Here is a 57,200-nt window from a genome sequence, read left to right as displayed (position 1 = left end):
GGCGGCCGAGCCGCCGGATGAGCCGCCCGGCACGCGGGTGGTGTCCCAGGGGTTCTTCACCGGGCCGAAGGCCGAGTTCTCGTTGGCCGAGCCCATCGCGAACTCGTCGCAGTTGAGCTTGCCCAGGCTGACCATGCCGGCACCGGCGGCCTGGCCGGGCAGGCCCGCGCCGAGCCGGGCGACCACCGTCGCGTCGAACGGGCTGCGGTAGCCGGCCAGCATCTTCGAGCCGGCCGTGGTGGGCATGTCGCGGGTGACGAAGATGTCCTTGTGGGCGATCGGCACGCCGGTCAGCGGCCCGGCCTGGCCGGCGGCGCGGGCGGCGTCGGCGGCGCCCGCCGAGGCCAGCGCCGCCTCGGCGTCCAGGTGCAGGAAGGCGCCCAGCCCGGCATGCGTGGCGGCGCGTTGCAGCAGGTGCTGGGTGAGCTCGACGCTGGAGACGCGCTTGGCTGCCAGCGCCTCGGACAGCGCGGCGACGCCCAGGGTATGCAGTTCTGCGCTCATTCGATCACCTTGGGCACGAGGAACAGGCCGTTCTCGACCGCAGGGGCGCTGCGCTGGTTGCGCTCGCGCTCGTTGCCCTCGGTGACCACGTCGTCACGCAGGCGCAGCTGCACGTCCTGCACTGTCGACAGCGGGGTGTACAGCGGCTCGACGCCACGGGTGTCGACCGCGCCCATTTGCTCGACGATGCCGAAGAAGCCATTGAGCTGGCTGAGCATCGCGTTCGCCTCGGTGTCGGACAGGTCGAGCCGCGCCAGATGGGCAATGCGGTTCACGTCCTCGGGAGTGAGTGACATGGTCGTTTTCTCGGAAAGTTCAAGGGTTCCGGCGGCGCCCGCGCGCACCGCGCCGGCCCTGCCCGTAAGCAGCTGTGCACTGCGTAAGAAACAGGCACAACCCCCTGAAAAAAGGGGGCGATGAGGTATTATCGCGCGTTATCCACCGCCCTCCGGGTCGTGCATTCGGGTCAGCTGTTTCGCGCATGTTTTGCACATGCCTTGCGCGCCAGATCGCTGGTATCGAGTCGTCCCCTCCGGGCGCCGTGGAGCCCACGCAGCACGCCCCTGCATCGCGCCGTCGTCTGGTGTCGCAGGCTCGCCGAACCGATCATCACCGCCACCCCTTCATGCGCCCTGTGGTTCAAGACCTGCCTGCGTCCGAGCTGACGCTTGCCGGCCTCGCCTTCAGCGGCCGCGCCAGCCCTGTGACCGCCTGACCATGTTCTCTTCCTTTCGTCGCTATTTCTCGACCGACCTTGCCATCGACCTCGGCACCGCCAACACCCTGATCTACGTCCGCGGCAAGGGCATCGTGCTCGACGAGCCGTCGGTGGTCTCGATCCGCCACGAAGGCGGGCCGCAGGGCAAGAAGACCATCCAGGCGGTGGGTCACGAGGCCAAGGCGATGCTGGGCAAGGTGCCCGGCAACATCGAAGCCATCCGCCCGATGAAGGACGGCGTGATCGCCGACTTCACCGTCACCGAGCAGATGCTCAAGCAGTTCATCAAGATGGTGCACCCCCGGTCTGTGCTCAAGCCCAGCCCGCGCATCATCATCTGCGTGCCCTGCGGGTCGACCCAGGTCGAGCGCCGCGCGATCCGCGAATCGGCGCTGGGCGCCGGCGCTTCGGAGGTCTACCTGATCGAAGAGCCGATGGCTGCCGCGATCGGTGCCGGCCTGCCGGTGTCGGAAGCCTCGGGCTCGATGGTGGTCGACATCGGCGGCGGCACCACCGAGGTCGGCGTCATTTCGCTGGGCGGCATGGTCTACAAGGGCTCGGTGCGGGTCGGCGGCGACAAGTTCGACGAGGCCATCATCAACTACATCCGCCGCAACTACGGGATGTTGATCGGCGAACCCACGGCCGAGTCCATCAAGAAGCACATCGGCTCGGCCTTCCCCGGCTCCGAGGTCAAGGAGATGGAGGTCAAGGGCCGCAACCTCAGCGAAGGCGTGCCGCGCAGCTTCACGATCTCGTCGAACGAAATCCTCGAAGCCCTGACCGACCCGCTGAACCAGATCGTCTCGGCGGTGAAGAACGCGCTGGAGCAGACGCCGCCCGAGCTGGGCGCCGACATCGCCGAGCGCGGCATGATGCTGACCGGCGGCGGCGCGCTGCTGCGCGATCTGGACCGCCTGCTGGCCGAGGAGACGGGCCTGCCGGTGCTGGTGGCCGAGGACCCGCTGACCTGCGTGGTGCGCGGCTGCGGCATGGCCCTGGAGCGCATGGAGCGGCTGGGTTCGATCTTCACATCCGAGTGAGCGCTGCACCGCGCCCGGCCTGAGCCGCGCCACGGCGCGACCTTTCGGCATCCCGTGCGACAGACCCCATGCCCATCGGTTCGATCGACCGCACACCGCCGCCGTTCTTTCGTCAAGGCCTGTCGGCCCTGACCAAGCTGGTGCTGTATTCCGCGCTGGCCGTCTTCCTGATGGCGGCGGACAAGCGCTTTGCGCTGACCCAGCCGCTGCGCGCGGCGCTGGCGACCGCGCTGCTGCCGCTCGAGCGGATCCTGGTGATCCCGGTGCAGACCTGGGAGCGCGGGCTCGGCTACGCGCAGGGTCTGCAGAATGCGCTCGACCAGGAGTCCGCGATGCGCGCCAGGCTGGCGCTGCAGGCCGAGAAGTCGTCCCGGGTGGCCCAGCTGACCGAGGAAAACGCGCGCCTGAGGGCCTTGCTGTCGCTGCGGCCGGCCATTCCGGTGCGCAGCCAGGCCGCCGAGGTGCTGTACGAGGCGCCCGATCCGTTCTCGCGCAAGCTGTTCCTGAACCAGGGGGCCGACCAGGGCATCGTCGCCGGCTCGCCGGTGATCGACGACGAAGGCGTGCTGGGGCAGGTCACGCGGGTCTATCCGCTGTCCTCCGAGGTCACGCTGCTGGTCGACAAGGACGCGGCCATCCCGGTGCTGAACGCGCGCACCGGGCACCGTGGGGCCGCCTTCGGCACCGGCGACGGCACGGCGATGGAGCTGCGCTTCATGGCCGGCAACGATGATGTCCAGGTCGGCGATCGGCTCGTCACCAGCGGGCTGGACGGCGTCTATCCCGCCGGACTGCAGGTGGCCAAGGTGACGCAGGTCAACCGCCGCGCCGATTCGGCCTTCGCGCATGTCGCGCTGCAACCCGCCGCCCTGGCCGATGCCGTGCGGCAGGTGCTGGTGCTGCAGCCCGTCGGCTTGCAGCTGCCGCCGCGGCCCGACACCCCGCCCGCCGATCGCCCGGCACCGGCCCGCGGCGCTCGCAAGGGAGGCCGGCCATGATTATGCCGCGCGGTTCGGACCAACTGCTGCTGCCGGTCAACCCGGTCTTCCTGTGGTTGTCGCTGGTGGCGGCACTGTGCCTGCAGATGGTGCCGTGGGGGCGCCATCCGGCGCTGCCCGATCTGCTGGCGCTGGTGCTGGTGTTCTGGAACGTGCACCAGCCGCGGCGGGTCAGCATCGGCTGGGCCTTTCTCTTCGGGCTGCTGATGGACGTGCACCAGGGCGCCTTGCTCGGGCAGCACGCGCTGGCCTACACGCTGCTGAGCTATGGCGCCATCTCGATGCATCGCAGGCTGCGCTGGTTCGGCCTGGCCGAACAGGTGCTGCAGGTCACGCCCTTGTTCGCCGCAGCCCACCTGGTGTCGCTGCTGGTTCGGCTGATCGCCGGCAGCGGCCTGCCCGGTTGGGGCCTGATCTTCGCACCGCTGCTCGAAGGCTTGCTGTGGCCGTTGGCCACCTGGCTGCTGCTGGCCCCGCAGCGGCGCCCGCCCGACCCCGACAAGAACCGGCCCCTGTGACCCGGCAAGGCACGCAGTGCGCGGACTGACCGAACTCAAGAACCTTGAGCGTGAGCTGAGTCGCTTCCGCTTGCGCATCTTCGCGGCGGCGGCGTTCGTGCTGCTCGGCTTCGGCCTGCTGCTGACGCGCATGGTGGTGCTGCAGGTGGCTCGCCATGGCGAACTCTCCACGCGCGCGGAGGCCAATCGCATCGCGGTGCTGCCGATCGTGCCCAACCGCGGGCGCATCCTGGACCGCAACGGCATCGTGCTGGCCACCAACTACACCGCCTACACGCTCGAAATCACGCCGTCCAAGGTCGACAACCTGGAGTCGACCATCGACGCCTTGGCGCAGATCGTCGACATCCAGCCGCGCGACCGCCGCCGCTTCAAGCGCCAGCTCGAAGAATCCAAGAGCTTCGAGTCGCTGCCGATCCGCAACCGCCTGACCGACGACGAACTGGCCCGCTTCGTGGCGCAGCGCTACCGCTTTCCCGGCGTCGAGGTCAAGGCCCGGCTGTTTCGCAACTATCCCTACGGCGAACTGGCCAGCCACCTGATCGGCTACATCGGCCGCATCAACCAGTCTGAGAAGGACGACATGGAGGACTGGACCGACGAGGCCCAGGCCAACTACCGCGGCACCGAATACATCGGCAAGCTCGGCCTGGAGCAGAGCTACGAGAAGGAGTTGCACGGCGTGACCGGCTACGAGGAGGTCGAGACCGCGGCCAGCGGGCGGGCGGTGCGCCGGCTGGCCAGCCAGCCGGCCAAGCCGGGCGACACGCTGGTGCTGTCGATCGACATCAAGCTGCAGTCGCTGGTGGAGCAGCTCTACGGCGATCGCCGTGGCGCGCTGGTGGCGATCGATCCGCGCAACGGCGAGGTGCTGGCCTTCGTGTCCAAGCCCACTTTCGACCCCAATCTGTTCGTCGACGGCATCGACCCGGACAACTGGCGCGAGCTCAACGAATCGATCGACAAGCCCTTGCTGAACCGGGCGCTGCGGGGAACCTATCCCCCAGGCTCGACCTACAAGCCCTACATGGCCCTGGCCGCGCTGGCGACGGGCAAGCGCACGCCCCAGCAGACCATCTACGACCCGGGCTACTTCATGTTCGCCAACCACAAATTCCGCGACGACAAGGAAGGTGGCCATGGCACCGTGGACATGTACCGCGCGCTGGTCGAGTCCTGCGATACCTACTTCTACATGGTGGCCAACGATCTGGGCGTCGACACGATCGCCCAGCACACGGCACCGTTCGGCTTCGGGCAGCTGACCGGCATCGATCTGGAAGGCGAGGTGCGCGGCGTGCTGCCGTCGACCGATTGGAAGCGGCGCACCTATCACCGGCCCGAGCAGCAGCGCTGGTATCCCGGCGACACGGTCTCGCTGGGCATCGGACAGGGCTACAACAGCTTCACCATCCTGCAGATGGCCCAGGCCGCGGCCACGCTGGCGGCGGGCGGCGAGCGGCACAAGCCCCACCTGGTGCGCGAGATCGGGGACGCCGTCAGCGGCGCCAGCCATCCGGTGGCCACCGAGCCGCTGGCGCCGGTGCCGATCCGGCCGCAGGATCTGGAGGTGGTGCGCAACGCGCTGATCGGCGTGAACAAGGAAGGCACAGCGGCGGCGGTGTTTGCCGGTGCCGGGTATGTGTCGGCGGGCAAGACCGGCACCGCCCAGGTCGTGCGCATCAAGGAGAACGAGAAGTACAACGCCTCGCGCACGGCCGAGCGGCTGCGTGACCATGCGCTCTTCATGGCCTACGCGCCGGCCGACAACCCGACCATCGCCCTGGCGCTGGTGGTGGAGAACGGCGGCTTCGGGGCCGCCTCGGCCGCGCCGATCGCACGGCGGGTGTTCGATTACTGGTTGCAGGGGCTGTACCCGGTCGACGAAGACATCGCGGCGGTGCAAAAGGGGCTGGCCACGGTGCCGGTCAAGCCGCCGCGACCGTTGGCCGAGGCCACCAATCTGCGCATTGCCGCCCCGGCGATCGCCGCATCGGCGGCGGCTTCGGCTGCGGTGGCGCCGCGCGTGTCTGCGTCGGCCGCCGACATGGATCGGAGTGCCCGATGATGGCCGTGGTGGAACGTCCCTCGCTCTGGCATCGCCTGCGCCCGGCGCTGGCGAGCTTCGATGCGGCCCTGACCTGCGGCGTGCTGGTGCTGTGCGGGTTCGGCCTGGTCACGATGTATTCGGCCGGCTACGACATCGATGGGCGTTTCTCGGAGCATGCCCGCAACATGGCGCTGGCTTTCGGCCTGATGTTCCTGGTGGCGCAGGTTCCGCCGCAACGCATGATGCGCATCGCCGTGCCGCTGTACACCGTCGGCGTGGCCTTGCTGCTGGCAACGGCCTTGTTCGGCATCACCAAGAAGGGCGCCACCCGCTGGCTCAACGTGGGCGTCGTGATCCAGCCCAGCGAATTGCTGAAGCTGGCAATGCCGCTGATGCTCGCCTGGTGGTTCCAGAAGCGCGAAGGCCAGTTGCGGCCCCTGGACTTCGGCGTGGCGGCGCTGCTGCTGCTGATGCCGGTCGGGCTGGTGATCAAGCAGCCGGACCTGGGCACGGCGATCCTGATCCTGTCGAGCGGGATGTACGTGATCTTCTTCGCCGGTCTGTCGTGGCGGCTGATCGCGCCGGCGCTGCTGCTGATGGCCGTCGGGGTGGCGGCCCTGGTGTGGTCGCAGGACCGCATCTGCCAGCCCGATGTCGTCTGGCCGCTGCTGCGCGACTATCAGAAGCACCGCATCTGCACCTTGCTCGATCCCAGCAAGGATCCGCTGGGCAAGGGCTTTCACATCATCCAGGGCATGATCGCGATCGGGTCGGGCGGCGTCACCGGCAAGGGGTTCATGAACGGCACCCAGACCCACCTCGATTTCATTCCCGAGCGCACCACCGATTTCGTCTTTGCGGCCTTCTCCGAGGAGTTCGGCCTGCTGGGCGTCCTGGGCCTGGTGGCGGCCTTCTCCTTCGTCGTGCTGCGCGGGCTGATGATCGCCGCCGAGGCGCCCACCGTGTTCGCGCGCCTGCTGGCCGGTGCGATCACGATGAGCTTCTTCACCTACGCGCTGGTGAACATGGGCATGGTCAGCGGCATCCTGCCGGTGGTCGGGGTTCCGTTGCCCTTCATCAGCTATGGCGGCACCGCCATGCTCACGCTGGGATGCGGCCTCGGCATGCTGATGGCCATCGGCAAAAGCCGGCGCCTGATGCAGAGCTGATCCGGGCTTGCCCTGCCCCTAGTTTGGCGGGCTCGAAACCACGCTTTGGGCGGCGTCCCCCCCTGTGCAGGGGATACGGCGACGGGGTTGTGCAAAGCAGACTGAAGGCACGCAAACTCAAGTGAATCTTCCACGCTTCTGATGTCGTTTTGCATCCGTGGCGTTGATTCATCGGAGCTTGTGAGTTGCAGCACTCGGATTGTGGTTGACAGATCGCCATGTCGAGCGCTGAGAGGACACCTTGCTTTGACCCACACTCATCGGAGAAATTGACATGCTGAACACCAAGACCCTGGCCGCCGCTGCTCTTCTCGCCACCGCCGGCATCGCCCAGGCCGGGATTCCTGCCAATCTCACTTTCAGCGGCTATTGCGACGGCATGACCAACCTGGTTAACTCCGGCGGCGTCGTCAGCGGCACGCACTCCTTCAGCGCTTGCGGCCTGACCGACGAAGCCACGCTCGGCCCGGCCGGCAAGGCGCTCGCCGGCGCGATGGGCAAGGGCTACGCGCTCAGCGAAAACGGCACGGCCCAGTTCGGCTACGTGCTGACCTATGTCATCAACGCCGACGGCACCTGGGTCGGCATGTCGCCCGACCTCGGCGGCGTGTTCAACTCGGGCACCTGGGTCAAGGGCGCGCCCGCGGCCGCGATGGGCCTGAAGTCCACGCTGGGCAAGTAAGCGTCCGTCCCGACGTCGCTGGCGTGCCGGCGATTCGTCGCGAGACCCTCGCTCCGGGCCGCTGCCGCACGCAGCGGCCTTTTTCATTCATGCGTGAACAGGCCGTGCGACGCAGCGCCGCTCACACCACGGTCGACGACGTGCCAGCCGTCAGATGAAAGCGCACCGTGAATCGAACCCCAGGGCCTTCACCCGGGGGCAAGACCGCCGTCAGGCGGGCCGGCTCGATGAGGATCTCGGCGTCGTGCTTGTCGGCCACCTCCTTGACGATCGCCAGGCCCAGCCCGCTGCCGTCGACGTCCGTCCCCAGCACCCGGTAGAACGGCTGGAACACCTGCTCCCGCTCGGCCTCGGGAATGCCGGGGCCGTTGTCCTCGACCTGCAGCACCATCACCTGGCCGAAGGGGTCGGGAATCACACGCACGGTCACCGTGCCCCCTTCGGGCGTGTACTGCAAGGCGTTGTCGACCAGGTTGCGGATCATCTCGCGCACCAGCAGCGGCTGGCCGACGAGCCGGGGCAGGGTCTCGTCGCTCTCGGGGCCCTCAAAGCCCAGGTCGATGCGCTTGTCCATGGCCTTGGGCACGAAGTCCCGCACCACCTCGGTGGCCAGGCGCGCGAGGTTGAAGGCCAGTTGCCTGCGGGCCTGTTCCTCGTCCTCGGCGCGCGCCATGGACAGGAGCTGGTTGACCATGTGCGCCGCCCGCTGGCTGGACAGCGCGATCTGCTGCAACGAGCGCTTCACCGATTTCGGATCCCCGCCGGCGTCGATCTCGCGCTGGGCCAGTTCGGCCTGGGTCCGCAGGCCCGCCAGGGGAGTCTTCAACTGATGGGCTGCATCGGCCAGGAAGTGCTTCTGGCTGCCCATGGATTGGTCGAGTCGGGCCAGCAGGTCGTTGATCGAGCGCACCAGCGGCGCGACTTCCTCGGGTGCGTCGTGCTCGTCGATCGGGCTCAGGTCGTGGCTCTCGCGCTGCCGAATGCGCTGCTGCAGCAGGTTCAGCGGTGCGATGCCGCGCGCCAGCGCAAACCACACCAGCAGCACCGCCAGTGGCAGGATCACGAACTGCGGGAGGATCACGCCCTTGATGATCTCGGTGGCCAGGCGCGAGCGCTTGTCCATCGTCTCGGCCACCTGCACCAGCGCCACCGCCGAGGGGGCGCCGTCGCCCGCGGCCGGCCGCAGGCTGGCCACCCGCACCGGCTCGTTCTGGATCACCTCGTCGCGGAACGCGATCTCGCCCGGCGCCGCACTTTCGTGTTCATGGTCGAGCGCGGGGACCTCGGGATCGCCGGCCAGGCGCTCGCCTTGCGGCCCCAGCACCTGAAAGTAGACCCGGTCGACATCGTCGCTGCGCAGCAGCGCGGCCGCCGACTCGGACAGATGCAGGGGCTGGCTGCCTCGCGGCTGCGCGGCTTCCAGATTCATCTGCTGCGCGATCATCCGGGTCAACTGCGCCAGGTCGCGGTCATAAGGCCGCGCCGCGATGTTCTGCGCCACCAGCCAGGTCAGCGCCACGCTCATCGGCCACAGCAGCAGCAGCGGCGCGAGCATCCAATCCAGGATCTCGCCGAACAGCGAATGCTGTTCACGCGGGGACGAGGTGGCCGACGGCGGAGGAGGAAAGGCCCGCATGGGCTCTCAGCATAGCGCCCGGCGGATGCCGGGTGTCTCCGGTCACGTCGCGATCTTTTCCAGGCAGTAGCCCAGCCCGCGCACCGTGGCGATGCGGATCGGCCCCTGCTCGATCTTCTTGCGCAGGCGATGGATGTAGACCTCGATCGCGTTGTTGCTCACCTCTTCGCCCCATTCGCACAGGCGGGCGACCAGCTGGTCCTTGCTGACCAGGCGTCCGGCGCGCTGCAGCAGCACTTCCAGCAGGCTGATTTCGCGCGCCGACAACTCCACCATCTGCTCGTTGATGTAAGCCACGCGACCGGTGGCGTCGAAGCTCAGCGGGCCATGCTTGATGATGCTGGAGGCGGTGCCCAGCCCGCGCCGCGTCAGCGCGCGCACCCGGGCCTCCAGTTCCTGCAGAGAAAACGGCTTGGCCATGTAGTCGTCGGCACCCAGGTCCAGGCCCTTGACACGTTGCTCGACCGAATCGGCCGCGGTCAGGATCAGCACCGGCATCGACGATCCCCGGGCGCGCAGTTTGCGAAGCACCTCTAGACCGTGCAGGCGCGGCAGGCCCAGATCCAGGATGACCAGATCGAACTCGTGCGACGCCAGCGCGGCGTCGGCTTCGGTGCCGCTGCTCACCTGGTCGACCGCATAGCCGGCCCCGCGCAGGGAGCGCAGCAGGCCATCGGCCAACACCTGGTCATCTTCCGCAATCAGGATACGCATACTGCTTGTCTCCATGCACGACCCGTGCGGTGCAGGATCGGCCTGTTATTTATTTTGGGGAGCCCGTCGGAACGGCAAGGCTTGACGGCGTCAAACTACTGTACGAATATCCAGTTTCTGCCATAATCATCATAACCCTCAGGAGAACCGCATGGACGCCCAGACCAAGACCCTCAACCCCGAAAAAGCCAAGGCACTGCAAGCGGCGCTGTCGCAGATCGAAAAGCAGTTCGGCAAGGGGTCCATCATGCGCCTGGGCGAGGGCGAGGTGATCGAGGACATCCAGGTCGTGTCCACCGGTTCGCTCGGGCTGGACATCGCGCTGGGTGTGGGCGGCCTGCCCCGCGGCCGCGTGATCGAGATCTACGGTCCGGAGTCCTCCGGCAAGACCACGCTGACCCTGCAGGTGGTGGCAGAGATGCAAAAGCTCGGCGGGGTCGCGGCCTTCATCGACGCGGAGCACGCGCTCGACATCCAGTACGCGCAGAAGCTGGGCGTGAACCTGCAGGAGCTGCTGATCAGCCAACCCGATACCGGCGAGCAGGCGCTGGAGATCGTCGATTCACTGGTGCGTTCCGGCGCGGTGGATCTGGTGGTCATCGACTCGGTGGCCGCCCTCACGCCCAAGGCCGAAATCGAAGGCGAGATGGGCGATTCGCTGCCCGGCCTGCAGGCCCGCCTGATGAGCCAGGCGCTGCGCAAGCTGACCGGCACGATCAAGAAGTCGAACTGCATGGTCATCTTCATCAACCAGATCCGCATGAAGATCGGCGTGATGTTCGGCAGCCCCGAAACCACCACCGGTGGCAACGCGCTGAAGTTCTACGCGTCGGTGCGCCTGGACATCCGTCGCATCGGCTCGATCAAGAAGGGCGAAGAGGTGGTGGGCAACGAGACCCGCGTCAAGGTCGTCAAGAACAAGGTCGCCCCGCCGTTCAAGGAGGCCGAGTTCGACATCCTTTATGGCGAAGGCACCAGCCGCGAGGGCGAGATCATCGACCTGGGCGTGGCGGCCAAGATCGTCGACAAGTCCGGCGCCTGGTACGCCTACAACGGCGAGAAGATCGGGCAGGGCAAGGACAATTCGCGCGAGTTCCTGCGCGAGAACCCCGACATCGCCTTCGAGATCGAGAACAAGGTTCGCGCGGCCTTGGGTGTGCCGCTGCTGCCGTCCGAAGCCGAAGCGGGCTAGGCCTTTCGTCGCCATCGCTCAGCACGCTGGCGGTATGGCGCACACCCCGCCCAGCCTCAAGGCCCAGGCGCTGGCGTTGCTGGCTCGGCGCGAGCACAGCCGCGCCGAGTTGCGCGTCAAGCTGCTCGGCCACGCCAAAAAGCTCGCACGGCTGCAGCGCAGCGCCGTCGCGTTGGCCGCTGCGCCGGACGAGCTCGCGCTCAGCCGGGGTCGCGACGACGTGGCAGACGCCGATGTCGCCGCCGAGGTCGACGCGGTGCTGGACTGGCTGGCCCAGCAGCGCCATCAAAGCGATCCGCGTTTCGTCGAAGGCCGGGTGCATGCCCGGGCTGGGCGATGGGGGCAGGCCCGCATTCGTCAGGAACTGGCTCGTCACGGGGTCGAGCTGGACGCCGACACCGCCCGCCAACTGCGCGACACCGAACTGGAGCGCGCCCGGGAGGTCTGGCGTCGCCGCTTCGGTGTCCTTGCCACGCAGGCGCCCGAGCGGGCACGCCAGATGCGTTTTCTGGCCGCCAGGGGCTTCGCCGCCGATGTGATTCGGCGCATCGTGGGGGGGCGCGACGACGAGTGACGGCGCACCCGGTCCGGCGCGCCCAAAGCGATGCCGGGTGAGTCCGGATGCTGCAATGCAGCATGCGTGCTACAGTCAAAAACGCGTCGCCAGACGCGCCCCGGCATGCAGTGCACAGGGTGTAGCTGGCGCCTGCACCGCCGCCTGTCGCGACCGATCCTTCACGCCCCGTCAGCCTCACGCCAACAATCTGTCGCAAAATCGCGCGCCGGAAACACTGGCCTGGCCCGCCGGTGAGCCGCGGTTTGCGGTGATCCGCTCCCCTTTCGTCCTGAACTCACGAAAAGACCTCCCCATGAAGATCCACGAATACCAAGGCAAGGAAATCCTGCGCCAGTTCGATGTGCCGGTGCCCCGCGGCTACCCGGCCTTCAACGTGCAAGAAGCGCTGGAAGCGGCGCAGAAGCTGGGCGGCCCGGTGTGGGTCGTCAAGGCGCAGATCCACGCGGGGGGGCGCGGCAAGGGCGGGGGCGTGAAGCTGGCGCGCTCGATCGAGGACGTCAAGACGCTGTCGAACCAGATCCTGGGCATGCAGCTGGTCACCCACCAGACGGGCCCTGAAGGCCAGAAGGTCCGCCGCCTCTACATCGAAGAAGGCGCGGACATCAAGAAGGAGTATTACGTCTCGCTGGTCACCGACCGCAGCTCGCAGAAGGTGGCGTTCATCGCCTCCAGCGAAGGCGGGATGGACATCGAGGAAGTGGCCCACAGCACGCCCGACAAGATCATCACCGAGGTGATCGATCCGCTGGCGGGTTTGACCGCCGAGCAGGCCAAGAAGATCGCCACGGCGATCGGCCTGCCGGAAGGCTCGCATGCACAGGCCGTCGCGCTGTTCCAGAACCTGTACCGCTGCTACATGGAGACGGACGCGTCGCTGGTCGAGATCAACCCGCTCAACTGCGACAGCAAGGGCAACCTGATTGCACTGGACGCGAAGTTCAACTTCGACGCCAACGCGCTGTTCCGTCACCCCGAGATCGTCGCCTACCGCGACCTGGATGAAGAGGATCCGGCCGAGGTCGAGGCCTCCAAGTTCGATCTGGCCTACATCAGCCTGGACGGCAACATCGGCTGCCTGGTCAATGGCGCCGGCCTGGCCATGGCGACGATGGACACCATCAAGCTGTTCGGCGGCGAGCCGGCCAACTTCCTGGACGTGGGCGGCGGCGCCACTGCCGAGAAGGTCACCGAGGCCTTCAAGATCATGCTGAAGAACCCGGAGGTCAAGGGCATCCTGGTCAACATCTTCGGCGGCATCATGAAGTGCGACACCATCGCCGAAGGCGTGATCACGGCCTGCAAGGCGGTGAACCTGTCGGTGCCGCTGGTCGTCCGCATGAAGGGCACCAACGAGGACCTGGGCAAGAAGATGCTGGCCGACTCCGGCCTGCCCATCATCGCCGCCAACACCATGGCCGAAGCCGCGACGGCGATCGTCGCCGCCGTCGCCTAAGCATTGCGGACCGGCCCGCGCTGCACGCCAGTCCGGGCCGGCTCCCCACCGATCAGAAAGAAAGACAGACCATGTCCATCTTCATCAACAAAGACACCAAGGTCATCACCCAGGGCATCACGGGCAAGACCGGGCAGTTCCACACCCGCGGCTGCGTGGCGTATGCGAATGGCAAGAACTGCTTCGTCGCCGGCGTGAACCCGAAGAAGGCCGGCGAAGACTTCGACGGCATTCCCATCTACGCCTCGGTCAAGGAGGCCGCGGGCCAGACCGGGGCCACCGTCTCGGTGATCTACGTGCCGCCGGCTGGCGCCGCCGCCGCGATCTGGGAAGCCGTGGAGGCCGACCTCGACCTGGCGATCTGCATCACCGAAGGCATTCCCGTGCGCGACATGCTGATGGTGCGCAACAAGATGAAGGCCAAGGAGGCCGCCGGTGGCAAGAAGACGCTGCTGCTGGGCCCGAACTGCCCCGGCCTGATCACGCCGGAAGAGATCAAGATCGGCATCATGCCCGGTCACATCCACCGCAAGGGCCGCATCGGCGTGGTCAGCCGTTCGGGCACCCTGACCTATGAAGCCGTGGCGCAGCTGACCGAGATCGGCCTGGGTCAGTCCAGCGCCGTCGGCATCGGCGGCGATCCGATCAACGGGCTCAAGCACATCGACGTGATGAAGGCCTTCAACGACGATCCCGACACCGACGCCGTCATCATGATCGGCGAGATCGGCGGGCCGGACGAAGCCGAAGCCGCGCAATGGTGCAAGAACAACATGAAGAAGCCGATCGTCGGCTTCATCGCCGGCGTCACCGCACCGGCCGGCAAGCGCATGGGCCACGCCGGCGCGCTGATCTCGGGTGGGGCCGACACGGCCGATGCCAAGCTCGCCATCATGGAAGCATGCGGCTTCCACGTCACGCGCAATCCGTCCGAAATGGGCCGCATGCTCAAGGCCCTGCTGTAAAGCGCGGCGCGAACGCCTGCTGCGTCACCTGACAGGCCGCCTCGTGCGGCCTGTCGTCTTTCCAGACCCGTAGAAGGTGCACACGCGGCACTTCAGGGTCGGGCCCCTACACTCCCTCCCACATTGGAAAACAGGGAGGCGCGTCGATGGCGCAGTTCATGTCGGTCGAGTTCTGGGTCGCGGTCGGGCAGATCATCATGATCGACATCCTGCTCGGCGGCGACAACGCGGTGGTCATCGCGCTGGCGTGCCGAAAGCTGCCGCCCGGCCAGCGGACCCAGGGCATCATCTGGGGCACGGTCGGCGCCGTCGGGCTGCGGGTGGTGCTGATCTTCTTCGCGCTCCAACTGCTCGCGATCCCGTACCTCAAGCTGATCGGCGCCGGACTGCTGCTGTGGATCGGCGCCAAGCTGCTGCTGCCCGAGGGCGGCGGCGACCACGGCGGCATCGCGGCGGCCGACAAGCTCTGGGCGGCCGTGCGGACCATCGTGGTCGCCGACCTTGTGATGAGCATCGACAACGTCGTCGGCATTGCCGGGGCCGCGCTGACCGCAGGCGGCGGCCACCAGATCGTGCTGGTGGCCTTCGGGCTGCTGGTCAGCATTCCCATCATCGTCTGGGGTAGTCAGGCCGTGCTCAAGTTGATGGACCGTTTCCCGTTCATCATCACGCTGGGCGGCATGTTGCTGGGCTGGATCGCCGGTGGCTTGGCCGTGTCGGACCCCGCCCTGGCGCCCTACCTGGCGTCGTCCGGCGCCGCCGGCGGCGAGACCGAACCCTGGGTCCACTATGCCGCGGGGGCCTTGGGGGCCTTGCTGGTGCTGGCGGTCGGCAAGACCTGGGCCGCCCAGCGTCGCCGCGCGGCCGCCTGAACGGCCGCCTGCCCCCGGCTAAACCCGTGCGGCAGGCCTCTTGCCGACCCGGCTCCTGTCGGGCCCGCCGGCACCCGAACGGGTGGCGACCCTGTGTTAAGGTGCCCGAAAAACAGGGAAGAGAGAAAAACGTCATGGCCGCCTTACGCGCCGGGTCTTGGCGCAGATTCCTGCGAGCGTTCGGGTGGCGTTCCGGGGCATCCTGGAGCCCCGCTGCCGCCCCACTGCGTGCGCGCCACCACGCCACCCCCGTGCACATCGGCGGCTATGCCGTGCTGCGGACCCTCGCCCACGGTGCGATCGGTGAACTGCACCTGGTGTCCGAAGCGGGCTCCGATCGACCGCTGGCGCTGAAGACGGTTCGCTTCCACGGCAGCGACCTCAGCCGCGAGCGCTTTCTGCGCGAATCCGACGTCGCCGTGCGGCTGAAGCACCGGGGCATCGTCACCACCTACGCTGCCGGCACCGAAGGTCAGGGCGAGGCGGAGTTGGGTTGGATCGCGATGGAATGGATTCCCGGCCGTGACCTCGGGCGCTATGCGGCGCCCCAGCGCCTGTTGCCCGAGGCCCTGGCCCTGGAACTGGTGGCTCGCCTGGCCGACGCGCTGGCACATGCCCACGCCCAAGGGGTGATCCATCGCGACCTCAAGCCGGCCAATGTCCTCGTCGACCTGGCCCATGGCGTCGTCAAGATCACCGATTTCGGCTGCGCCCACCTGAGCGATGCGGAGCGCAGTCGCAGTGGCTTGATGGCCGGCTCGCCCGCTTACATGGCGCCCGAGCAGTTGCAGGGGGCCCCGTTGGACGGCCGCTGCGACCTGTACGCGCTGGGTGTGATCCTGTGGCAACTGCTGACCGGCAGGCTGCCGTTCAGCAGCGCTTCGCTGGGGGACTTGCTGGCTCAGATCGCCACCCAGCCCGCGCCGCGCCTGGCGGACGTCCGCCCCGACCTGCCGCTGCTGCTGTCCGACATCGTCGCCCGCATGCTGGAGAAGCAACCCTCGATGCGACAGGCCGATGCCAGCCGCCTGGCCCGTGAATTGCGTCTTGCTGCTTCGCTTTTCCTGGCCAACGAGGGGGGAGCGAATCGGCCCGGCGGAGGGCACAATGATTGACCCCGTAGCCGCCCCCACGACACCTGTGACCCTCCACCTCGACTATGCCTGCGCGACCGACACCGGCCGTGCACGGGGCAACAACGAGGACGCGATCCGGCTCGACGCCGCACGGGGGCTGGCGGTCCTGGCCGACGGCATGGGCGGCTACAACGCCGGCGAGGTGGCCAGCGACATGGCGGTGGCCACCATGCACCGTCTGCTGGCCCCCTGGATCGAACAGGCCGACCTGCCGCTGGACGACGCCTCGGTGCGCCGCGTGCTGGCGGGGGCCGCCCAGCAGGCCAACCACCAGGTCTTCGAGGCCGCCAACAACCATGCGGCGTACGCCGGCATGGGCACGACGCTGGTGGCGGCGCTGTTTTCCGAGCAGCGCTTCTGGGTCGGCCACATCGGGGATTCCCGTGCCTACCGGCTGCGTGCCGGCCACATGGAGCAACTGAGCCGCGACCATTCGCTGCTGCAAGAGCAGATCGACGCCGGCCTGCTCACCCCAGAGGAAGCCAGCGTGGCCCTGCATCGCAACCTGGTCACCCGCGCGGTCGGGGTCGAGCCGCACGTCGAACTGGAAGTCCACCAGTTCGACCTGCAGGGCGACGACCTGGTCCTGCTGTGCTCCGACGGCCTGACCGACATGCTGCCCGATGTCGTCATCGCCCAGATCCTGCGCACCCATGACGCGCTCGACGCGATGGCGCAAGCCCTCATCGATGCCGCCAACGCTGCGGGCGGAAGGGATAACATCGCCGTCATACTGATCCGGGCCAAGGGAGGCTTGCCCCGGACAGGGCGGGCCTGGTGGCCGTTCCGACGTTGATCGGTCGCCAAGCCGCAGCGTCGGCCGCTCCCGTGCGGCGTACGTCAGGCAGGGCGGCGTGCAGGTCGCGAACAACTAGAGGAATTCCATGGGCAAGCTGGTCGTTTCCCTCGACAACGTGGTCATCAAAGAGGTCCAGATCACCAAGGACAGGACCACGCTCGGGCGCCGTCCGTACAACGACATCGTGATCGACAACCTGGCCGTCAGCGGCGAGCACGCGGTGCTGCTGGCCGTCGGCAGCGACGTCTTCATCGAAGACCTCAACAGCACCAACGGCACCTACATCAACGGCAAGGCGATCAAGAAACAGTTGCTGTCCCACAACGACACCGTGGAAATCGGCAAGTACCGACTCAAGTTCCTGACCGAGGAAGTGCCGGACTACGAAAAGACCATGGTGCTGCGTCCCGGCGCCTTCGCCAACCCGCAGCACGTGATGCCGGCTGCGCCGTCGATGTCGCTGCTGCCGGCCTCGATCAAGGTGCTCAACGGCGGCGCCGCCGGGCGGGAAGTGCTGCTGACCAAGGTCGTCACCACCGTCGGCAAGCCCGGCATGCAGGTCGCGTCGATCTCCAAGCGGCCCAACGGCTATGTGCTGTCGCATGTGGAAGGGGCGGGCCGCCCCAGCATCAACGGCCTGGAGTTGAGCGACGACGTCAAGCCGCTCAAGAACGGCGACATCATCGAGCTCGCCGGCACGCAGATGCAGTTCATCCAGGGCTGATGCGCCGCCGCGGCCGCACCGGCCTGTGGCTGACCTGCGGCCTGCTGGCCCTGCTGGGCGTCTGGCACGCGGCCGTGGCGCCGCTGGCGCCGTTGCGGCGCCTCGAATGGTTGACCGACGACCTGCGCAGCCAGGCCTTCGCCGGCCCCCGCGGGCAGCCCAACCCCGACATCGTCATCGTCGACATCGACGACGCCAGCCTGCGCAGCCTGGGTCGGTGGCCCTGGGGACGGGATCGGCTTGCCGCGCTGACGCGCGAGCTGTTCGAGCGCCAGCACGTCGCAGCGCTCGGTTTCGACCTCGTGTTCAGCGAGCCCGATCCCGGCGGCTACCCGGCGCTGCAGGCCCTGGCCGCGTCCGATGCGTCGCTCGCCCCCCGCCTGCCGGCGTGGCGCCAGGTGCTGGACCACGACCGGCCCTTTGCCGACGCGCTGTCCGGGCGGCCGGTGGTGCTGGGCTGGTACCTCAGCGCCGACCGCGGCGGCGCGCGCGCCGGCGTGTTGCCGCCCCCCGCCGCCGAGGTGCCCGGCGCCGCGGCCACGCCCGGCCTGACGCGCTGGAATGGCTACGCCGCCAATTGGGGTGAGCTGGCCCGCGCCGCGCCGCGGGCCGGCTTCTTCAACTCGCGGGCCGACGATGACGGCGTGGTGCGATCGGTGGCCGCCGTCGCGCGCTGGAACGGCCAGCTCTACGAATCGCTCAGCCTGGCCTTGTGGCGTTGCGCCCTCGGCAACCCGGCCCTCGACGTCGAGTGGCGTGCGGCGCCAGGCCGGTCCGGTGCGCTGGAACTGGCGGCACTGGATTACCGCGCCCGGGGCGACGCCGCGGACGCGCCGCCGCGCCGCCTGGCGCCCGATGAGCACGGCAGCCTGCGGGTGCCCTACCGCGGGGCCGGCGGGCCGCAGGGCGGCAGCTTCCGCTACCTGTCGGCGGCCCGCGTGCTGGACGGTGGGCTGGCCGCCGGCGAACTGGCCGGCAAGATCGTGCTGGTGGGCAGCTCTGCGCCCGGTCTGGCCGACCTGCGTGCCACCCCCATCGACGCGGCCATGCCCGGCGTCGAAGTCCATGCCCAGTTGCTGGCGGGACTGCTCGATGGCCATCTGCCGCAGCGCCCCGCCTGGGCACCCGGCTATGAGGCGCTGCTCATCGTCCTGGTGGTGGTGTTGGCCACCGTGCTGCCGATGTACTGGCCCGCGCCGCTGGCGTTGGCGGGCATGGCCTTGTTGCTGAGCGTGGTGCTGGGCGGCACGGGCTGGGCCCAGGCCCGCGGCCAGCTCGTGCTGCCGGTCGCTGCCGCGTGGGTGCTGGGCAGCCTGCAGTTCGTGCTGGCGCTGGGGACGAACTATGTCGGCGAATGGCGTCGCCGCCGCTCGCTGGTCGATCTGTTCAGCACCTACCTGCCGCCGGAGCGGGTGCGACAACTGGTGCGTGGCGCCGGTGCGACCGCGTTGATGGCCGAGAACCGCGAGCTCAGCGTGCTGTTCTGCGATCTGCAGGGCTTCAGCGCGCTGGCCGAAACGCTGCCCCCGCTGGCGCTGCGCGATCTGCTGAACCAGTACTTCTCGGAGACCAGCGCCATCGTCCACGCCCACGGCGGCACGCTGGACAAATTCATCGGCGACGCGGTGATGGCCTTCTGGGGCGCTCCGCTGCCGCAGCCCGACCACGCGGTGCACGCCGTTCGCGGTGCGCTCGCGCTGGCGCAAGGCCTGCCGCCGATGAACCGCCACCTGGCCGCGCAAGGCCTGCCGCCGGTCAACTTCGGCATCGGCCTGGCCACCGGCCTGGTCTGCGTCGGCGATCTCGGCTCGCGGCTGCGCCGCAGCTACACGGCGGTGGGCGACGCGGTCAATCTGGCCGCCCGGCTCGAAGCGCTGACCCGCGAGATGGGCATCGGCCTGCTGGTGGCCGACAGCACCCGCCACGCCTGCGGCGACCAATTGACCGACGTGGTGTGGCTGGAAGTCGACGAATGCCAGGTCCGCGGCCGGGCCCAACCCGTGACGCTGTTCACACCGCTGCAGCCGCCATCGTCGGCGCAGGCCCTTGCGCGCGAAGAAGTGGGCATTTGGCACCTTGCGCTCCAGGCCGCGCGCCAGCAACATGGCGCCCAGGCCCATGCCCATCTGGCGCGGCTTCATGACTTGCTCGCGCTCCATCCCCTCGAATCACCGCCTGCGCTGCTGACCCTGGCTGCGCGCCTGCAACGTCAGCTGGCCGCCGCGCCGCCCAGCGCCCCATGACCGCACCCCTGTCCATCCGGGTGCTGGGCTGCTCCGGCTCGCTGGCGCGCGATTGCCGCACCACCGCCTTCCTGCTCGATGACGACCTGCTGGTCGATGCCGGCACCGGCGTCGGCGATCTGACGCTGGACGAACTCGGCCGCATCGATCACATCCTGCTCAGCCACTCGCACCTGGACCACGTGCTGGGCGTGCCGCTGCTGGCCGACAGCGTGATGCGTCGCCGCCTGGGCCGCCCGCCGATCCAGGTCCACGCCTTGCCCGAGACCCTGGCCGCGCTGCGCGCCCACCTGTTCAACGACCAGATCTGGCCCGACTTCACCCGCCTGCCCAGCGCCCAGGCGCCGGTGCTCACGCTGGTGCCGCTGGCGGTGGGCCAGGCCTTGGTCCTGGGCGCCCGCCAGCGCAGCTTCCGGGTGCTGCCGGCCCACCACACCGTGCCAGCCGTGGGCTACGCGGTGCAGGGCGGGCAGGGGGCCTGGGTCTACACCGGCGACACCGGCCCCAACCCGGCCTTGTGGGCGGCCTTGCAAGGCATCGACGTGGCCCAACTGGTGATCGAGATCGCCTTTCCCGAGAGCGAACGCGCCGTCGCCGCCGACAGCCGCCACCACTGCCCGTCCACGCTGGCGACCGAGCTGGCGCAGGTGCCCGCGGGGGCCCAGGTGCTGCTCACCCACATCAAGCCCGGCGAGATGGACACCGTGTTGGCCGACCTGGCCAGCCAACTGGCAGGCCCACCGCCGCTGGCGCTGCGCGCGGGGCAGATGCTGAGCTGCTGATCGCGCAGGGCCGCCCCGCCCGGTGGCCGGCCGACGCAGCGACTGACAATTTTTGTCACCTGCCTCCGCCAAGTGACGCGTTGAGGCGGTCCCGACCGACCAGATGGGTCACTCGCCGTGCAAACTTCACTCGGAACAGACCGTTTCAAGCTGGCACGCGAATCGCAAAGAAGAAGGCCGTAGCACCCCTTTTTCAACCGAGTCACTCTGAAGGAGCTTACTCATGAAGCGCGTTCAACAAGGTTTCACCCTGATCGAACTGATGATCGTCGTGGCGATCATCGGTATCCTGGCCGCCATCGCCTTGCCGGCTTACCAAGACTACTTGGCTCGCTCGCAAATGTCGGAGGCGATGACCTTGGCTGACGGCCTGAAGACTCCTGTGATGGACGTCTTTGGTCAAGCCGGCACCTGCCCGACCAACGGTAGCGATGGTATTGATACGAACACGAACATCAAGGGCAAATATGTCGCTCAAGTCGATGTTGCAGGCACCGCGCCTGCTTGCACCATCACGGCTACCATGGTTTCCACTGGGGTGAGCAGTGGGATTCAAGGCAAGACGCTGACGCTGACGATGACCAATAACGGCGGTTCCCTTTCTTGGGCCTGCACCTCTAACGCATTGCAGAAGTATGTGCCGAAGGCTTGCGTGGGCGCCTAACTAGACTCACCGCTGTCGGTTGAGTAAAAAAGGGGCCAATTCGGCCCCTTTTTTTTGGAATTTCCAAAAGATATGGCCGAATAACTATTTAGAAGTTTAGGCGGAATACCAAATGAAGCTGGAGCGTGGCTTTACTCTGATTGAATTGATGATCGTCATGGCTGTCATTGGGATTCTGGCGGCCTTGGGTCTTCCCGCATACCAAGACTATTTGGGGCGAGCCCAGATGAGCGAGGCTATAAATATGGCTTCGGCACAAAAGGGTCCAATTACGGACTATTTCATTCAGACGGGTGCTTGCCCGACAAATGCGACGCCGGGGTTTACAGATCTGTCATCCGCGCAGGGTAAATATACGGCTTCAATTGAATTGAGTGGTGGAACTGAATGTGTTGTTAAGGCGACGATGAATCACTCTGGCGTCGGGGAGGGGATCGCGGATCAGACGTTAACGTTTACATCCGTATCAATAGTCGCAGGGGGGAGTTCTCAATGGACATGCACTTCTTCTGCAGCGCAAAAATATCTTCCGAAGAGTTGCACTGGAATTTAATTCGGTTGATCGAATCAAGTCGTGTAGTTGTTGATATTTTGGAATCCAAGCCCACGTGAATCCGGCAGCGCACATCTGACTTCCTGCGGTGGCAATGCGGGTCGATCAGTTGTTACCATCAATCCTTTTGAGCGATTGATATGGCCGCAAAGACTGGGTGTGCAGTGAGTGTTTCAGTTGGCTCAATGCTGCCAGCACTGCTGCTCCCCACCCTCCTCGCCTACAACCTCAGCCCGTCCGCCACGCTGCTGAACCAGTTGCTGGCGGTGGCGGGGTGGGGCGGCGTGCTGCTGGCGGGGTCGCCGCGCTGGGTGCGCGGCGCGTGGCGGCCGGCGGCGCCGTTGCTGGCCGCGTTGGCGTTGTTGATGGGGGCGGTGCTGGTCTCGATGGCCGGCAGCCTGCCGAGTTCATTGGCCTTCGAATCGCTGGCCCTGCTGGCGGCGGCGATGGCGCTGGTGGGGGTGTCGGCGGCACGGGGTACCGGCCCGCGCGGCGAGGCCGGCGAGGGCTCGGCCGGTGACGCCGAATGGCACGGCTTCGCCTCGGCGATGGTGGTGGCGGGATTGGCCAGCACGGCGGTGGCGCTGGTGCAGGTGTTCGCGCCGCAATGGGCCGACGGCACCTGGATCGCGCGCTCGGGCCTGCCGGGTCGTGCGGTGGGCAACCTGCGTCAGCCCAACCACCTCAGCAGCCTGTTGCTGTGGGGCCTGATCGCGCTGGTGCCGCTGATGCAGGCCCGGCGCTGGTTCGCCTGGCGCCTGCCGGACGCGGCGGCGGCCCTGTTCGGCGCGGCGATGGTGCTGGCGGTGGTGCTCAGCGCCTCGCGCACCGGCACGGTGGGCATCTTGCTGCTGGCCGTCTGGGGCGCGCTGGACAAGCGCCTGGATCGGCGGGTGCGCTGGGCGCTGCTGGCGGCACCGCTGGTGTATGCGCTGTGCTGGTTCGTGATGGACGGCTGGGCGCATGAGACGGCCCATGCCTTCGGCGGCGAGGCGCGGCTGCACGAGACCGATCTGTCGTCCTCGCGCTTCGGGATCTGGCGCGACACGCTGGCGCTGATCCGCGCCAACCCGTGGACGGGGGTGGGTTGGGGCGAATTCAACTTCGCCTGGACGCTGACGCCCTTTCCCGGCCGGCCGGTGGCCTTCTTCGACCACACCCACGACCTGTTCCTGCAGTTCGCCGTCGAACTGGGCCTGCCGATGGCGGTGCTGGTGTGCGGCCTGCTGGCGTGGGCCTTGTGGCGCGCCGCGCGCCGCGCCTGGGCGGTGCCGGGCGACGCCGGGGCGGCGGCGCGGGCGGTGTTCGTGATGCTGCTGATGATCGGCCTGCACAGCCTGCTCGAATATCCGCTCTGGTACGCCTATTTCCTGCTGCCCACGGCCTGGGCCTGGGGCAGCCTGCTGCGCGGCGAGCCGGCGCAACGCGGCAAGCTCGGGGTCGAACGCTCGTGGGCCGGTCCCTTGCTGGGCCTGGCGATGATCGCCGGGTCGGTGTTCGCGCTGACCGATTACGGCAAGGTGGTGGCCATCTACGTCGCCGGGGACAACGATGCGTCGCTGGCGCAGCGCATCGAGCGGGGACGCAGCAGCGTCTTCTTCGCCTACCAGGCCGATTACGCCGCGGCCACGACGACCGAGCCGCCCTCGCAGGCCATGGGCGCGTTTGCCACGGCCACGCAATCGTTGCTGGACACCCGCCTGATGATCGCCTGGGCGCACGCGCTGAACGAATCGGGCCATCCGGACAAGGCACGCTACCTGGCCGACCGCCTGCGCGAGTTCCACAATCCCGATGCCGCGACCTTCCTCGGCGCATGCACCGCGCCGGCGACGCCAGCGGCACCGCTGCCGTTCCAGTGCACACCGGCACCGCGCACCCTGGGCTGGCGCGACTTCCGGCCTTGATCGTCGAGGGGCCGGGGCATATGCTCCGGCCGGAACAGGCCTTACCCGGCCACCCAGTGCCCCGACTTGCCGCCCTGCTTCTCCAGCAGGCGGATGTCGGTCATCACCATGCCGCGGTCGGCGGCCTTGCACATGTCGTAGATCGTGAGCAGGCCGATCTGCACGGCGGTCAGCGCTTCCATCTCGACGCCGGTGCGGCCGAAGGTCTCGGCCTGCACGCGGCAGTGCACCGCGGACTGCGCCGCGTCGATCTCGAAGTCCGCCGTCACGCGCGTCAGCGGCAGCGGGTGGCACAGCGGGATCAGCTCGGCGGTGCGCTTGGCGGCCTGGATCGCCGCGATGCGCGCGATGCCGATCACGTCGCCCTTCTTGGCGCTGCCGCGAGCGATCAGCGCCAGCGTGGCCGGCTGCATGCGAATGCTGCCGGCGGCGAGCGCCACGCGGTGGGTCTCGGCCTTGGCCGCGACGTCCACCATGTGGGCCTGGCCGTGGTCGTCGAAATGGGTGAGGGGGCTGGTCATCAGGCGCTGGGGTGGGTCGGTCCCGACCCGCGCGGCAGGCACCGGGCGGGCCTGCAACACGGGCGATACAAGTCGGTGTCATGATAGCGGCGAACTTCTTGCGGTCGCCGGGTCTGCAAGCGCGGGTCGATCCGGGTCCGGCGGCCGCCGCCTTGCATGCCCTCATCGAGTCCCTTGCCACCTTCTGCGCGCCGGCTGCGGTTGCGCCCGGGTTGGATCGCGCTGGCCTGTGCCGCGCTGCTGGTCGGCCTACCGCCGCGCGCGAGCGTCGCTGAAACCCCGCTGCACCTGCCCTCGCTGGGCGACGCCGTGTCCGATGAACTGGACCTGCGCCAGGAACGGCACATGGGCGACAACATCATGCGCGAGATCCGGCGCGATCCGGACTATCTCGAAGATCCGCTGCTCAACGAGTACCTGGACAGCATCTTCCAGCCGCTGGTGCAGGCGGCGCGCCAGGTGGGATCGATCGACCCGGCGATGGACCGCAGCTTCGCCTGGCAATCGTTCCTGATCGGCAACCACGAGGTCAACGCGTTCGCGCTGCCCGGTGGCTACATCGGCGTCTACCTTGGCATGATCGCGTTGACCGGCACGCCCGACGAGTTCGCCTCGGTGCTCGCGCATGAGCTGACCCACATCACCCAGCGCCATATCGGGCGCGGCATGGTGAACGCCAGCCACCAGGGCGTGGCCAGCGTTGCGGCGCTGGTGCTGGGCATGCTGGCGGCCAGCCGGGCGCGCAGCGTCGACGCGGCCCAGGCCGTGGTGATGGGCAGCCAGGCGATGATGGCGCAGGGCCAGCTCAATTTCTCGCGCGACATGGAGCGCGAGGCCGATCACATCGGGCTTCAACTGATGGAGGCGGCCGGCTTCGAGCCTTCCGGCATGGCCAGCATGTTCGGCCGCCTGCAGTTTTCGACCCGCCTCAACGACAACGACGCCTACCCCTTCCTGCGCGACCACCCGCTGACCGGCGAGCGCATTGCCGATGCGCGCCTGCATCTCGGCGAGCATCCTGCCGTTCACCGCGGTCCCAGCCTGACCGAGCATCTGTTGATGCGGGCCCGTGCCCAGGTGCTGATGGACCGGTCCGAGACAGCGTTGCAGCGCCTGGAAGGCGAGGGTCAGCCCGGCTCGCCCGCCGTCGATGCCAAGCGGCTCGCCACGCTGTACGCCGCTGGCCTGGCCGCCACGCAGCTGCGCGACTTCGGTCGGGCCGATCAGGCGATGGACGCCGGCCTGGCGCTGGCGCGCGAGCGCTTCGCGGCCGAGCCCAAGGCCGTGCGCGATTTCACGCTGCTGAAGCTCAGCAGCCTGATCGATCGGCTCCCGGCGGGCGGCGCGCCGGCATCAGCCGTGGTGTCGCAGATCGATGCGTTGGTGGCGTCGCTAACGGCGGACCGGTCGCGCACCGTCCAGCTGGCGCGGGCCCAGGCGGCGCTGGCGCGCGCGCGGGCCGGGGATCCGGCGGCCCAGGCGGCGCTGCGGGCCTCGACCGAGGAGTTGCAGACCTGGGTGGCGGAGCATCGCGACGACGCGCTGGCCTGGCAGACCCTGTCCCAGTGCGCGGCGCCGCTCGGGCTCACGCTGCGTTCCTTGCGCGCCGGTGCCGAGGCGGCAGCGGCGCGAGGCGACTTGAACGGCGCGGTCGACCGATTTCTGGCAGCGCAGAAGGCCGCCCGGGGCGCCGGGCCCGACCAGTACCTGGAAGCGACCATCATCGAATCGCGCCTGCGCGACGTCGAGAACGAGCGCCGCGCGCTGCGCGCCGAGACCAGCCGAAACGGCGGCGGCGAGTGACGCTGCGGGAGCGCGAGCCCCGAAGCGCGCCGCTCAATCGCGGCTGAACAACCGCTCGACGGCCAGGTCGATCACCACCCCGCAGGCGCTGTAGATCAGCGAGCCGATCAACGCCGCTGGAAATCCGCTGACCGAGAAGCCGGCCAGCACCGATGCCGCGGTCCAGAACATCAGCGCGTTGATGACGAACAGGAACAGGCCCAGGGTCAGCAGCGTGACCGGCAAGGTCAGCAGCACGAGCAGCGGGCGCACCATCGTGTTCAACAAGCCCAGCACCAGGGCGGCGACCATGGCGGAGCCGAAGCCCGCCACGGACACCCCGGCATACAGATGCGCCACCAGCAGCAGCGCGGCGGCCAGCAGCAACCAGCGGACGATCAGTTTCATGGGGAGTCCTGAGATCTCGGATGCGATGAGGTGATTCTGAGGCCTGCAGCCGGCACTTCAAGTGGGCCCTCGCGCAGGCCGCATCGCCATCCCCCGATTCCGAGGTAAACATACGGGTTAGGGTATGCCAAAAACACGATTGACGTGGCCATGCGACAAAAAAGCGCCATCGAAGGCGGCGAAAGCGCGATTTACGAGGGAAAACGGCTTCTCAGCCCGGTAGGCAAGCAGTACCATTCGCTCCGCTGCGGTGCTGCTGAGAAAGAGGGTTCATGCGACCCCCGCCCGGGCCCGGCACATCAACTTTTTCTTGATGGAGAGAATCAACATGGCAACTGCAAAGAAGGCGGCTCCGGCCGCAAAGAAGGCCGCTCCGGCCGCCAAGAAGGCCCCGGCCGCGAAGAAGGCCGCTCCGGCCAAGAAGGCCGCTCCGGCCGCCAAGAAGGCTCCGGCCGCGAAGAAGGCCGCTCCGGCCAAGAAGCGCACGCCGAACGCCGCCTTCATGAAGGCGATGACGCCCAGCGCCCACCTGGCCGCGGTGATCGGCGACAAGGCCGTGCCGCGCACCGAGGTGACCAAGAAGGTCTGGGAGTACATCAAGAAGCACGGCCTGCAGGACAAGGCCCAGCGCACGATGATCAACGCCGATGCCAAGCTGAAGGAGATCTTCAAGAAGGCCCAGGTCTCGATGTTCGAGATGACCAAGCTGATCAACAGCCACCTGAGCTGATCGGTGCGGCGGGCTGCAGCGCCCGCTGCGGTGCCGCTGAGCGCCCCCCTCAAAGAGCCGGCCTTGCGCCGGCTTTTTGCTGGATGGCGAGCACCTTGGCGCCAGGCCGCGCGCCGGCCTCAGGTGGGCGGACGCGCTTCGAGGGCCAGGGCCAGGGCGTCGAGCAGATGGGTCAGGTCGATCGGTTTGGTCCAGTAGTCCTCGAAGCCGGCGGCCCGTGCGGCCGCGATCTGATCGGTCATCGCGTCGGCCGACAACGCGATGCAGCGCAGGGCCCGGGTCTGGGGCAGGGCGCGCAGGCGGCGCAGCAGCTCCAGGCCGTTGATGTCGGGCAGGTTCATGTCGATCAGGGCCAGGTCGGGCTGCCACTGCTGCGCCGCGGCCAGGCCCTCGGCGCCGGTGCAGGCCACATGCAGTGTCCAGGCGGGCCGGGCCTTGAAGATTTCCTGCATCAGCAAGACGTTCAGCGGTTCGTCTTCCACGTACAGCACCTGGCGGGGCGTGGCCGGCGGGGTCGGGGCTTGCGCGGGCACCGGCTGTCCGGCGGCCGGGGCGGCGGCCTCGTCGCGATGCGCGCCCGCTTCGGCCGGCGCCAGCGGCAGATCCAGCTGCACGCGGGTGCCCTGGCCGGGTTCGCTGCCGACCGCCACGTCACCGCCCATCGCGCGCATCAACTGCCGAACGATCACCAGGCCCAGTCCGCTGCCCTCGATGCGCCGACGTTCGGCGCCGAGGCGGTTGAAGGGCTGGAACAGCTGGGCGAGTTCATCGGGACGCAAACCGTCCCCGGTGTCGGTGACGGTCACCACCGCGCGCGTGCCCTCGATCGTGGCGGCCACGTCGACCCGGCCGCGGGCAGCGTTGTATTTGATTGCGTTGGACAGCAGGTTCAGCAGCACCTGCTCCAGCGCCCGCGCGTCGGCCACCACGTGCAGGCCGTCGGCCACGGTGGTGTTCAACGCGATGGCCTGGCGGGTCGCCAGCGGCTGTACCGTCGCCAGGCATTCGCGCACGCGCTGGCCCAGGTCCATGGTGCGGGGATTCAACGGCAACATGCCCTGCTCCAGCTGGGCGATGTCGAGCACGTCGTTGATCATTTCAAGCAGATGCTGCCCGGCACGGCGAACGCCCTCCAGACGATGACCTTGGGTCGCCGCGAGCGGGTGCTCCTGGTCGAGCGCCATCAGCTGCGTGAAACCCAGAATCGCGTTCAGCGGCGTGCGCAGCTCATGGCTGACCCGCGACAGGAATTCGCTCTTGGCGCGACTGGCGCTCTCGGCCGCCGCCTTCTCGCGCAACAAGCCCTCGCGTTCGATCCGGGCGGTGACCTCGCGGGCCGAACCGCGGTGGCCGCGGAACCGGCCCTGGTCGTCGAACATCGGCACCGCGCTGCGCGAGATGACGATGGTGCCGCGGACGGTGCGCCGGCGCGACAGCACGCGGCTGAAAGCGCCCTGGGCGCGCAGCAAGTCGTGCACGGTGCGGGGCGGTGACAGGTCGTGCCCTGAGGCGTCGACCAGGGGTTCGGCCTCGATCAACTGGCCGACGGCCTGCGCCGGATCCTGCCCGGTCACCGCCTGGAAATCGCCGGCCAGCCACTGGCAGCGCAGGTGCTCGTCGAGCTCCCAGGCCCAGTCGCCCGACGCACGCACCAGATCGCGCAGCCGCGCGGCATGGTCTTCGATCGCGCGGTATTGACGCCGCTGGTGCAAGCCGTCGGTGATGATCGCGGCCAGGTCTTCGAGCCGTTGGCGGGCCTGCGGACCGAGCAGGCCGGCCTGGCGATCCAGCACGCACAAGGTGCCCAGCGCGCAGCCGTCCAGCAGCAGCGGCGCGGCCGCGTAATGGCGCCAGCCGTCGTCGATGGCCACCAGCGGATTGGCGGCGAATCGGGGGTCGATCCGCAGGTCGGGCACCTCGCAGAATCCCGGGGCCAGGATCGCATGGGTGCAGAACGACTGTTCGCGCGGTGTGCAGGTCAGTTCGGCACCGTCACAGGCCAGGTGCAGCGCATCGCGCTGGTCGATCAGCGTGATCAGCGCGACCTCGCAGCCGGTGTCCTGGCGGGCGATGCGGGTCAGCGCGGCCAGGCCGGGCTCGACGGACCCGTCACGCAAGCCCAGTTCCTGCAGGATCTGCAGGCGCTGGCCTTCGTCGTCGGGCTGCCGCGCGGCCGCCGGGGTCGGACTCGGTGGCGGTGCGTGTGGGTGGGGCTCCATGTCGCTGGGGTGCTGCGGTGGACGGCGCATTGTGCAGGTGGATGCGGGGCGGCACAACCGAATCCGGCCCGGGCCGGGCGGCGTGTCGGTCCGGCGCTCAACCCCGCGCCAGCAAGGGGGCCAGGAAGCGGCCCGTGTGGCTGGCGGCGCAGGCGGCGATCACCTCGGGCGGCCCTTCGGCCAGCACCTGGCCGCCGCCCGAACCGCCCTCGGGCCCCATGTCGATCAGCCAGTCGGCGGTCTTGATCACGTCCAGGTTGTGCTCGATCACGACGATGGTGTTGCCCGCGTTGCGCAACTGGTGCAGCACGCTCAGCAGCAACTGGATGTCGGCGAAATGCAGGCCGGTGGTCGGCTCGTCGAGGATGTAGAGCGTGCGGCCGGTGTCGCGCTTGGAGAGTTCGAGCGCCAGCTTGACGCGCTGGGCCTCGCCCCCCGACAGCGTGGTGGCGCTCTGGCCCAGCGTGATGTAGCCCAGCCCCACGTCCAGCAAGGTCTGCAGCTTGCGCGCCAGCGCCGGGACCGCGCTGAAGAAGGCGTGGGCATCTTCCACGGTCAGCCCCAGCACCTGCGCGATGTTCTTGCCCTTGTAGAGGATCTCCAGCGTTTCGCGGTTGTAGCGCAGGCCTCGGCAGGTGTCGCAGGGCACGTAGACGTCGGGCAGGAAATGCATCTCCACCTTCAGCACGCCGTCGCCCTGGCAGGCTTCGCAGCGGCCGCCGGACACGTTGAAGCTGAAGCGTCCCGCGCCGTAGCCTCGCTCGCGCGCGGTGGGCACGTCGGCGAACAGCTCGCGAATCGGCGTGAACAGGCCGGTGTAGGTCGCCGGGTTGCTGCGCGGGGTGCGGCCGATCGGGCTCTGGTCGACGTTGATGACCTTGTCGAACGCCTCCAGTCCCTCGATGCCGTCGTGTGGCTCGGGCTCGGCATGGCTGCCGTAGAGCTTGCGGGCCACCGCGGCGTACAACGTGTCGTTGACCAGCGTGCTTTTGCCCGAGCCGGAGACGCCGGTGACACAGGTCAGCAGGCCCACCGGGATCTCCACCGTCACGCCGCGCAGGTTGTTGCCGCGAGCGTTGACGATGCGCAGTGTGCGCGGGTCGGCCGTGGCCGCCAGCGTGTGGCGCTGCGCCGGCACGGCGATCTTCAGCAACTGCCCCAGGTAGCGGCCGGTCAGCGAATCGGGGTTGGCGGCGACCTCAGCCGGCGTGCCCGAGGCCATCACCCGGCCGCCGTGCCTGCCGGCGCCCGGGCCCATGTCCACGCACCAGTCGGCGGCGCGGATCATGTCCTCGTCGTGTTCGACCACCAGCACGCTGTTGCCCAGGTCGCGCAGGTGGCGCAGCGTGCCGATCAAGCGCTCGTTGTCGCGCTGGTGCAGGCCGATGCTGGGCTCGTCGAGCACGTACATCACGCCGGTCAGGCCCGAGCCGATCTGGCTGGCCAGCCGGATGCGCTGCGCCTCGCCGCCGCTCAGCGTGTCGGCGCTGCGGTCCAGGCTCAGGTAGTTCAGGCCCACGTCGTTGAGAAAGCGCAGCCGCGAACGGATTTCCCGTACCACCTTGTCGGCGATCTCGGCCTTGGCCCCGCTGAGCTGCAAGGCGCTGAACCACGTCAGCGCATCGGCCAGCGTGAGGTGTTCGACCTCGTAGATCGGCCGGCCGCGTTCGGCCGCGCTGCCCGGCAGGAAGACGTTGCGCGCTTCGCGCCGCAGCCGGGCGCCGCCGCAGTGCAGGCAGGGCTTGGCGCACTGGTAACGCGCCAGATCCTCGCGCACCGCGACCGAATCGGTCTCGCGGTAGCGGCGCTCGAAGTTCGGCAGGATGCCCTCGAACGGATGCGCCCGCTTGACGCTGCGGGTCTTGCCGCCCTTGCCTTCGGCTTCGTAGACGAACTCGATCGCCTCGTCGCCCGAGCCGTGCAGGATCACCTGGCGCGCGGTCTCGGGCAGGCTTTCGAACGGGAGGTCGAGGTCGAAGCGGTAATGCGCAGCCAGGCTTTCGAGCAGCGAATAGGTGTAGCCGTTGCGGCGGTCCCAGCCCTTGATCGCACCGGAGCCGAGCGACAGCGACGGAAACGCCACCACCCGCTCCGGGTCGAACACGGTCTGCACGCCCAGCCCGTCGCAGTGCGGGCAGGCGCCGACGGGCGAGTTGAACGAGAACAGGCGCGGCTCCAGTTCGGCCAGCGAATAGCTGCACACCGGGCAGCCGTACTTGGCCGAAAACAGATGCTCGCCCACCGGGCCCCCAGGACGCTTCGCGTCGCCCCCCCAAGTGGATGCGCTGCCGCCTTGGGGCGGTCCGGCGTCGGCAGCGGCATCCATCTCATAGCCGATCGCGCGTCCGTCGGCGATCCGCAGTGCGGCCTCGAAGCTCTCGGCCAGTCGCTGGCCCATGCCCGGGCTGGTCTTGAGCCGGTCGACCACCACGTCGATGTCGTGCTTCTCGGTCTTTTTCAGGGCCGGCACGTCCGCCGCGTCGACGATGGTGCCGTCGACCCGGAAGCGCACGTAGCCTTGCGACTGCATGTCCTGGAACAGCTCGGCGAACTCGCCCTTGCGGTCGCGCACCACCGGGGCCAGCACCATCAGCCGCGTACCCTCGGGCAGGGCCAGCACCGCGTCGACCATCTGGCTCACGCTCTGCGCCTGCAGCGCGACCCCGTGGTCGGGGCAGAACGGCGTGCCGGCGCGGGCGTAGAGCAGGCGCAGGTAATCGTGGATCTCGGTCACCGTGCCGACGGTGGAGCGAGGGTTGTGGCTGGTGGCCTTCTGCTCGATGCTGATGGCGGGGGACAGGCCCTCGATCACGTCCACGTCGGGCTTGTCCATCAGCTGCAGGAACTGCCGCGCATAGGCCGACAGGCTCTCTACGTAGCGCCGCTGGCCTTCCGCGTACAGCGTGTCGAAGGCCAGGCTGGACTTGCCCGAACCCGACAGGCCGGTGATCACCACCAGCGCATGCTTGGGGATGTCGAGGTCGATGTTCTTCAGGTTGTGGGTGCGCGCGCCGCGCACCGAGATCAGCGTGGACAAGGCGGGCGGGGACGGACGGGGATCGGGCATGGCGAGCGGCGGGACAAGGCCGGCGAGGGCAACCGGACATGATAACCAGCCGGGCCCGGCCCTGCTGGCCGATCCGGACGCCGGCGCCGAGGCTGCGACAATTTGTTGCCCGTTTGTGAACCGTGCTTGTCATCCGCCGCGTCCGATCGGGCGTTGGAGGAGGCCGGCCCTCTTCGGGGCCGCGGTCGGAAAGTCAGTACGGAACGAGAAATGCAGAAGTCAGCGCATACCAACATCAAACCCGCGCGACCGCGGCCGCAACCGGTCGAGACGGCTCTGGACACCGCCGACAAAGGGCAGAAGTTCGAACCGTTCTGCACGCTTTCGATGGGCAGCGACCGCCGCAGCCTGGCCCGGGGCCGCCAAGCCGACCAGAAGCGCTGAAGCCCGGCGCCTGGCCCGGGGCGCAGGGTGCTGGCAGCGCCCGCCGTCGACGGGGGCTTGGCGCGGTGCCGACCCAAAGGCGGCATACTCGCGGCATGTCGTCCGCCTCGACCCTTCCCGTCGTGCATGCCCTGTTCAATCCTCAGGCCAAGGTCTGTGCCGACTGCGGCGTGCGCAAATTCGCGCTGTTCGGCGCGCTGGACCACGCCGCGCTGGACCGCATCCACGTCCACATCGCCGATATCCGCCTGCAACCGGGCCAAAGCCTGTACAGCGCGCAGTCGCCGGGCCTCGCCGCCTATACCGTGCGTTCGGGCGTGGTTCGGCTGGAGCGCAACACCGAGCGCGGCGAACGCCGCATCCTGCGCCTGGCCGGCCGCAGCGACACGCTGGGCATGGAGGCGATGCTGGGCCAGACCTACGCCGCCGATGCGGTGGCCTGCACCGAGGTGGAGGTCTGCCGCCTGCCACGCAGCCTGCTGGACAACCTGGGGCGAGACAAGCCCGACATGCTGGTCGACATGATGAAGCGCTGGCAGCGCTCGCTCGACGACGCCGACGAGTGGCTGACCGAGCTGTGCGCCGGCCCGGCGCGCCATCGCATGCTGCGCCTGCTGCTCAAGCTGAGCGAATTTGCCGACGGGCCGCTGGTGTGGCTGCCGTCGCGGCTGGAGATGGGCGCGATGCTGGACATGACGATCGAAACCGCCAGCCGGCTCGTCTCGCAGCTCAAGCGCGAGGGCGTGCTCGACACCCCGGACCAGCGCCACGCCCGCATCGACATGGATCGGCTGCTGGATGCGCTGCGTCAGGACGCGGCGACCTGAGCCCCGGTCGCTCGACACCGCCACGCCGGGAGCCCCCATGGGTGTCCAAGACGAACTGATCGAGAACCTGACCTACCGCGAGCTCCAGATCGGCCAGCGCGCCCAGATGCTGCGCACGCTGACGATGAGCGACATCCAGGCCTTTGCGCTGGTGTCGGGCGATGTCAATCCGGCGCATGTCGACGCCGCCTACGCCGAAGGCACGCGCTTCCATGGCGTGATCGGTCACGGCATGTGGGCCGGTGCGCTGATCTCCAGCCTGCTGGGCACCGAATTTCCCGGCGCCGGCACGATCTACATCGAGCAAAGCCTGCACTTTCGCGAGCCGGTGCACCTGGGCGACACCTTGACCGTCAGCGTGGTGGTGGTCGACAAGAACGACGCCACCGGCAACGTGCGGCTGGACTGCGCCGTGATGAACCAGCGCGGCGAGCCGGTGGTGACCGGCCAGGCCCTGGTGCGCGCGCCGACCCAGAAGGTCATCCGCCCGCGCGCCGCGCTGCCGACGATGCACTTGTTCGACCCGGCGGCACGCCTGGCCGAGTGGGTGGCGCGGACCCGTGGCGCCGAGCCGGTACGGTGCGCGGTGGTCCATCCCTGCGACGAGAGTTCGCTGCGCGGTGCGCTGGAATCCTTCGAGCAGGGTCTGATCGTGCCGCTGCTGATCGGCCCGGCGGCGCGCATCCGGGCGCTGGCGCAAAGCCTGAGCCTGTCGCTGGACCAGGTCGAGCTGCTGGACCTTCCGCACAGCCATGCCGCCGCCGCCGAGGGGGCGGCGATGGCGGCGCGCGGCGAGGTGGGCATGCTGATGAAGGGCAGCCTGCACACCGACGAGCTGATGCAGGCCGTGCTGGCCGAACCCCGGCTGCGCACCGGACGGCGCATGTCGCACGTCTTCCGCTTCGAGGTGCCGGCCTATCCGAAGCCCTTGCTGGTGACCGACGCGGCGATCAACATCGCGCCGACGCTGGAGGACAAGGCCGACATCGTGCGCAACGCGGTCGAACTGGCGCAGGCCCTGGGCGTGGCGCAGCCGCGGGTGGCGGTGCTGTCGGCGATCGAGACCGTCACGCCGCGCATCGCCTCCACGCTGGACGCGGCGGCACTGTGCAAGATGGCCGATCGCGGCCAGATCTGCGGCGCCCTGATCGACGGGCCGCTGGCCTTCGACAACGCGATCTCGGCCGAGGCCGCGCGGCTCAAGGGCATCGACTCGCCGGTCGCGGGCCAGGCCGACATCCTGATGGTGCCCGACCTCGAAGCCGGCAACATGCTGGCCAAGCAGCTCGAATACCTGGCCGGCGCGTCGAGCTGCGGCGTCGTGCTGGGCGCGCGCGTGCCGATCGCGCTGACCAGCCGTGCCGACAACGCCACCTCGCGCATGGCGTCGGCGGCGCTGGCGGCGCTGGTGTCGCGCGACCTGGCGCGGCGCCACGCGCTGTCGGCGGCGTCGGCGTGAGCGCCGGCCCGGTCGCCGCGCAGGCGCACCGGCGCCTCCCCAACCGCCGCCTGCGGTCGCCGACGGCCGAGCCACCGCCTCCCGCGCTCGCCGGCACCGAGACCGTGCTGGCCGTCAACGCCGGTTCCTCCTCGTTGAAATTCGGCCTCTACCCGGCGGGCGGGGCGGCGTTGTGGACCGGCGAGTTCGACGGCCTGGAGCCGGGCGGGGCGCCGCGCCTGCATGGCGCCGGCGACGCCCCTCAGGCCGTGCCGCGCCACGGCGGCGAGGCCTTCGACGCGGCGCTGGCCCATTTGATGACGATGCTGACCGCCTCCGGTGCGCAGGTGCGCGCGGTGGCCCATCGCATCGTTCACGGGGGCGATGCCTTCGTCGCCCCCTGCTTGCTGGACAGCGCGACGCTGAGCCGCCTGCATGCGCTCGACCCCCTGGCGCCGCTGCACCAGCCGCACAACCTGGCGGGGGCCGAGGCGTTTCGCCGCGTCTGGCCGGGCGTGCCGCAGATCGGCTGTTTCGACACTGCCTTCCATGCCAGCCTGCCCGAGGTCGAGCGCCGCCTGCCGATCGACCGGGGCCTGGCCGAGCAAGGCCTGCGTCGCTATGGCTTCCACGGCCTGTCGTACCAATACCTGACCCAGGTGCTGGCACGGGTGTCGTCGCGCGCGTCGGGCCGCGCGGTGCTGGCCCACCTGGGCAACGGCGCCAGCCTGTGCGCGACGCTGGGCGGGCGCTCGGTCGCCACGACGATGGGCTTTTCGGCGCTCGACGGCCTGATGATGGGCACCCGCAGCGGCAGCCTCGACCCGGGGGTGCTGCTGCACCTGTGGCGCCTGGGCTGGAGCGAGGCGCAGGTCGAGACGCTGCTGTACAAGAACTCCGGCCTGAAGGGCGTGTCGGGCCTGAGCGCCGACATGCGCACCTTGCGCGCCAGCCCGCAGCCGGAGGCCCGGCAGGCGATCGCCCTGTTCACGCACCGCGTTCAACGCGAGATCGGCGGGTTGCTGGCCTTGCTGCACGGGGTGGACCTGATCGCGTTCACCGGCGGCATCGGCGAGCACGACGCCGTGCTGCGGGCCGAGGTGGCCGAGGCGCTGGCCTTCGCCGGCGTGCGCATCGACCCGCAGGCCAATGCCGACGCCTGCGGCGATGCGGTGCGTCCGCTGCATGCGCACGACAGTGCGGTCGAAGTCTGGGTCGTTCCCACCGACGAAGGCCGGGTGGCGGCGGAGGCGGCCTTCGCCTGGCTGGCGCAGCAGGCGTCCGACGCGGGACCGGGCGGGCGGCCTGCGGCAGGCTGAGGGTTCGCCCCGGGACTTGTCCGAGATCAAGCTCGCGGCGGGGCCGACATCGCCGCGCCGCCCGGCTGTGTTATTCCTACGTCTGTCCGGCACACCCCTGTGGTCCGGCCCACCGCCGAAAGCCCTCATCATGCGTTCTCCGCTGATCCCCGCCTCCACCGATGCGTCTGCCGACGCCGACCAGCGCGCCCGCGCCGCGGCGCACCTGTTCGACAGCCGTTTCCATGCCGCGACGGCGCGGCTCAGCGGCGGGCTGTCGCCGATCGCGCTGGCGCTGGCCTACGTCGACTGGGCGATGCACCTGGCCAGCCAGCCGGCCGAGGCTGCGCGCCTGGCCGCCACGGCCCAGCAGGGCGCGCTGAAGTGGTGGGGCGAGACCCTGGGTCGCGCGCCGGCGGACACGAGCGATGCGCGTTTTGCCGCGCCGGCCTGGCAGGCCTGGCCGTGGGCGCCGGTGGCCAACGCGTACCACGCGGCCGAGGCCTGGTGGGGCGAGGCCACGGCGCTGCGCGGCATGAGCAGCCACCATCAGGAGATGGCGCGCTTCTTCGCCCGCCAATGGCTGGACATGCTGTCGCCGGCCAACACCGGTTTGCTCAATCCGGAGGTGCTGCAGCGGACCCGCGAGCGCCAGGGCGCCAACCTGGTCGATGGCGCCCTCAACGCGCTGGACGACTGGCGCCAGCAGCACGACCTGCCGCCGCTGCGCCCGGTCGAGCACTGCTACCGGCCGGGCGTGGACGTGGCGGTCACGCCGGGCAAGGTGGTGCATCGCAATCACCTGGTCGAGTTGATCCAGTACCTGCCGCTGACCGCCTCGGTGCAGGCCGAACCGGTGTTCATCGTGCCGTCGTGGATCATGAAGTACTACATCCTCGACCTGTCGCCGCACAACTCGATGGTCCGGTGGCTGGTCGAGCAAGGCCACACGGTGTTCATCCTGAGCTGGCGCAACCCGGATGAATCGGATGCGCTGCTCGGCCTGGACGACTACCTGGAGCAAGGCGTGTTCGACGCGCTGGCGGCGATCAAGCGCCTGGTGCCCGGCCAGCGCGTGCATGCCTGCGGGTACTGCCTGGGCGGCACCCTGCTGTCGATCGGCGCGGCGGCGCTGGCGCGGCCGGAGAAGATCGCCCGCGCCGATCTGCTGCCCGAACTGGCCAGCGTGTCGCTGCTGGCGGCCGAGACCGATTTCACCGAGCCTGGCGAGATGGGCGTGCTGATCGACGAGTCGCAGGTCGCGATGCTGGAGGACATGATGGCCGAGCGCGGCTTCCTCAGCGGGCCGCAAATGGCCGGCTCGTTCGCGTACCTGCACTCGCGCGAGCTGGTGTGGTCGCAGCGCCTGCGCGCCTTCTGGCTGGGCGAACCCAATCAGCCCAGCGACCTGATGGCCTGGAACGCCGACGTCACCCGCCTGCCCGCGGTGATGCACAGCCAGTACCTGCGCCGCTGCTACCTGCGCAACGAACTCGCCGAAGGCCGCTTCCCGGTCGAGGGCCGGCCGGTGGCCCTGGCCGACCTGCACCTGCCGATGTTCGTCGTCGGCACCGAGAAGGACCACGTCTCGCCGTGGCCGTCGGTCTACAAGATCCACCGCCTGACCGACACCGAGCTGACCTTCGTGCTGACCAACGGCGGCCACAACGCCGGCATCGTCAGCGAGCCGGGCCATGCGCACCGCCACTACGCGATACGCACCCGCGAGGCCGAGGGCGCCTGGATCGACCCGGAGCAGTGGCCGGCCGGCGCGCAACGCGTCGAAGGCTCGTGGTGGACCGCCTGGCATCGCTGGCTGCTGGCCCACGGCAGCGGTCGCAGTGCCAAGGCGCGCACCCCCGCGGCGGCGGAGGTGCTGGGCGATGCGCCGGGAGCCTATGTGCAGGTGCGCCATCACGATTGAGCGGGCGGCCATGTCGCCATCGCCCGTCCGGCGCGCTGCGGCCATCGAGGCGACCGGTGCGCTGACGGGCCCGCCGTGACCACGCCCGCCCGGCTCGGTCCGTTCGGCCGCTTCCTGCGCCGGCGCCGGCTCGCCCGCCATTTCCGGCGGCCGGGCTGGTGGGGCCACCGCGTCGGCGGCGAGGCTCACCAGCATGCGTCGCGCCAAGTGGCGACGCGCATGCTCGCCGCGGCCCGCCTCGACGAGGCGGCGCTGTTCAGCCGCTGGCGCAGTTCGCCCGCCGGCCTGCCGCAGGCCCAGGCCGATCGCCTGCGCCGCAACCTGGGCCCGAACCGGATCGATGCCGAACGGCCGCTGCCCTGGCCGCTGCACCTGCTGCAGGCGTTTCGCAACCCGTTCAACCTGCTGCTGACGCTGCTCGCCGCGGTGTCGTGGTGGACCAGCGACCTGCGCTCGGCGGGGGTCATCGGCTGCATGGTGCTGCTGTCCACCGGCCTGCGCTTCGTGCAGGAGCGGCGATCCAACCGCGCCGCCGACGCGCTCAAGGCGATGGTCAGCAGCCACGCCAGCGTGCTGCGTCCGGGCCGGCCCGCCACCGAGCTGCCGATGGCCCAGCTGGTGCCGGGCGACGTGGTGCACCTGGCGGCGGGCGACATGATCCCGGCCGATTGCCGGGTGCTGACCGCGAAGGACTTGTTCATCAACCAGGCGGCGATGACGGGCGAGGCGATGCCGGTGGAGAAGCATGCCGGCGCCCGGGACGCGGCCGCCGGGGCCGACCCGCTGGCGTTGGACAACCTGGCCTTCATGGGCAGCAACGTGGTTTCCGGCACCGCCACCGCGCTGGTGCTGGCGACCGGACCGCGCACCTTCTTCGGCCAGCTGGCCGAGCACGCCGCCGGCAGCGATCGGCCGCCCACCCAGTTCCAGACCGGCGTGAACCGGGTCAGCTGGCTGCTGATCCGCTTCATGGCGGTGATGGTGCCGCTGGTGCTGCTGATCAACGGCTTCGGCAAGGGCGACTGGGTCGAGGCGCTGCTGTTCGCGCTGTCGATCGCGGTGGGCCTGACGCCCGAGATGCTGCCGATGATCGTCACCTCCACGCTGGCCAAGGGTGCGGTGGCGCTGGCGCGCAGCAAGGTGATCGTCAAGCGGCTGGACGCGATCCAGAACTTCGGCGCGATGGACGTGCTGTGCACCGACAAGACCGGCACGCTGACCCAGGACCGCATCGTGCTGAACCGCCACATCGACGCCTGGGGCCAGCGCAGCGACGAGGTGCTGCGCTGGGCCTACCTGAACAGCCATTTCCAGACCGGCCTGGCCAACCTGCTCGACCAGGCGGTGCTGGCCGAGACGTCGCTGAAGGACGGGCCGGCGCAGTGGACGCGCATCGACGAGATCCCTTTCGACTTCCAGCGCCGGCGCCTGTCGGTGGTGGTGGCGCCCGCCGACTCGGCGGGTCCGCCGCTGCTGATCTGCAAGGGCGCGGTCGAGGAGACGCTGACCCAGTGCGTGCGGGTGCGCCGCGGCACGCAGGACGAAGCGCTGACACCGGACCATCTGGCCGAGTTGCAGGCCACGGCCGCCGCGCTGAACGACGACGGCCTGCGCGTGGTCGCGGTGGCGGTCAAGGCGCTGGACGGCCAGCGACAGGCCTTCCATGCCGACGACGAGACCGACCTGACGCTGGTCGGCTTCATCGCGTTCCTCGATCCGCCCAAAGAAACGACCGCGCCGGCGCTGAGCGCGCTGGCGTCGCACGGCGTCGCGGTGAAGGTGCTGACCGGCGACAACGAACGCGTGACGCTCAAGGTCTGCCACGAGGTCGGCATGGCGGTCCGCGGCGTGCTGCTGGGCAGCGAACTGCAGGCGATGGACGACGCGACGCTGGCGCGTGAGGTCGATCGCTGCAACGTGTTCGCCAAGCTGGCGCCCCAGCACAAGGAGCGCATCGTCGCGGCGCTGCGCGCGGGCGGCCACGTCGTGGGCTTCATGGGCGACGGCATCAACGACGCCCCGGCGCTGCACGCGGCCGACATCGGCATCTCGGTCGATACCGCGGTGGACATCGCCAAGGAGGTGGCCGATCTGATCCTGCTGGAGAAGAGCCTGCTGGTGCTGGACGAGGGCGTGGTCGAAGGCCGCCGCACCTTCGCCAACATGCTCAAGTACATCAAGATGACCGCCAGCAGCAATTTCGGCAACGTGCTGAGCGTGCTGGTGGCCAGCGCGGCACTGCCGTTCCTGCCGATGCTGCCGATGCACCTGCTGGTGCAGAACCTCCTGTACGACTTCAGCCAGACGCCGATTCCGTTCGACCGCGTCGACGACGATCTGCTGGCCAGGCCGATGCGCTGGGACCCGGCCGGCATCGGCCGCTTCATGCTGTTCTTCGGTCCCTTGAGCTCGGTGTTCGACCTGGCCACCTTCGCGCTGATGTGGTGGGGCTTCGGTGCCCAGACCGTGGCGCAGCAGACGCTGTTCCAGAGCGGCTGGTTCATCGAGGGCCTGCTGACGCAGACGCTGGTCGTGCACCTGATCCGCACGCCCAGGATCCCGTTCCTGCAGAGCCGGGCCTCGGCCGGCCTGATGGCCACCGGCGCGGCGGTGGCCGCGCTGGGCCTGTGGCTGCCGATGGGCCCGCTGGCGCCGTGGCTGAAACTGCAAGCGCTGCCGCCCGCCTACTTCGCGGTGCTGCCGCTGATCCTGCTGGCCTACATGGCCCTGGTGCAGGGCATGAAGGGCGTCTGGCGGCGGCGCTGGGGCTGGCAGTGAAGGCGCCGTTCAGCGCCTTGCCGAATACACCGCCCGGCCGGTCGTCGCGAGCACCTGCTGCCGCTCCTCGGGGGTGAGCCCGCGGCTGGCCGCCAGCGCATCGCCCACCATCTCCGCATACGGGAGCATCGTGTTGCCCATGTCGGAGCCCCACATCGCGTGGTCCGCGCCGAAGCGCCTGACCAGCGCGGTGACGAAGGCCTGCATGCGGTCCGGATCCGACTTGAGGCGTTCGAAGTTCTCGGTGGTGAACTTCAGGTAGACGTTGCGGTGCGTGGCCAGCGCGGCATAGGCGTCGTCGAAGCCGGCGTTCGGCGAGGCGTCGGTGGCCGGCCAGGCGCAGTGGTCCAGCACGACCTTCGCCTTCGGGAACCGGTCGGCCAGGCGCCCGATGTCGGCGAGGAACCCCGGGTCGGGGCTGCGCGGGTAGGGCATCAACTCGACCACCAGGCCCTGGTCGTTCGCGACCTGCCACAGGCGCAGCATGCTCGGCGTGGTCAACCAGGGGGAACTGCCGTCCGGCGCCCGGTTGCCGATCTTGCGGAAGCCGGCGACACGCTGGTCCTTCGCCAGTCGGGCCAGCGTCTCGGCCGCGTCCGGGCTCGCCGGATCGACGATCACCACCGGCGTGACGGCCGCCGGGTGGTCCTGCGCGACCGACAGCAGGTACTGGTTGTCGCTTTCGTAGGCCGCGCCATATTGAATCCCGATCCCGGCCTCGACGCCGTGGTCCCGCCACTCGCGCAAGACGTGAGCGCCGTCATTGGGTTGGGTCCGCGCGCGTGCTTCCATCGTCGCCTGGCCCATGTAGGCGTGCGCTGCATGGAGCGGGAACCTCGCGACATCGCTGCTGTAGAAATGGACCTGGGTGTCGAACAGCGCGAAGCCGGGGTCTTGCGCCCGGGCGGCGGGTGCGAGGGCGAGCGTCAGGCTGCCCGCCAGGCACAGCGCGGCGGTGATCTTGGAACGGGTCATGTCGGTTCATCTCCGTGTCGGGGTCGGGGTCGGGTCGGCGCGGTCCGCGCTCAGGCCATCTGGCTGCCCCGGGTCGGCGTCAACAGGGCGCCGACGAGGTAGGCCACGGCCAGCAGCGCGGTGGCCAGCTGCAATGAGAACGAGAGGTCGGACGCCACCGCCGTGAACAGCGACACCAGCACCGGCATCGATCCGCCCAGCGCGAAGCCGATGTTCCAGGACAGCGAGGTCCCGCTGGCGCGCAGCGCGGTCGGGAAGCGCTCGTTCAGGACGATCAGCAGCGGCGCATAGCAGAACGTGCCCACGCCGCTGAGCAGCACCGCATACAGGCCGATGGCCGACAGGCTCCTGGCGTCCGCCAGGCCGCGGTACAGCAGCGGCTGGGCCAGCAGCGACACCAGGCCGTAGATCAGCATCGCCCGCCGCCGGCCGATCAGGTCGGTCAGGTGGCCGGCGGTGACGGACGAGGCCATCACCGCGAGCGCCGACAGGCTCAGGATCAGCCCCAGGTCGGTCGGCTTGACGTGGTTGACCAGCTTCATGAAGGTCGGCAGATAGCCCGAGGTCAGGTACGACAGCCCACCGCCCGCCGTCGTCAGCAGGATGCCGAGCAGCACCGCGGGCACGAAGGCCTTGAGGCTCGGCGCCGCCGCCGCGGGCGCCGCGCGGGCGGCCCCCGACGCCGTGTGCTGCTGCAGTGCCAGCCACATCGGCGATTCCTGCAGGCGGGTGAAGACGAACAGGCCCAGCAGCGAACTGAACAGGCCGGTGAAGAACATCACGCGCCAGCCCCAGACCTCGAACTGCGGCCCGGGGAACAGCGCGCCGACCGCCAGGAACGCCAGCGAGGCGAGCAGCTTGCCGACCCCGGACCCTCCGCCCGAGATGATGCCGGAGGCCAGGCCGCGCCGGTGCGGGGCGATTGATTCGGTGCCCAGCGTGTGGGTGGACGCGACCATGCCTCCCATGAACACGCCTTGCACCAGGCGAAGGCTCAGGAAGAGCACGGTGGCCAGCGGCCCCAGGGTCTGGACCGTCGGCAGGGCGCCCATCAACCCGGTCGACAGCCCGACCCCGGTCGCGGCCACGACCATCGCGCGCTTGCGCCCGTGCCGGTCGGCGTAGGCACCGAACAGGTAGCCGCCCAGCGGCCGCATCAGCAAGGTCGCGGTGAACGCGCCGTAGACCCCCGCCAGCGACAGCATCTGCTGGCCGGACGGGAAGAACACCTTCGCCAGGATGGGGGCGACATAGAGCAGGATGAACAGGTCGAACAGATCGAAGGCCCAGCCGAGACTGGAGAAGGCGACGGCCGCCACGATCTGGCGCTGCGTCAAGGTCGGCGGTGGGGCGTGCGGTGCCGGAGGCGTCAAGGCAATCCCTTTCGAGGGCGGGCGTGGAAACGGGTGCGCCCGGGCCGCAAGCCCGGGGCCTGCTCGCGGCAGTCAGTCGATGCGAATGCCGTCTTCCCGGACGACCTTCTCGTAGTTCGCGCGGTCGGACAGGATCAACTGGCGGAACTGCTCGGCCGTGCCGGGTTCGACATCGCCGCCGGCATCGGTCAGGCGCTGCCGGATCGAGGGCTTGGCCAGGGCCTGCCGGGTCAGCGCGTTGAGGTGCTCGACGACCGACTTGGGCGTCGCGGCCGGCGCGACCAGGCCGTACCAGACCGACGCCTCGAACTGAGGAAAGCCCGATTCGGCGACCGTCGGCGTGTTCGGCAGCGCCGGCGACCGCGCCTTGCCCATCACCGCCAGCACGCGCAACTTGCCGCTGCGCGCCAGCGGCAGCACCTCCAGCTCGTTCACCGCCACGCAATCCACCTGACCGCCGAGGGTGTCGGAGATGGCCGGCGCACCGCCCTTGTACGGGATGTGCAGCATCTTGACGTGGGCCGCGTGCTCGAACATCGCCATCGCCAGATGCGGCGTCGAGCCGTTGCCGGGGGTGGCGAAGCTCAGCCGGCCCGGCCGCTCGCCGGCCGCCTTGACCAGGTCGGCCAGCGTCTTCAGCGGCGAGTTGGCGTTGGTGGCGATGACGACCGGGATGCGGCCGATCAGCGCCACCGGCGCGATGTCCTTGGCGGCGTCGAACGGCGCCGGCTGGTAGAGCGAGCTGTTGGCGGACAGCGCGTTGGCGCTCATCAGCAAGGTGTTGCCGTCGGGCTTGCTGTCGATCAGCGCCTTGACCGCGATGTTGGTCCCGGCGCCGGGCCGGTTCTCGACGACCAGCGGCTGCTTCAGCGAGCCTGCCAGCTCCTGGCCGACGATGCGCGCCATCGCATCCACCGCGCCGCCGGCCGAATAGCCGACGAAGATCTTGAGCGGCGGCGCGCCCTCGGCGTGGCCGGCGAGCGGCAGGCAGGCTGCTGCGAACGCGAGCAGGGCGCAAAGCAAACGGGGGGATGTCATGAAGTCCAGTCTCCTGATGTTGATGACCACGATGTCGACACGAACGACTCACTCCATCGCCATCGCCTCCGGCCGCATCGCCGCTCCCCGCGGGTCGCGCATGCGGCGCAGGAAGGACAGCGACTGGAAGACGACGAGCAGCACGCACAGCCCGATGAACCAGGCGCTGATCGGGTGCGTGACGAAGACGGTCAGGTCGCCGTGCGACAACAGCAGCGCACGGCGGAAGTTCTCTTCCAGCATCGGCCCCAGCACGAAGCCGAGCACGATCGGCGAGACCGGGAAGTCCAGGATCAGGAAGACCGCCCCGAGCACGCCGAACAGCGCCACCTCGCCGACGTCGAACAGGCTGTTCTTGGTGCTGTAGACGCCGATGCAGGTGAAGAAGATCGCCGCCGGGTAGAGCAGGCGGTAGGGCACCTGCAGCAGGCGCACCCAGACGCCGATCATCGGCACGTTCAGCAGCAGCAACAGCAGGTTGCCGATCCAGAAGCTGGCCACCAGGCCCCAGAAGATGTCGCGGTGTTCGGTGATCAGCTGCGGCCCCGGCTGGATGCCCTTGATGATCAGCGCGCCCAGCAGCAAGGCCATCACCGCATCGCCCGGGATGCCCAGCGACAGCGTCGGGATGAAGTCCACTTGGGTCTTGGCGTGCGAGGCGGCCTCCGGTGCCGCCACGCCTTCGATCGCTCCTTGGCCGAAGCGCTCCGGGGTACGGGACAGCTTGCGTTCGAGCGCGTAGGCCAGGAAGGTCGTGATGGTCGGGCCGGTGCCGGGCAGGGCCCCGAACGCCGTGCCCACCAGCGTGCCGCGCAGCATCGGAAAGAAGGCCTGCGTCAGCTCGGAGCGGGTCGGCCGCATGTCGCGCATCGACATCCTGGCCTGGCGCGGCTTGACGACCGATCGGTTCACGCTCACGAGGAAGTCGGCGATCGCGAACAGGCCCATGCAGAGGGCGCCCAGCTCGACGCCGTCCGACAGATCGGCCAGCCCGAACGAAAAGCGCGTCGTGCCGCTGGTCACGTCGGTGCCCACCACGCCGCACATCAGGCCGAACAGCGTCATCGCCACTCCCTTGAGCGGCGAGCCGCGCGACAGGGTGGCCCCGGCGAGCAGGCCCAGCAGCATGATGGCGCAGATCTCGGTCGGGCCGAACTTGAACGCGACCTGCACCAGCAGCGGCGAGAGGAAGATCATCACCACGATGCCGACCGAGGCGGCGAAGAACGACGACAGCATCGTCACGCCCAGCGCGGCGCCGCCGCGCCCGGCCTGCGTCATCGGGTAGCCGTCCAGGCAGGTGACCGCGTGCGGCGGGTGGCTGGGCAGGTTGAGCAGGATCGCGCCGATCGCCCCGCCGTATTGCGAGCCGTAGAAGATGCCGGCCAACATCAGCATGGCCGGCACCGGTGCCATCACGTAGGTCAGCGGCAGCAGCATCGAGATCGTCGTCAACGCCCCGAGTCCCGGCAGCACGCCGATCAGGTTGCCGAGCAGCACGCCGAACACCGACCACATCAGGTGGGTCGGCTGCAGCGCGACGCCGAAACCGTACCAGAGGTCCAACAGGCTTTGCGACATCGCATCAGCCCCACTGGAAGGCGTCGAACTGCAGCTTCAGTCCCACGCCGAAGATCAGGTAGCCCGCCACGACCAGGGCTGCCGCCAGCATCGCGGCATCGCGCCACCCGTTCTGCCGATCGCCCAGCGCCGACAGGAAGACGCAGGCAAACGTGGCCGGCACCAGGCCGCCGTAGGTCCCGAACAGCACGAAGGCGGCGAGGCCGCCCAGGATGCAGGCAGCCGCCCGCAGATCGACGCTGCCGTGCGACCGGGGGGGCCGGGCCGGCGCGGGCTGCCCGGCCTGCGCGCCGAGGCCGATCAGCAGCCCGACCGCGATCATCAGCCCGCCGAGGACGACGGGCACGAAGCCCGCCCCCATGTGCTGCAGCGAGCCGACGCGATAGCCGCGGCCGGCGATGGCAGCGGCCACGCCCATCGCGATGAGCAGGGCGGCCGCGGCGTGGTCCTTGCTCCTGAAGCGAGGGGGGATCATCGGATGCTCCAATCGGTGCGTCGCGCCAGTCATGCCGACGGACCTCGGCGGGGCGGCGCGCGCTGAGGGCGACTGTAGGCAGATTCGCGTGCCGTGCCGTGTGGGAGTTACGTACTCACTCGTCGCGCAAGCGGTTGGCCAGATCCACCGCCGACTTCACCTGCATCTTGTCGAACACCCGCGCGCGATGCACCTCGACGGTCCGCACGCTGATGTCGAGCACCTTGGCGATGAGCTTGTTCGGGCGTCCCTCGACGATGCAGTGCATGATCTCGCGCTCGCGCTCGGTCAGCTCGGCGATCTGGCGCTTCAGGCGCACGCGCGCCTGCCGACGCGTCAGGGCCTCGGCACTGACGGCCAGCGCCTGCTCGATCCGGTCGACCAGCAGGTTGTTCGAAAACGGCTTCTCGACGAAATCGAACGCGCCGCGCTTGACCGCCGCGACGGCGGTAGGCACGTCGCCATGGCCGGTCAGGAAGATGACCGGCAGCAAGTTCCCCAGCCCCAGGCCCGCGAGCTGCTCGAACAGCGCGATGCCGCTGGTGCCCGGCATGCGGATGTCGAGCAGCAGGCACGCCGGCGACGACGGCCATGCGTCGGGCTCGGCCGCCGCGCGGGTCAGCATGGCCAGAAAGGCGTCGGCGCTGGCGTAGCCCTCGGACAGCAGGCGGCGCGATCGCAGCAGCCAGGCCAGTGCGTCGCGCACCACGTCCTCGTCGTCGACCAGAAACACCATCGGCGGGCCGAATGCGCCGGGCGGCGAAGCGGCCCAGGTCGTGTGATCCATGCGAAAAGGGCTCCGGAGGGGCTGTGTCAGGGGCTCACCTGCGCCGGGGCGCTCGGCAGGGTGAAGCGGAATCGCGCGCCGGCCGGGGCGCCGCAGGCATCGTGGAGGTTCTCGAAATCGAGCGCGCCGCCGTGCTGCTCGATCACGGTGCGGCACAGGTTCAGGCCCAGGCCCATGCCTTCCGCGCGGGTGGTGAAGAACGGCGTGAAGAGCTGGGCCGCGACGGCCTCGGCGACGCCGGGTCCGTTGTCGGCCACCGAGACGCTGACCTGCCGGGGACCGTGCTGGCGCACCTCGATCGTGAGCTCGGGGTCGCGGACCGGCCGCTCGCCGTCCATGGCCTGGATGCCGTTGCGCGTGAGGTTGAGCAAGACCTGTTCGACCATGGTCCGGTCGCAGAGCACCGAGGGCGCCGGCGTGTCGATCCGGACCTGGATGCGGGCCCCGCTGCGCCGCGCCTGCAGGCGGACCAGCGGCAGGATCGAATCGATCAGGCGGTCCGTCCGGATCGCTTCGCGCACATGCTCGCGCCGCCGCACGAAATCGTGGACGCTCTTGATGATGCGGCCCGCGCGCTCGGCCTGTTCCGCGATGCGCTGCATCGCCTGCGTCAGCAGTTCGCGGCCTTCGCTGTCCGGAGGGGCATCGGCCATCAGGTTGATCGAGCCGGTGGCGTAGCTGGCGATGGCCGACAGCGGCTGGTTGAGCTCGTGGCTCAGCAGCGATGCCATCTCGCCGATCGTCGCCAGCCGGGCGGTGGCCTGCAGGCGCTCCTGCTGCTGGCGCGACACCTCCTCGACCTTTCGTTGCGCGCTCAAGTCGAGCACCGTGCCCATCCAGCCGGTCTGCTGGCCGCTGCCGTCGAGCAAGGTGGCCTCGAAGACCATGACCGGAAAGCGCTCGCCCGATTTGCGGACGAAGGTCGCTTCGTGTCCGGGGTTGCCGCCGCCCTCGCCCGGCGCCGCCATCGCCTCGGCACCTGGCGGGCGGCGGGCGCCCTGCCGATCGGCAGGCCAGTAGAGGTCCTCCGACTGGCCGATCAGTTCGGCGGCCTCGAAGCCGACCATGTCGCAGAGCGCGTTGTTCACGTAGGTGATGCGCCCCGCCATGTCGCAGGCGCGCAGGCCGGTGACGACCGAGTTCTCCATGGCCTTGCGAAAGGCCAGCGATTCGGCCAGCGCCGATTCCGCACGGGCTCTCTTGCGCACGTCGCGGGCCAGCACGATCACGACGCCGAACAGCAGCATCGACAACCCGAGCACCAGGCCGGTGGCGAGGTTGGGGATCAGGTCGGGTCGCCCGGCCACGCTGTCCACGTGCAGCTGCAGGCTGTGCCCCGGCGCGTCGACGACCCGGTCGGCGACGAAGACGCCCGCGCCCCGCGTCGGCCCGCTGCGCGCCAGGCGCGTTCCGTCGCCTTCGACGAAGGAGAGTTCGTGGTTGCGGGCCAGCTCCGGGCTTTCGACGCTGTCGAGCAGCGATGCCAGCGTGACCGTGGCGACGACGAAGCCTTCCGCGCGGTCGCCCGTCGTCACCGGCGTGCACACGTCGATGACTTCGCCACCCAGCCCGCCGGGCAGCGGCACGAAATAGGACTGCGAGTAAACCGGAGCATGGGCACGGCGCGCCGCCGCACAGGCCGCGTCGGTCTCGAAGTCGAGCTGATCGCGCGCCAGCGCGGAGAACAAGGGTTCGCGCAAGGAACTGTCGACGGCGGCCGTGATCCGCAATGCCGGGTCGCGCCGTTCGATGCGCGTCAGCTCGCGCTGCGACAGCATCAGGGTCGTCACGTCCGAGCGCCAGTCGGCGTCGGCAATCGCGGCATTGGCCAGCCCGTCGACGCGCCGGGCGTCGGCCGAGAGGCGGTGTCTCAGCTCGGCCGCCACGCTGGTGGCGACCGCATCGACGCGCTCCTGCGCGCGCGATGCCTCAAAATTCATCGTCAGCCACACCAGCAGGCTCTGCGCGATGGCCAGCAGGCCGATCAGCGCGGCCCACCACGCCAGGCGCCGCCGCGACGATCGCGCGGACACCGGGGGTTCGTGAGGCGCGGCAGCGGACATGGTGGCGGGCGGGGTGCGCAAAGTATCGCGGCAGCGATGGCGGGCCGGCGCTACGTGGTAACGCGTAGGTCGCTCAGGTCGTGGCCTGCTCCGCAGGCCACGGGCAGGCGTTCAGGCCAGGGCGTCCAGCACGCGCAGGATCTGCCGTCCGTAGGCTTCCAGCTTCTTCGTGCCGACGCCGCTGACGCCGGCCAGCGCGTCCAGCGTGTCGGGCGCATCGGCCGCCATCTGGGCCAGCGTGGCGTCGTTGAACACGATGTAGGCCGGCAGGTTGTGCTCCTTGGCCACCTCGCTGCGCCAGGCTTTCAGGGCCGCGAAGCGGGCCTGCGCGGCGCTGTCCAGCGTGGCCGCGGCGGCCGGCACACGGGGGCTGCCGCTACCGCTGCCGCGGCGTGCACCTCGGCTGCGCGCCACGGCCTCGCGCGGCTCGCGCAGCTCGATCGTGGATTCGCCGCGCAGCACGGCGCGGGCGCTGTCGGCCAGGGCCAGCGTGTTGTACTCGCCTTCGCTCACCACATGGCCCAGTGCGATCAGCTGGCGCAGCACGCCGCGCCACTGCTGTTCGCTCAGGTCGCGGCCGATGCCGAAGGTCGACAGGCTTTCGTGGCCGCGCTGGCGGGTCTTGTCGGTGGAGGTGCCGCGCAGCACGTCGATCAGGTGGCCGGCACCGAAGCCGAAGCCCGAGTGCTGGTGGCAGCGGTAGATGCACGACAGCAGCTTGCGCGCCGCTTCGGTCGCGTCCCAGCGCGCCGGCGGCTGCAGGCAGTTGTCGCAATTGCCGCAGGGGTGGCTCGCCTCGCCGAAGTAGTTCAGCAGGCGCACCCGCCGGCAATCCAGGCTTTCGCACATCGCCAGCAGGGCGTCGAGCTTGCCCCGCTGCAGGCGCTTGAAGTCGTCGCCGGCGGTGCTCTCGTCGATCATGCGGCGCTGGTTCACCACGTCGGCCAGGCCGTAGGTCATCCAGGCGTCGGCGGCCTCGCCGTCACGGCCGGCGCGGCCCGTCTCCTGGTAATAGCCTTCGATGTTCTTGGGCAGGTCCAGGTGCGCCACGAAGCGCACGTCGGGCTTGTCGATGCCCATGCCGAAGGCGACGGTGGCCACCATCACGATCGCATCCTCGCGCAGGAAGCGGTCCTGGTGGCGCCGGCGCACGTCGGCGTCCAGGCCGGCGTGGTACGGCAGGGCGGCGATGCCTTCGGCGCTGAGCCAGGCGGCGGTGTCGTCCACCTTCTTGCGGCTCTGGCAGTAGACGATGCCGGCCTCGCCCTCGTGCTCGTCGCGGATGAAGCGCAACAGCTGGGTGCGCGGGTTGTCCTTCTCGACCACCCGGTAGCGGATGTTGGGCCGGTCGAAGCTGCTGATGAACGGCCGGGCGTTCTCCAGCGCCAGCCGGTGCACGATGTCGGCCCGGGTGTGTTCGTCGGCGGTGGCCGTCAGCGCGATGCGCGGCACGCCGGGGTAGCGGTCGGCGAGCACGCCGAGTTGCAGGTAATCCTCGCGGAAATCGTGGCCCCACTGGCTCACGCAATGGGCTTCGTCGATGGCGAACAGGCTGAGCCTGGCCCGCTCGTGCAGCGAGTCGAGCATCGCCAGAAAGCGCGGATGGGTGATGCGTTCGGGCGCCGCGTACAGCAGCACGAGGCGCCCCGACATCAGTTCGCGCTCGACGTTTTGCACGCCGGCCAGATCGAGCGAGGAATTCAGGAACGCGGCATGCACGCCGGCCTCTTCGAGGGCGCCGACCTGGTCGTGCATCAGCGCGATCAGCGGGCTGACCACCACCGTCACGCCCTTGCCGGCGCGGTGGCGGGCGATCGCCGGCACCTGGTAGCACAGGCTTTTGCCGGCCCCGGTGGGCATCAGCACCAGCGCATCGCCGCCAGCGGTCACCTGGGCCACCACCTCGGCCTGCTGGCCACGGAACGCGGCGTAGCCGAAGACCTCGTGCAGGACCGTGGTGAGCTCGGTGGGCGAGGGTGCGGAGTCGGACATCGCCCGCGATGGTACCCGGCCGCCCCGGGCGCCTGGAGCTATGCTGGCACTCCAGCCTGAAGGAAGACCATGCCGACGAATGCCGACCACCTGCGCCAGCGCCTGATCCGCAACCTCGATGACGCGCTGGCCGACCCCTCGCGCAGCGAGGATATCGAGCGCCCACCCCGCTACGCGTCCCATTTCGCCGCGCTCGGCCCGGGCAGCGCGGCGACGCACCTGGGTTGCGCGGTGGACGTGGTGCCGCCGGGCAAGCAGTCCTGTCCCTACCATTTCCATCATGCGCAGGAGGAGATGTTCGTGATCCTGGCCGGACAGGGCACGCTGCGGGTCGCGGGGGAGTTGCTGGCGGTGCGGACGGGCGACGTGATCTTCATCCCGCCCGGCCCGGCCTACCCGCATCACCTGCTCAACACCTCCGACGCGCCGCTGAAGTACCTGTCGATCAGCACCCAGGTCACGCCGGAGATCTGCGAGTACCCGGATTCCGGCAAGGTGTCGGCCTGGGCCCCCGGGGGCCCCGGTTTGATCCAGCGGCGGGCGAACTCGCTGGACTACTGGGATGGCGAACCCTGAGGGGACCGGCGGACGGGCTTGCGGCACAATCGGCGCTCACGCCCGGCAGTCTTCTGCGGCAACCCATCTCTCCAGGAGCGCCCATGGCCTCGGTCAACAAAGTCATCCTCATCGGCAATCTCGGCCGTGATCCCGAAGTCCGCTACACGCCCAGTGGCGCGGCGGTGTGCAACATGTCGCTGGCCACCACCCGCAACTGGAAGGACAAGAATTCCGGCGAGCGGGTCGAAGAGACCGAGTGGCACCGCGTGGTGCTCTATGACCGCCTGGCCGAGATCGCCGGCGAGTACCTGAAGAAGGGCCGCCAGGTCTACGTCGAGGGCCGCCTGAAGACCCGCAAGTGGACCGACAAGGACGGTGTCGAGAAGTACACCACCGAAATCGTCGCCACCGAGATGACCTTGCTGGGCACCCGGGACGGCATGGGCGGCGGCGGTGAGGCGATGGGCGACGACGACGGCGGCAGCCGCCCGGCGCCGTCGCGTCCGGCGCCGGCACCCCGCGCTCCGGCGCCGCGGCCGGCACCGAAGTCGGCCACCGGCTTCGACGACATGGACGACGACATTCCGTTCTGAACGTCCCTGGCGCCGGGCCTGCCCGGCGCCGACCGATCTGAAAGCAGCAAGGGCCGCCGGCAACAAATGCCGGCGGCCCTTGTCATTGGCGGGCCGTGTCGGCCAGCGGCTCAGCGTTCAGCCACCGGCGCGGGCGTGTTGGCGGCGGCGCCGTCCTTGGCCAGCGGGCGGTACTGCATGTAGGCCAGCGAGTCGAACGGGTTCAACTCGCCCGAGCGCCGGGCCGCGTCAAGCTCGGCACGCACCTGCTGGCGCGTCGGGCTGCCGGCGATCGGAGTGCCGGTGGTCGTGGCGGCGACCTGGCTCTTGCCTTGGTGCACCAGGGCCAGGATGGCCGAGACCGGGTGGGCTTGGGCGGCCGGCTGCATGTAGGCCAGCGAGTCGAAGCTGTTGATCTCGTGGTTGCGGCGCGCGGCCTCCAGTTCGGCCCGCACCTGGGCGCGGCTGAGGGTCGAGACGGCGGCGGGTTGCGACTGAGATTGGGCGTCGTAGTTCCACTCGATCGAAGTCGACTGGGCCCAGGCACCGGCGCCGATCAGGGACAGCACCAGAGCAGACGCGATGTGGGTGAGGGGGCGGTTCATGGCAATTCCTTTGGATTCAAGAGTTCACAACATCCGGGCATGGCGGTGAGCGTTTACTTTCTCGCTTCGTCTTGTCCAGCCTCGGTGAGTCGTTTCATCAGGTTCGGCTCATCGATGGGCTCAACTGTAGAGATTGACGACAAAGGAATAAACTACAGGCGTTGTCATTGACCATTCCTGAAAGTTAAACAATCATGGATTCCCTTCGCGCCATGCGGGTGTTCACCCGGGTCATCGACGAGGGCAGCTTCGCGGCGGCGGCGCGGGCCCTGGACTTGGCTCCGGCCGTGGTGACGCGGTTGGTGGCCGAGTTGGAGGCCCACCTGGGCGCGCGCCTGCTCAACCGGACCACCCGGACCATGGCGTTGACCGAGGTCGGCGAGAACTACCTGCAGCGGGTGCGGCGCATCCTGGCCGATCTCGACGAGGCCGAGGCGATCGCCGATGCGGCGGTCTCCGAGGTCCGCGGCCACCTGCGGCTGCTGACGCCGCCGGCGGTGGCGGTGCATCAGCTGGCCAAGCACCTGCCGCGCTTCCACGCGATGTATCCGCAGGTGACGCTGGAAATCGCCGCGATGGGCCAGACCGCGTCAGTCGACGAGAACTTCGATCTGACCCTGCTGCAGGTGTCGCAGCCGCTGGACGGCCATTTCGTCGCGCGCCGGCTGGCGCGCAGCGAGGTGATCGTCTGCGCTGCGCCCGAGTACCTGGACCGGCGCGGCCGGCCTGCGCATCCGAGCGATCTGGCGCAGCACGACGTGCTGATTCCGCCGCGCACCGAGGTGCAGCGCGGCATCACGTTTCACCGCGGCGCGGGCGGGCGGGACGGCGAGGGCGACGGCGAGACCTTTTCCACGGTGCCGCGGCGCGGCCTGCTCGCGACGCTCAACGTCGATCTGAACTACGCGGCCGCGCTGGCCGGCCTGGGCGTCGCCGGACTGCCGTCGCTGGTGATCGAAGACGCGCTGATGGAGCACGCGCTGGAGCGGGTGCTGCCCGAATGGCGGCTGTTCAGCACCACGCTATGGGCCTGCATGCCGACCCGGCAGCACGTGCCGGCGCGGACCCGCGCGATGCTCGATTTCCTGGTGCAGGTCTTCGGCGGCGAGGATCGTGACCCGTGGTTGACGGCCGCCGGCTGCGAAACGCGCCAAGGGGCTCCGACCCCTGCCGCATGCCCTGCCGCGCCAAAGACCTGAGCGGACGCGGACGGGGCGTCAGAAGGTGTAGCCGACCGCGAGCTTGGCGTCCTGCAGCGGCTCCAGCAGCGACAGCAGGGGTTTGAGCGGGCCGTAGCGCAGCGCCACCTTGGTGGCGTAGCTGAAGAAGCGCGGCAGGTCGGTGCTGTACCTGGGCTTGCCGTCGCGGTGCTTCAGGCGGCAGAAGATGCCCAGCACCTTGAGGTGGCGCTGCAGTCCCATCCACTCGAGCTGGCGCCAGAACTCGCCGAAATCCTCGTCCACGGGCAGACCGGCGCTGCGCGCGGCGCTCCAGTAGCGCACCGCCCAGTCGAGCTCGCGCTCCTCGTCCCAGGAGATGAAGGCGTCGCGCAGCATCGAGGCCACGTCATAGCTGATCGGGCCGCGCACGGCATCCTGGAAGTCGAGGATGCCGGGATTCGGCTCCGCCACCATCAAGTTGCGCGGCATCCAGTCGCGGTGCACGGCCACGGTGGGTTGTGCCAGCGCGCTGTTCACCAGGGCATCGCAGACGCGTTGCCACGACTGCTGCTGGGCCGGCGTCCAGGTGATGCCGAATTCGCGCTGCACGCACCACTCGGGAAACAAGGCCAGTTCAAGGCGCAGCAATCGGTCGTCGTAGGGCGGCAAGGTGTCGGCGGCAACGCGCTGCTGCCACTGGACCAGCGCCCGGATGGCGTCGCGCATCAGCGCGTCGGCACGGGCGCCGCCGTCTTGCTGCAAGGCGTCCAGGTAGAGCGTGCTGCCCAGGTCGCTCAACAGCACGAAGCCCTGCTCGACATCGGCAGCCAGGATCTCGGGCGCATGCAGGCCGGCCTGGGCGATCAGGCCGGCGACATGGATGAACGGGCGAACATCCTCGGTGGGCGGCGGCGCATCCATCACGATCCGGGAGCCGCCTCGGGCATCCGCGATACGCAGGTAGCGGCGGAAACTGGCATCGGCCGAGGCTGGCGCCAAGCTGTCGATCCGCAGCGCGTGCGTGCGGGCCAGCGGGGCCAGCCACTGCTCGAAGGCAGTGCGACGGGACTCATCGGGCCACTCGATCCGGGCGGGGGAGGCTGGCAGGCTGGCGGTCATTCGGTTCGGGACCCTCGTGGATAATCCCATTCTACTGACGCCCTTTTTCTGCGCCGCTGCTGGCAGCGCGCAAGCCACCTCGCGTGTTGCTGCCGACCGAACCCCTGACCTCCCCTGACCGCCGCTACGACATCCGCTGGGCGGCGTTGATCGGGGCCGCGCTGCTGTCGGGCGGGGTGCTGGCGCAGCCGGCGGCCACCCCGGTCGATGCGCGCCAGGCGCCGGTGATCCTGACGGCGGACCGGATCCGTTCGGTGATCGATCAAAGCGCGACGGCCGAGGGCGAGGTGGAGTTGCGCCAGGCCGGGCTGACCCTGACGGCCGACACGCTGGTGCTCGACCAGGTCAGCCGCACGGCCTCGGTGCACGGCCACGTCCGGCTGGATCAGGACGGCAACCGCTTCAGCGGCACCCAGGCCCAGGTGCAACTGGACACCCGGGAGGGCAGCGTGCTGGCCGCGACGTATTTTCTGGCCCGCACCGGTGCCGGAGGGCGGGCGGCGCGGATCGATTTCACCGGCACCCGGCGCGTGTCCGCCTTGAACGCCAACTACAGCAGTTGCCCGGTGGATGCCAATGGCCAGCAGGACTGGGTGCTCAGCGCCGACCGCCTGGACCTCGATTTCGAGCACAACGACGGTCATGCCCGGGGCGCCGTGCTGCATTTTCTGGGCGTGCCCATCCTGGCCGGTCCGGGCCTGAGTTTTCCTGCCACCGGGGAACGGCGCAGCGGCTGGTTGCCGCCGTCGATCAGCACCGACAGCCGCAGCGGCTTCGGACTGGAAGTGCCGTGGTACTGGAACCTGGCACCCAACTACGACCTGACGCTGACGCCGGGCATCCTGACTCGCCGCGGCGCGTCGCTGGGCACCGAATTCCGCTATCTGCTTGCGAGCCAGCAAGGCGGGCTGCAGACGCACTGGATGCCCTGGGACAGTTCGGTCGGACGCCAGCGCTACGCACTGGTCCTGACCCAGGACGGCCGGCCGGCGCCCGGCTGGGCCTACAGCACCGATGTGCAGGCCGCCTCCGACAACAATTACTGGAAGGACTTCTCGGGCGTGCTGCCCAGCCTGACGCCGCGGCTGCTGCAGCAGGACGCGCGCGCCTCGTACCGCTGGCAGACCGGCGTGTCGCGGTGGCGGGCCTATGCCCGTGTCGAGGGCTGGCAGGTGATGCAGGACGACACGGCGCTGATCCTTCCGCCGTACCAGCGTCTGCCGCAACTGGGGCTCAGCGCGAGCGGCCGAGCGCCCGCCGGGCTGGTGTGGTCGATGCAGAGCGAGGTCAACCACTTTGCGCTGCGCGACCAACGGACGGCGGTCGACACCCGCGACAACGGCACGCGGGCCCATCTGCTGGGCGCGCTGACCCACCCCGGCGACATGGGCTGGGGCTGGCTGGCGCCCAGCCTGTCGTTCAATGCCGCGGCCTACGACACCGCGCAGCCGATGAGCGACGGTCGCCAGCACGCCTCGCGCACCATCCCTACGCTCAGCATCGATGGCGGCTTGCGGCTGGACCGGGACACCCGCCTGCTGGGGCGGGACGTGACCCAGACACTGATCCCGCGTCTGCATTACGTGAACACGCCGTGGCGCGATCAGGACGCGCTGCCGGCCTTTGA

Annotated in this window: 49 protein-coding genes (2 of these 49 running past the window's edge); 31 read left to right on the top strand and 18 right to left on the bottom strand. The window is 69.3% G+C overall.

All coding sequences use genetic code 11. From position 1 onward, the window contains the following. A protein-coding gene (gene gatA, locus AC0N04_RS05405) for an Asp-tRNA(Asn)/Glu-tRNA(Gln) amidotransferase subunit GatA (protein WP_474279450.1) crosses the window boundary here: on the bottom strand, nt 1-504 show its start. 1,011 nt of this gene lie to the left of the window's left edge; the window shows 504 of its 1,515 coding nt (coding positions 1-504); the start codon lies at nt 502-504; the stop codon falls past the left edge of the window. Further along, on the bottom strand, nt 501-800 hold the full coding sequence (gene gatC, locus AC0N04_RS05400; RefSeq protein WP_474279448.1) for an Asp-tRNA(Asn)/Glu-tRNA(Gln) amidotransferase subunit GatC: 300 nt from the start codon (nt 798-800) through the stop codon (nt 501-503). The genes gatA and gatC overlap by 4 nt, the downstream gene beginning before the upstream one ends. A 421-nt stretch (nt 801-1,221) precedes the next feature. On the opposite strand from gatC, the gene AC0N04_RS05395 reads away from it, so the two are divergent. The 6 genes from AC0N04_RS05395 to AC0N04_RS05370 all read left to right on the top strand — a co-directional run bounded on the left by AC0N04_RS05395 (nt 1,222) and on the right by AC0N04_RS05370 (nt 7,682). Then, nucleotides 1,222-2,265, top strand: coding sequence for a rod shape-determining protein (locus tag AC0N04_RS05395; protein ID WP_474279446.1), 1,044 nt, complete (start codon nt 1,222-1,224; stop codon nt 2,263-2,265). A gap of 68 nt (nt 2,266-2,333) precedes the next feature. Then, nucleotides 2,334-3,263: a rod shape-determining protein MreC gene (gene mreC / locus AC0N04_RS05390; RefSeq protein ID WP_474279443.1), complete on the top strand. Its 930-nt coding sequence runs from the start codon at nt 2,334-2,336 to the stop codon at nt 3,261-3,263. Then, nucleotides 3,260-3,781 carry a rod shape-determining protein MreD gene (gene mreD / locus AC0N04_RS05385; RefSeq protein ID WP_474279441.1) on the top strand — a complete coding sequence of 174 codons (522 nt, stop codon included), beginning with the start codon at nt 3,260-3,262 and terminating at the stop codon, nt 3,779-3,781. Before mreC ends, mreD begins: the two co-directional genes overlap by 4 nt. A 25-nt stretch (nt 3,782-3,806) precedes the next feature. After that, nucleotides 3,807-5,849, top strand: coding sequence for a penicillin-binding protein 2 (gene mrdA / locus AC0N04_RS05380; RefSeq protein ID WP_474280494.1), 2,043 nt, complete (start codon nt 3,807-3,809; stop codon nt 5,847-5,849). Next, entirely contained in the window at nt 5,846-7,000 is a 1,155-nt protein-coding gene (gene rodA, locus AC0N04_RS05375; protein WP_474279439.1) for a rod shape-determining protein RodA, read from the top strand. Before mrdA ends, rodA begins: the two co-directional genes overlap by 4 nt. A 274-nt stretch (nt 7,001-7,274) precedes the next feature. Further along, nucleotides 7,275-7,682, top strand: a complete 408-nt coding sequence (locus AC0N04_RS05370) for a hypothetical protein (protein ID WP_474279437.1) — start codon at nt 7,275-7,277, stop codon at nt 7,680-7,682. Nucleotides 7,683-7,803: 121 nt separating this feature from the next. On the opposite strand, the gene AC0N04_RS05365 is transcribed toward AC0N04_RS05370, so the two are convergent. Beyond that, nucleotides 7,804-9,318: a sensor histidine kinase gene (locus AC0N04_RS05365; RefSeq protein WP_474279435.1), complete on the bottom strand. Its 1,515-nt coding sequence runs from the start codon at nt 9,316-9,318 to the stop codon at nt 7,804-7,806. Nucleotides 9,319-9,360: 42 nt separating this feature from the next. Beyond that, the gene (locus tag AC0N04_RS05360) at nt 9,361-10,032 is read right to left on the bottom strand and encodes a response regulator (RefSeq protein WP_474279433.1); all 672 of its coding nucleotides are present in this window, start codon (nt 10,030-10,032) and stop codon (nt 9,361-9,363) included. A gap of 151 nt (nt 10,033-10,183) precedes the next feature. Here AC0N04_RS05360 and recA point away from each other — a divergent pair, with 151 nt between their 5' ends. The 13 genes from recA to AC0N04_RS05295 all read left to right on the top strand — a co-directional run bounded on the left by recA (nt 10,184) and on the right by AC0N04_RS05295 (nt 23,899). Next, complete coding sequence (gene recA, locus AC0N04_RS05355; protein WP_474279431.1) at nt 10,184-11,224, top strand: recombinase RecA; 1,041 nt, start codon at nt 10,184-10,186, stop codon at nt 11,222-11,224. 34 nt (nt 11,225-11,258) lie between these two features. Then, nucleotides 11,259-11,798: a RecX family transcriptional regulator gene (locus tag AC0N04_RS05350; protein ID WP_474279429.1), complete on the top strand. Its 540-nt coding sequence runs from the start codon at nt 11,259-11,261 to the stop codon at nt 11,796-11,798. A gap of 295 nt (nt 11,799-12,093) precedes the next feature. Then, a complete protein-coding gene (gene sucC, locus AC0N04_RS05345; protein WP_474279427.1) occupies nt 12,094-13,254 on the top strand; it encodes an ADP-forming succinate--CoA ligase subunit beta in 1,161 nt (386 codons plus the stop codon). Nucleotides 13,255-13,325: 71 nt separating this feature from the next. Beyond that, nucleotides 13,326-14,219 carry a succinate--CoA ligase subunit alpha gene (gene sucD / locus AC0N04_RS05340; protein WP_474279425.1) on the top strand — a complete coding sequence of 298 codons (894 nt, stop codon included), beginning with the start codon at nt 13,326-13,328 and terminating at the stop codon, nt 14,217-14,219. A gap of 146 nt (nt 14,220-14,365) precedes the next feature. Next, nucleotides 14,366-15,091: a TerC family protein gene (locus AC0N04_RS05335; RefSeq protein WP_474279423.1), complete on the top strand. Its 726-nt coding sequence runs from the start codon at nt 14,366-14,368 to the stop codon at nt 15,089-15,091. A 251-nt stretch (nt 15,092-15,342) separates the two neighbouring features. Then, entirely contained in the window at nt 15,343-16,206 is an 864-nt protein-coding gene (locus tag AC0N04_RS05330) for a serine/threonine-protein kinase (protein WP_474279421.1), read from the top strand. Then, nucleotides 16,199-17,023: a Stp1/IreP family PP2C-type Ser/Thr phosphatase gene (locus AC0N04_RS05325; RefSeq protein ID WP_474279419.1), complete on the top strand. Its 825-nt coding sequence runs from the start codon at nt 16,199-16,201 to the stop codon at nt 17,021-17,023. The genes AC0N04_RS05330 and AC0N04_RS05325 overlap by 8 nt, the downstream gene beginning before the upstream one ends. Before the next feature lie 88 nt (nt 17,024-17,111). Further along, nucleotides 17,112-17,750, top strand: coding sequence for an FHA domain-containing protein (locus AC0N04_RS05320; protein WP_474279417.1), 639 nt, complete (start codon nt 17,112-17,114; stop codon nt 17,748-17,750). Next, entirely contained in the window at nt 17,750-19,993 is a 2,244-nt protein-coding gene (locus AC0N04_RS05315; protein ID WP_474279415.1) for a CHASE2 domain-containing protein, read from the top strand. The genes AC0N04_RS05320 and AC0N04_RS05315 overlap by 1 nt, the downstream gene beginning before the upstream one ends. Then, a complete protein-coding gene (locus AC0N04_RS05310) occupies nt 19,990-20,775 on the top strand; it encodes an MBL fold metallo-hydrolase (RefSeq protein WP_474279413.1) in 786 nt (261 codons plus the stop codon). Before AC0N04_RS05315 ends, AC0N04_RS05310 begins: the two co-directional genes overlap by 4 nt. A 223-nt stretch (nt 20,776-20,998) precedes the next feature. Next, nucleotides 20,999-21,439, top strand: a complete 441-nt coding sequence (locus tag AC0N04_RS05305) for a pilin (RefSeq protein WP_474279411.1) — start codon at nt 20,999-21,001, stop codon at nt 21,437-21,439. Between the two features lie 112 nt (nt 21,440-21,551). Then, nucleotides 21,552-21,992, top strand: coding sequence for a pilin (locus AC0N04_RS05300; protein WP_474279409.1), 441 nt, complete (start codon nt 21,552-21,554; stop codon nt 21,990-21,992). A gap of 185 nt (nt 21,993-22,177) precedes the next feature. Beyond that, nucleotides 22,178-23,899 (top strand): PglL family O-oligosaccharyltransferase, encoded by a 1,722-nt coding sequence (locus tag AC0N04_RS05295; protein WP_474279407.1) that lies wholly within the window; start codon nt 22,178-22,180, stop codon nt 23,897-23,899. Between the two features lie 41 nt (nt 23,900-23,940). Here the strand turns inward: AC0N04_RS05295 and moaC are convergent, their stop codons facing one another. Continuing rightward, nucleotides 23,941-24,420 carry a cyclic pyranopterin monophosphate synthase MoaC gene (gene moaC, locus AC0N04_RS05290; RefSeq protein WP_474279405.1) on the bottom strand — a complete coding sequence of 160 codons (480 nt, stop codon included), beginning with the start codon at nt 24,418-24,420 and terminating at the stop codon, nt 23,941-23,943. Between the two features lie 174 nt (nt 24,421-24,594). On the opposite strand from moaC, the gene AC0N04_RS05285 reads away from it, so the two are divergent. Beyond that, entirely contained in the window at nt 24,595-26,223 is a 1,629-nt protein-coding gene (locus AC0N04_RS05285; protein WP_474279403.1) for a M48 family metalloprotease, read from the top strand. Nucleotides 26,224-26,256: 33 nt separating this feature from the next. Here the strand turns inward: AC0N04_RS05285 and AC0N04_RS05280 are convergent, their stop codons facing one another. After that, complete coding sequence (locus AC0N04_RS05280) at nt 26,257-26,610, bottom strand: phage holin family protein (RefSeq protein ID WP_474279401.1); 354 nt, start codon at nt 26,608-26,610, stop codon at nt 26,257-26,259. Nucleotides 26,611-26,938: 328 nt separating this feature from the next. On the opposite strand from AC0N04_RS05280, the gene AC0N04_RS05275 reads away from it, so the two are divergent. Further along, nucleotides 26,939-27,340 carry an SWIB/MDM2 domain-containing protein gene (locus AC0N04_RS05275; RefSeq protein ID WP_474279398.1) on the top strand — a complete coding sequence of 134 codons (402 nt, stop codon included), beginning with the start codon at nt 26,939-26,941 and terminating at the stop codon, nt 27,338-27,340. Between the two features lie 119 nt (nt 27,341-27,459). Here AC0N04_RS05275 and AC0N04_RS05270 read toward each other — a convergent pair whose 3' ends face one another. After that, nucleotides 27,460-29,559 (bottom strand): hybrid sensor histidine kinase/response regulator, encoded by a 2,100-nt coding sequence (locus tag AC0N04_RS05270; protein ID WP_474279396.1) that lies wholly within the window; start codon nt 29,557-29,559, stop codon nt 27,460-27,462. Nucleotides 29,560-29,656: 97 nt separating this feature from the next. Beyond that, a complete protein-coding gene (uvrA, locus tag AC0N04_RS05265; RefSeq protein ID WP_474279393.1) occupies nt 29,657-32,626 on the bottom strand; it encodes an excinuclease ABC subunit UvrA in 2,970 nt (989 codons plus the stop codon). Nucleotides 32,627-32,836: 210 nt separating this feature from the next. Between uvrA and AC0N04_RS05260 the strand changes: the two genes are divergently transcribed. The 6 genes from AC0N04_RS05260 to mgtA all read left to right on the top strand — a co-directional run bounded on the left by AC0N04_RS05260 (nt 32,837) and on the right by mgtA (nt 41,275). Continuing rightward, nucleotides 32,837-33,010, top strand: a complete 174-nt coding sequence (locus tag AC0N04_RS05260) for a hypothetical protein (RefSeq protein ID WP_474279391.1) — start codon at nt 32,837-32,839, stop codon at nt 33,008-33,010. A gap of 95 nt (nt 33,011-33,105) precedes the next feature. After that, nucleotides 33,106-33,837, top strand: coding sequence for a Crp/Fnr family transcriptional regulator (locus AC0N04_RS05255; RefSeq protein WP_474279389.1), 732 nt, complete (start codon nt 33,106-33,108; stop codon nt 33,835-33,837). A gap of 37 nt (nt 33,838-33,874) precedes the next feature. Beyond that, nucleotides 33,875-35,296: a bifunctional enoyl-CoA hydratase/phosphate acetyltransferase gene (locus AC0N04_RS05250; protein ID WP_474279387.1), complete on the top strand. Its 1,422-nt coding sequence runs from the start codon at nt 33,875-33,877 to the stop codon at nt 35,294-35,296. Continuing rightward, on the top strand, nt 35,293-36,594 hold the full coding sequence (locus tag AC0N04_RS05245; protein ID WP_474279385.1) for an acetate/propionate family kinase: 1,302 nt from the start codon (nt 35,293-35,295) through the stop codon (nt 36,592-36,594). The genes AC0N04_RS05250 and AC0N04_RS05245 overlap by 4 nt, the downstream gene beginning before the upstream one ends. Nucleotides 36,595-36,724: 130 nt before the next feature. Continuing rightward, nucleotides 36,725-38,497 (top strand): PHA/PHB synthase family protein, encoded by a 1,773-nt coding sequence (locus AC0N04_RS05240; protein ID WP_474279383.1) that lies wholly within the window; start codon nt 36,725-36,727, stop codon nt 38,495-38,497. A gap of 75 nt (nt 38,498-38,572) precedes the next feature. Then, entirely contained in the window at nt 38,573-41,275 is a 2,703-nt protein-coding gene (mgtA, locus tag AC0N04_RS05235; RefSeq protein WP_474279381.1) for a magnesium-translocating P-type ATPase, read from the top strand. Between the two features lie 9 nt (nt 41,276-41,284). Here mgtA and AC0N04_RS05230 read toward each other — a convergent pair whose 3' ends face one another. The 8 genes from AC0N04_RS05230 to recQ all read right to left on the bottom strand — a co-directional run bounded on the left by AC0N04_RS05230 (nt 41,285) and on the right by recQ (nt 51,559). Beyond that, nucleotides 41,285-42,250, bottom strand: coding sequence for an amidohydrolase family protein (locus AC0N04_RS05230; protein ID WP_474279379.1), 966 nt, complete (start codon nt 42,248-42,250; stop codon nt 41,285-41,287). Nucleotides 42,251-42,300: 50 nt separating this feature from the next. Continuing rightward, the gene (locus AC0N04_RS05225) at nt 42,301-43,587 is read right to left on the bottom strand and encodes an MFS transporter (protein WP_474279377.1); all 1,287 of its coding nucleotides are present in this window, start codon (nt 43,585-43,587) and stop codon (nt 42,301-42,303) included. A 108-nt stretch (nt 43,588-43,695) separates the two neighbouring features. Beyond that, nucleotides 43,696-44,661 carry a tripartite tricarboxylate transporter substrate binding protein gene (locus AC0N04_RS05220; RefSeq protein WP_474279375.1) on the bottom strand — a complete coding sequence of 322 codons (966 nt, stop codon included), beginning with the start codon at nt 44,659-44,661 and terminating at the stop codon, nt 43,696-43,698. 48 nt (nt 44,662-44,709) lie between these two features. Further along, on the bottom strand, nt 44,710-46,242 hold the full coding sequence (locus AC0N04_RS05215; RefSeq protein WP_474279373.1) for a tripartite tricarboxylate transporter permease: 1,533 nt from the start codon (nt 46,240-46,242) through the stop codon (nt 44,710-44,712). A 4-nt stretch (nt 46,243-46,246) separates the two neighbouring features. Continuing rightward, the gene (locus AC0N04_RS05210; protein ID WP_474279371.1) at nt 46,247-46,717 is read right to left on the bottom strand and encodes a tripartite tricarboxylate transporter TctB family protein; all 471 of its coding nucleotides are present in this window, start codon (nt 46,715-46,717) and stop codon (nt 46,247-46,249) included. Nucleotides 46,718-46,832: 115 nt separating this feature from the next. Then, nucleotides 46,833-47,504, bottom strand: coding sequence for a response regulator transcription factor (locus tag AC0N04_RS05205; protein WP_474279369.1), 672 nt, complete (start codon nt 47,502-47,504; stop codon nt 46,833-46,835). Between the two features lie 26 nt (nt 47,505-47,530). Continuing rightward, the gene (locus tag AC0N04_RS05200) at nt 47,531-49,567 is read right to left on the bottom strand and encodes an ATP-binding protein (RefSeq protein ID WP_474279367.1); all 2,037 of its coding nucleotides are present in this window, start codon (nt 49,565-49,567) and stop codon (nt 47,531-47,533) included. A gap of 111 nt (nt 49,568-49,678) precedes the next feature. Continuing rightward, nucleotides 49,679-51,559 (bottom strand): DNA helicase RecQ, encoded by a 1,881-nt coding sequence (recQ, locus tag AC0N04_RS05195; RefSeq protein ID WP_474279365.1) that lies wholly within the window; start codon nt 51,557-51,559, stop codon nt 49,679-49,681. A 69-nt stretch (nt 51,560-51,628) separates the two neighbouring features. On the opposite strand from recQ, the gene AC0N04_RS05190 reads away from it, so the two are divergent. Together AC0N04_RS05190 and ssb are read left to right on the top strand one after the other, a co-directional pair. Continuing rightward, nucleotides 51,629-52,135: a cupin domain-containing protein gene (locus AC0N04_RS05190; RefSeq protein ID WP_474279363.1), complete on the top strand. Its 507-nt coding sequence runs from the start codon at nt 51,629-51,631 to the stop codon at nt 52,133-52,135. An 83-nt stretch (nt 52,136-52,218) separates the two neighbouring features. Further along, on the top strand, nt 52,219-52,710 hold the full coding sequence (gene ssb / locus AC0N04_RS05185; RefSeq protein ID WP_474279361.1) for a single-stranded DNA-binding protein: 492 nt from the start codon (nt 52,219-52,221) through the stop codon (nt 52,708-52,710). A gap of 110 nt (nt 52,711-52,820) precedes the next feature. On the opposite strand, the gene AC0N04_RS05180 is transcribed toward ssb, so the two are convergent. Then, on the bottom strand, nt 52,821-53,294 hold the full coding sequence (locus AC0N04_RS05180; protein ID WP_474279359.1) for a DUF4148 domain-containing protein: 474 nt from the start codon (nt 53,292-53,294) through the stop codon (nt 52,821-52,823). Nucleotides 53,295-53,488: 194 nt separating this feature from the next. Here AC0N04_RS05180 and AC0N04_RS05175 point away from each other — a divergent pair, with 194 nt between their 5' ends. Then, nucleotides 53,489-54,493 (top strand): LysR family transcriptional regulator, encoded by a 1,005-nt coding sequence (locus AC0N04_RS05175; RefSeq protein ID WP_474279357.1) that lies wholly within the window; start codon nt 53,489-53,491, stop codon nt 54,491-54,493. 18 nt (nt 54,494-54,511) lie between these two features. On the opposite strand, the gene AC0N04_RS05170 is transcribed toward AC0N04_RS05175, so the two are convergent. Further along, entirely contained in the window at nt 54,512-55,573 is a 1,062-nt protein-coding gene (locus AC0N04_RS05170; RefSeq protein WP_474279355.1) for an aminoglycoside phosphotransferase family protein, read from the bottom strand. Between the two features lie 83 nt (nt 55,574-55,656). Between AC0N04_RS05170 and AC0N04_RS05165 the strand changes: the two genes are divergently transcribed. Next, on the top strand, nt 55,657-57,200 hold the 5' portion of the coding sequence (locus AC0N04_RS05165) for an LPS-assembly protein LptD (protein ID WP_474279353.1). It continues 784 nt past the right edge of the window; 1,544 of the gene's 2,328 nt are visible here — the first part of the coding sequence; it begins with the start codon at nt 55,657-55,659; its stop codon lies off the right edge, out of view.

The sequence above is a fragment of the Ideonella sp. sgz306126 genome, from assembly GCF_056032705.1.
This window is presented reverse-complemented; position numbering and strand designations above follow the sequence as displayed.

Excerpts from the sequence above, each read along its gene's own strand:
- AC0N04_RS05215 (WP_474279373.1), bottom strand. The coding sequence starts at position 46,242 with ATGTCGCAAAGCCTGTTGGACCTCTGGTACGGTTTCGGCGTCGCGCTG.
- recQ (WP_474279365.1), bottom strand. The coding sequence starts at position 51,559 with ATGTCCGACTCCGCACCCTCGCCCACCGAGCTCACCACGGTCCTGCAC.
- uvrA (WP_474279393.1), bottom strand. The coding sequence starts at position 32,626 with ATGCCCGATCCCCGTCCGTCCCCGCCCGCCTTGTCCACGCTGATCTCG.
- AC0N04_RS05295 (WP_474279407.1), top strand. The coding sequence starts at position 22,178 with ATGCTGCCAGCACTGCTGCTCCCCACCCTCCTCGCCTACAACCTCAGC.
- rodA (WP_474279439.1), top strand. The coding sequence starts at position 5,846 with ATGATGGCCGTGGTGGAACGTCCCTCGCTCTGGCATCGCCTGCGCCCG.
- AC0N04_RS05255 (WP_474279389.1), top strand. The coding sequence starts at position 33,106 with ATGTCGTCCGCCTCGACCCTTCCCGTCGTGCATGCCCTGTTCAATCCT.
- AC0N04_RS05360 (WP_474279433.1), bottom strand. The coding sequence starts at position 10,032 with ATGCGTATCCTGATTGCGGAAGATGACCAGGTGTTGGCCGATGGCCTG.
- AC0N04_RS05320 (WP_474279417.1), top strand. The coding sequence starts at position 17,112 with ATGGGCAAGCTGGTCGTTTCCCTCGACAACGTGGTCATCAAAGAGGTC.
- AC0N04_RS05220 (WP_474279375.1), bottom strand. The coding sequence starts at position 44,661 with ATGACATCCCCCCGTTTGCTTTGCGCCCTGCTCGCGTTCGCAGCAGCC.
- AC0N04_RS05250 (WP_474279387.1), top strand. The coding sequence starts at position 33,875 with ATGGGTGTCCAAGACGAACTGATCGAGAACCTGACCTACCGCGAGCTC.
- AC0N04_RS05270 (WP_474279396.1), bottom strand. The coding sequence starts at position 29,559 with ATGGAGCCCCACCCACACGCACCGCCACCGAGTCCGACCCCGGCGGCC.
- AC0N04_RS05305 (WP_474279411.1), top strand. The coding sequence starts at position 20,999 with ATGAAGCGCGTTCAACAAGGTTTCACCCTGATCGAACTGATGATCGTC.
- AC0N04_RS05395 (WP_474279446.1), top strand. The coding sequence starts at position 1,222 with ATGTTCTCTTCCTTTCGTCGCTATTTCTCGACCGACCTTGCCATCGAC.
- ssb (WP_474279361.1), top strand. The coding sequence starts at position 52,219 with ATGGCCTCGGTCAACAAAGTCATCCTCATCGGCAATCTCGGCCGTGAT.
- AC0N04_RS05350 (WP_474279429.1), top strand. The coding sequence starts at position 11,259 with ATGGCGCACACCCCGCCCAGCCTCAAGGCCCAGGCGCTGGCGTTGCTG.
- AC0N04_RS05325 (WP_474279419.1), top strand. The coding sequence starts at position 16,199 with ATGATTGACCCCGTAGCCGCCCCCACGACACCTGTGACCCTCCACCTC.
- AC0N04_RS05170 (WP_474279355.1), bottom strand. The coding sequence starts at position 55,573 with ATGACCGCCAGCCTGCCAGCCTCCCCCGCCCGGATCGAGTGGCCCGAT.
- AC0N04_RS05210 (WP_474279371.1), bottom strand. The coding sequence starts at position 46,717 with ATGATCCCCCCTCGCTTCAGGAGCAAGGACCACGCCGCGGCCGCCCTG.
- AC0N04_RS05365 (WP_474279435.1), bottom strand. The coding sequence starts at position 9,318 with ATGCGGGCCTTTCCTCCTCCGCCGTCGGCCACCTCGTCCCCGCGTGAA.
- AC0N04_RS05205 (WP_474279369.1), bottom strand. The coding sequence starts at position 47,504 with ATGGATCACACGACCTGGGCCGCTTCGCCGCCCGGCGCATTCGGCCCG.
- AC0N04_RS05190 (WP_474279363.1), top strand. The coding sequence starts at position 51,629 with ATGCCGACGAATGCCGACCACCTGCGCCAGCGCCTGATCCGCAACCTC.
- AC0N04_RS05275 (WP_474279398.1), top strand. The coding sequence starts at position 26,939 with ATGGCAACTGCAAAGAAGGCGGCTCCGGCCGCAAAGAAGGCCGCTCCG.
- AC0N04_RS05180 (WP_474279359.1), bottom strand. The coding sequence starts at position 53,294 with ATGAACCGCCCCCTCACCCACATCGCGTCTGCTCTGGTGCTGTCCCTG.
- recA (WP_474279431.1), top strand. The coding sequence starts at position 10,184 with ATGGACGCCCAGACCAAGACCCTCAACCCCGAAAAAGCCAAGGCACTG.
- AC0N04_RS05335 (WP_474279423.1), top strand. The coding sequence starts at position 14,366 with ATGGCGCAGTTCATGTCGGTCGAGTTCTGGGTCGCGGTCGGGCAGATC.
- AC0N04_RS05200 (WP_474279367.1), bottom strand. The coding sequence starts at position 49,567 with ATGTCCGCTGCCGCGCCTCACGAACCCCCGGTGTCCGCGCGATCGTCG.
- AC0N04_RS05240 (WP_474279383.1), top strand. The coding sequence starts at position 36,725 with ATGCGTTCTCCGCTGATCCCCGCCTCCACCGATGCGTCTGCCGACGCC.
- sucD (WP_474279425.1), top strand. The coding sequence starts at position 13,326 with ATGTCCATCTTCATCAACAAAGACACCAAGGTCATCACCCAGGGCATC.
- AC0N04_RS05310 (WP_474279413.1), top strand. The coding sequence starts at position 19,990 with ATGACCGCACCCCTGTCCATCCGGGTGCTGGGCTGCTCCGGCTCGCTG.
- sucC (WP_474279427.1), top strand. The coding sequence starts at position 12,094 with ATGAAGATCCACGAATACCAAGGCAAGGAAATCCTGCGCCAGTTCGAT.
- AC0N04_RS05280 (WP_474279401.1), bottom strand. The coding sequence starts at position 26,610 with ATGAAACTGATCGTCCGCTGGTTGCTGCTGGCCGCCGCGCTGCTGCTG.
- AC0N04_RS05230 (WP_474279379.1), bottom strand. The coding sequence starts at position 42,250 with ATGACCCGTTCCAAGATCACCGCCGCGCTGTGCCTGGCGGGCAGCCTG.
- mreC (WP_474279443.1), top strand. The coding sequence starts at position 2,334 with ATGCCCATCGGTTCGATCGACCGCACACCGCCGCCGTTCTTTCGTCAA.
- gatC (WP_474279448.1), bottom strand. The coding sequence starts at position 800 with ATGTCACTCACTCCCGAGGACGTGAACCGCATTGCCCATCTGGCGCGG.
- AC0N04_RS05370 (WP_474279437.1), top strand. The coding sequence starts at position 7,275 with ATGCTGAACACCAAGACCCTGGCCGCCGCTGCTCTTCTCGCCACCGCC.
- moaC (WP_474279405.1), bottom strand. The coding sequence starts at position 24,420 with ATGACCAGCCCCCTCACCCATTTCGACGACCACGGCCAGGCCCACATG.
- AC0N04_RS05300 (WP_474279409.1), top strand. The coding sequence starts at position 21,552 with ATGAAGCTGGAGCGTGGCTTTACTCTGATTGAATTGATGATCGTCATG.
- AC0N04_RS05315 (WP_474279415.1), top strand. The coding sequence starts at position 17,750 with ATGCGCCGCCGCGGCCGCACCGGCCTGTGGCTGACCTGCGGCCTGCTG.
- AC0N04_RS05175 (WP_474279357.1), top strand. The coding sequence starts at position 53,489 with ATGGATTCCCTTCGCGCCATGCGGGTGTTCACCCGGGTCATCGACGAG.
- AC0N04_RS05260 (WP_474279391.1), top strand. The coding sequence starts at position 32,837 with ATGCAGAAGTCAGCGCATACCAACATCAAACCCGCGCGACCGCGGCCG.
- mreD (WP_474279441.1), top strand. The coding sequence starts at position 3,260 with ATGATTATGCCGCGCGGTTCGGACCAACTGCTGCTGCCGGTCAACCCG.